At 45.7% G+C, this 43,672-nt stretch carries 29 protein-coding genes and 1 pseudogene; 26 read left to right on the top strand and 4 right to left on the bottom strand.

All coding sequences use genetic code 11. The annotated features are described in order from the left end of the window. Positions 1–159 precede the first annotated feature (159 nt). Together ACJ28U_RS01310 and ACJ28U_RS01315 are read right to left on the bottom strand one after the other, a co-directional pair. Positions 160–1,848 carry a glycoside hydrolase family 43 protein gene (locus tag ACJ28U_RS01310; RefSeq protein WP_407618153.1) on the bottom strand — a complete coding sequence of 563 codons (1,689 nt, stop codon included), beginning with the start codon at positions 1,846–1,848 and terminating at the stop codon, positions 160–162. 251 nt (positions 1,849–2,099) lie between these two features. Beyond that, positions 2,100–3,548, bottom strand: a complete 1,449-nt coding sequence (locus tag ACJ28U_RS01315; protein ID WP_407618154.1) for an MFS transporter — start codon at positions 3,546–3,548, stop codon at positions 2,100–2,102. A gap of 362 nt (positions 3,549–3,910) precedes the next feature. Between ACJ28U_RS01315 and ACJ28U_RS01320 the strand changes: the two genes are divergently transcribed. The 3 genes from ACJ28U_RS01320 (at position 3,911) to xylB (ending at position 8,558) form a co-directional block, all read left to right on the top strand. After that, positions 3,911–5,134, top strand: coding sequence for an ROK family protein (locus tag ACJ28U_RS01320; RefSeq protein ID WP_099087644.1), 1,224 nt, complete (start codon positions 3,911–3,913; stop codon positions 5,132–5,134). Between the two features lie 263 nt (positions 5,135–5,397). After that, the gene (gene xylA / locus ACJ28U_RS01325) at positions 5,398–6,783 is read left to right on the top strand and encodes a xylose isomerase (protein ID WP_407618168.1); all 1,386 of its coding nucleotides are present in this window, start codon (positions 5,398–5,400) and stop codon (positions 6,781–6,783) included. A 266-nt stretch (positions 6,784–7,049) separates the two neighbouring features. After that, positions 7,050–8,558, top strand: coding sequence for a xylulokinase (gene xylB / locus ACJ28U_RS01330; protein WP_010373925.1), 1,509 nt, complete (start codon positions 7,050–7,052; stop codon positions 8,556–8,558). A 58-nt stretch (positions 8,559–8,616) separates the two neighbouring features. Here the strand turns inward: xylB and ACJ28U_RS01335 are convergent, their stop codons facing one another. Then, positions 8,617–9,537 (bottom strand): aldo/keto reductase, encoded by a 921-nt coding sequence (locus ACJ28U_RS01335; RefSeq protein ID WP_407618155.1) that lies wholly within the window; start codon positions 9,535–9,537, stop codon positions 8,617–8,619. Positions 9,538–10,065: 528 nt separating this feature from the next. On the opposite strand from ACJ28U_RS01335, the gene ACJ28U_RS01340 reads away from it, so the two are divergent. The 5 genes from ACJ28U_RS01340 (at position 10,066) to cbpA (ending at position 15,532) form a co-directional block, all read left to right on the top strand. After that, positions 10,066–10,527 (top strand): LysM peptidoglycan-binding domain-containing protein, encoded by a 462-nt coding sequence (locus ACJ28U_RS01340; RefSeq protein ID WP_407618156.1) that lies wholly within the window; start codon positions 10,066–10,068, stop codon positions 10,525–10,527. A 164-nt stretch (positions 10,528–10,691) separates the two neighbouring features. Continuing rightward, on the top strand, positions 10,692–12,074 hold the full coding sequence (locus ACJ28U_RS01345; protein ID WP_407618157.1) for an MFS transporter: 1,383 nt from the start codon (positions 10,692–10,694) through the stop codon (positions 12,072–12,074). A 198-nt stretch (positions 12,075–12,272) separates the two neighbouring features. Next, on the top strand, positions 12,273–13,607 hold the full coding sequence (locus ACJ28U_RS01350) for a PTS sugar transporter subunit IIC (protein ID WP_043708603.1): 1,335 nt from the start codon (positions 12,273–12,275) through the stop codon (positions 13,605–13,607). 2 nt (positions 13,608–13,609) lie between these two features. Next, positions 13,610–14,707 carry a DUF871 domain-containing protein gene (locus ACJ28U_RS01355; RefSeq protein WP_407618158.1) on the top strand — a complete coding sequence of 366 codons (1,098 nt, stop codon included), beginning with the start codon at positions 13,610–13,612 and terminating at the stop codon, positions 14,705–14,707. Between the two features lie 180 nt (positions 14,708–14,887). Continuing rightward, positions 14,888–15,532, top strand: coding sequence for a cyclic di-AMP binding protein CbpA (gene cbpA / locus ACJ28U_RS01360; RefSeq protein ID WP_010373909.1), 645 nt, complete (start codon positions 14,888–14,890; stop codon positions 15,530–15,532). Positions 15,533–15,607: 75 nt separating this feature from the next. Here the strand turns inward: cbpA and ACJ28U_RS01365 are convergent, their stop codons facing one another. After that, on the bottom strand, positions 15,608–16,210 hold the full coding sequence (locus tag ACJ28U_RS01365) for a TetR/AcrR family transcriptional regulator (RefSeq protein ID WP_010373907.1): 603 nt from the start codon (positions 16,208–16,210) through the stop codon (positions 15,608–15,610). A gap of 157 nt (positions 16,211–16,367) precedes the next feature. On the opposite strand from ACJ28U_RS01365, the gene ACJ28U_RS01370 reads away from it, so the two are divergent. The 18 genes and pseudogenes from ACJ28U_RS01370 to lysS all read left to right on the top strand — a co-directional run bounded on the left by ACJ28U_RS01370 (position 16,368) and on the right by lysS (position 43,169). Then, the gene (locus tag ACJ28U_RS01370) at positions 16,368–19,580 is read left to right on the top strand and encodes a YhgE/Pip family protein (RefSeq protein ID WP_407618159.1); all 3,213 of its coding nucleotides are present in this window, start codon (positions 16,368–16,370) and stop codon (positions 19,578–19,580) included. Positions 19,581–19,769: 189 nt separating this feature from the next. Next, on the top strand, positions 19,770–19,943 hold the full coding sequence (locus ACJ28U_RS01375) for a hypothetical protein (RefSeq protein WP_172437018.1): 174 nt from the start codon (positions 19,770–19,772) through the stop codon (positions 19,941–19,943). 261 nt (positions 19,944–20,204) lie between these two features. Then, complete coding sequence (gene glgB, locus ACJ28U_RS01380) at positions 20,205–22,097, top strand: 1,4-alpha-glucan branching protein GlgB (RefSeq protein ID WP_407618160.1); 1,893 nt, start codon at positions 20,205–20,207, stop codon at positions 22,095–22,097. Next, positions 22,090–23,253 carry a glucose-1-phosphate adenylyltransferase gene (locus tag ACJ28U_RS01385; RefSeq protein ID WP_407618161.1) on the top strand — a complete coding sequence of 388 codons (1,164 nt, stop codon included), beginning with the start codon at positions 22,090–22,092 and terminating at the stop codon, positions 23,251–23,253. Before glgB ends, ACJ28U_RS01385 begins: the two co-directional genes overlap by 8 nt. Beyond that, positions 23,246–24,370 (top strand): glucose-1-phosphate adenylyltransferase subunit GlgD, encoded by a 1,125-nt coding sequence (glgD, locus tag ACJ28U_RS01390; protein ID WP_407618162.1) that lies wholly within the window; start codon positions 23,246–23,248, stop codon positions 24,368–24,370. The genes ACJ28U_RS01385 and glgD overlap by 8 nt, the downstream gene beginning before the upstream one ends. Then, complete coding sequence (gene glgA, locus ACJ28U_RS01395) at positions 24,370–25,800, top strand: glycogen synthase GlgA (RefSeq protein WP_407618163.1); 1,431 nt, start codon at positions 24,370–24,372, stop codon at positions 25,798–25,800. Before glgD ends, glgA begins: the two co-directional genes overlap by 1 nt. An 18-nt stretch (positions 25,801–25,818) precedes the next feature. Further along, a pseudogene (locus tag ACJ28U_RS01400) lies at positions 25,819–28,230 on the top strand (glycogen/starch/alpha-glucan phosphorylase). 12 nt (positions 28,231–28,242) lie between these two features. Beyond that, positions 28,243–29,919: a glycoside hydrolase family 13 protein gene (locus ACJ28U_RS01405; protein WP_407618164.1), complete on the top strand. Its 1,677-nt coding sequence runs from the start codon at positions 28,243–28,245 to the stop codon at positions 29,917–29,919. Between the two features lie 201 nt (positions 29,920–30,120). After that, the gene (gene pth / locus ACJ28U_RS01410; RefSeq protein ID WP_010373887.1) at positions 30,121–30,687 is read left to right on the top strand and encodes an aminoacyl-tRNA hydrolase; all 567 of its coding nucleotides are present in this window, start codon (positions 30,121–30,123) and stop codon (positions 30,685–30,687) included. A gap of 10 nt (positions 30,688–30,697) precedes the next feature. After that, positions 30,698–34,216, top strand: coding sequence for a transcription-repair coupling factor (gene mfd, locus ACJ28U_RS01415; protein ID WP_407618165.1), 3,519 nt, complete (start codon positions 30,698–30,700; stop codon positions 34,214–34,216). Continuing rightward, a complete protein-coding gene (locus tag ACJ28U_RS01420) occupies positions 34,203–35,792 on the top strand; it encodes a polysaccharide biosynthesis protein (RefSeq protein WP_407618166.1) in 1,590 nt (529 codons plus the stop codon). Before mfd ends, ACJ28U_RS01420 begins: the two co-directional genes overlap by 14 nt. Then, positions 35,792–36,067 carry an RNA-binding S4 domain-containing protein gene (locus tag ACJ28U_RS01425; RefSeq protein WP_010373881.1) on the top strand — a complete coding sequence of 92 codons (276 nt, stop codon included), beginning with the start codon at positions 35,792–35,794 and terminating at the stop codon, positions 36,065–36,067. Before ACJ28U_RS01420 ends, ACJ28U_RS01425 begins: the two co-directional genes overlap by 1 nt. Before the next feature lie 241 nt (positions 36,068–36,308). Next, positions 36,309–36,683, top strand: coding sequence for a septum formation initiator family protein (locus ACJ28U_RS01430; protein ID WP_010373879.1), 375 nt, complete (start codon positions 36,309–36,311; stop codon positions 36,681–36,683). 101 nt (positions 36,684–36,784) lie between these two features. Next, positions 36,785–37,762 carry a tRNA lysidine(34) synthetase TilS gene (gene tilS, locus ACJ28U_RS01435; protein WP_407618167.1) on the top strand — a complete coding sequence of 326 codons (978 nt, stop codon included), beginning with the start codon at positions 36,785–36,787 and terminating at the stop codon, positions 37,760–37,762. A 108-nt stretch (positions 37,763–37,870) separates the two neighbouring features. Beyond that, complete coding sequence (gene hpt / locus ACJ28U_RS01440) at positions 37,871–38,467, top strand: hypoxanthine phosphoribosyltransferase (RefSeq protein WP_010373874.1); 597 nt, start codon at positions 37,871–37,873, stop codon at positions 38,465–38,467. Positions 38,468–38,531: 64 nt separating this feature from the next. Further along, complete coding sequence (gene ftsH / locus ACJ28U_RS01445; RefSeq protein WP_099087626.1) at positions 38,532–40,595, top strand: ATP-dependent zinc metalloprotease FtsH; 2,064 nt, start codon at positions 38,532–38,534, stop codon at positions 40,593–40,595. Between the two features lie 92 nt (positions 40,596–40,687). Further along, entirely contained in the window at positions 40,688–41,581 is an 894-nt protein-coding gene (gene hslO / locus ACJ28U_RS01450) for an Hsp33 family molecular chaperone HslO (RefSeq protein WP_099087625.1), read from the top strand. Positions 41,582–41,684: 103 nt separating this feature from the next. Further along, positions 41,685–43,169 (top strand): lysine--tRNA ligase, encoded by a 1,485-nt coding sequence (gene lysS, locus ACJ28U_RS01455; protein WP_043708584.1) that lies wholly within the window; start codon positions 41,685–41,687, stop codon positions 43,167–43,169. Positions 43,170–43,672: the final 503 nt, after the last annotated feature.

The following is a 43,672-nucleotide window of genomic DNA, read 5'->3' on the forward strand; positions in this document are numbered from 1 at the left end:
ATGAATATGACGAAAATGGCCATCATGGCGGGATAAAATCCCGTTATTTTTGGATAAAAAGAAAGAAGGAGAAGAAAATCCGTCGGATTTTCTTCTCCTTCTTCATTTTCAGCTAGAACTGTTCTGTCCCAGCCTCTTTTAGTAGTTAGTCTTTAGATATTAGCCGAAGCGTGATTCTGAAGCTTCCCATGAGTATGATCCGTCTTCAAGTTGCTTGTCGCCAAGCTCCTTGTAGTCGAAGTAGTCGAATTCAGCAGTTGTGTCGTAACCTGAGTAGTCGACAGCTGCCAAACCAACGTAAGCACCCGTGAAGAAGCCACCGTATGATTGAACAACGTAGTCATCTGACAAGACTGCGGCATCCAAGACAACTGGTACTTCAGTCCAGTCAGTACCGTTGAATGAGTACTCGTACGTGTATGATTCCTTACGAACCTTCGTCTTGAACCAAACGTATTCAGTACCTTCAGGGATGACGATGGCGTCGTCCTTCAAGTATGACGTGTACGTACCGTTACGTTGACCACCCTTGTTCTCGGCCACTTCGATGACACTTTGACCATCATCGTTCTTTGTGATGAAAATCCATGACCAGTGTGAGTGGTTGTAGTAGTTCGTCAAACCAGCCATTGATTGGTATGAGAATGGGTCGAACTTAACCTTCGTTTCAGCGTCGAAGTAGAATGCTTGCCAACGACGAGCAATCAATGACAAGTCGTGGTAGTTTACCAATGAACCGCGACCGATCAACTTCAATGAACCGTCACCAGTTGAACCGAATTCATCTGAGAATGGCACACGCAAAGTGTTCCAGTTCAAGTCCAACTTAGCGTCAGTAAACTCATCGTGTTGTGAGTGGTCAGCAGGTGCTTCCGTCAAGATGGCGTCCTTAGGTGCTTCAACGAATGTTTGACCACCGTGACCACCAACGACGCGTGGCCAACCAGCTTCGTCCCATTCAACCTTTTGGATTGACGTTTCACGTCCCAAAGTTGACCAGCCACGTGGGTCAGTTGATGACTCCGTGTCGTGGTTCCATGGACGAGCAGTCAATGATGCGTAGTACCACTCACCACCTGGTGTGTCGACCAAAGCACCGTGACCTTGCTTTTGCAAGTATGAGTATGGTGTGTCGAAGTTCGTCAAGAATGGGCCATCTGGCTCAACAACGAATGACTTCTCATCCAAGCTCTTTGAACGTGCAACAACTTCTTGGTGAGTGAAGACGGTTCCACCTTCAGCAGCGAATAGGTAGTATTCACCGTTGATCTTGTACAAGTGAGGACCTTCAACCAACTTAACGTCAGTTCCTTCGAAGATCGTACGAGCCGTTTCTGGCTTCAACTTCATCGTAGCAGTATCAAATTCAGTCAATGTAATACCATCAAATGGGTGGTGGTATTCACGGTGATCCCAAGTTTGTTGTACCAAGTACTTGCGACCGTCTTCATCGTGGAACAATGAGGCGTCGAAACCAACACCGTTAACACGGATTGGGGCTGACCAAGGACCTTCGATGTTCTCGGCAGTCGTCAAGTAGTTTGTCACGTCCTTGAAAGCACCGTCAGTGATCTTAACGTCAGTGTAGATCAACCAGAACTTACCATCAGCGTATGACAAGTCAGGGGCCCAGATACCACCTGATGAAGGGTTACCCTTCATGTCCAACAATTCAACCGTATCAAGAACGTTTGTGACCAAGTTCCAGTGAACCATGTCCTTTGAGGCGTGAATGCGAACACCAGGGAACCATTCGAAAGTTGACGTTGCAATGTAGTACGTGTCTTCAACACGGATGATTGATGGATCTGAGTTGAATCCAGGCAATACAGGGTTTTGAATTTGCATTGTGAGATGCTCCTTATGTGAAATTAGTTTGTATGTGTCCCGATTAGTTGTGAGAGATCGGGTATAGTTAGTGGTGTTATTGTGGGGCATGTTCAAGATTAAACAGACCTTTGAAAACGTTACCATTAACTCTGTACGTTAAATATAACATGGTTAGTTGATTAGTGCAACCAACTATTTGAATTATAATTCACAAACTTTTGGTGCGCAAAAAAAGACCGGCAGCAGGCTACCGATCTTTCTAATTATGATTACTTGTTGTTACGACGGTTTTCGATTTCGTGGTTCATTTCAGCGACCTTGTCATCCGTCAAAGGATACTTGGCGATGATGATACCAGCGATGATTGCCATGATAATTGGCAACCAAACCATTGACCATTGAACACCCATCAAAGCAGTGGCTGATTGGACCTTCTTAGAACCATCAAAACCAGTAGCGGCGTTGATGTAACCAGGAATGATACCACCCAAAGCTAAACCAAGCTTGAAGAACCAGCCCATGATAGCGTTGATAATACCAGCAACACGCTTCTTTGACGTGTACTCACCGTATGAGACAACTTCTGGAACCAATGACCACATGAATCCAGTGGCTGAAGTCAATCCCCATTGTTGTAGGAAACGTCCAACGTAACCCAAAGCGATTGTGTCTGGCGTCTTAGTCCAGATCCACAAAATAAGTGAACCGGCTGAGAACATTGCCAAGAATAGGTAGAAGAAGCCCTTCTTGCCGACCTTCGAACGAATCAAAGGCCACAAAGCAACCAAGAAGATACCAGGAATTGAACCGATCAATGAGATTGAACCGTTCCATTCTGAGTGACCAATGTTGTATTGCAAGAAGAATGGCCAAGCAGTTGAACCAAAGAAGTTAAATGTGAAACCAACCAAGAAGAACAATCCCAAAATTTGCAAAGGCTTGTTGCGCTTGAACTCGGCAAACAAATCTGAGTACTTAACTTGTTCTTGGTTCTTTTCTGGCAAGACACGTTCCTTCGTCTTTGAGTAAGTGATCATCAAAGCGATGAAACCAATCACCATGTAAACGGCGTAGACCTTAAACCAGGCACCGGCTGATTGAGGTGAAGCATAGTTACCCAAGTTCAAGTGAATACCGAACATTCCGATATCCTTAGATTCGCGACCAACTGACGTAGCCAATTGGACGAATAGTGGGAACAATGTGTAAACCATCAAGTTAGCGACGTTGGCCAAAGTCATACGAACTGTTGTCAACTTAGCAATTTCTTCGTTATCACGCGTCAATGATGCGTTCAAGGCACCATATGGAATGTTAACGAATGAGTAAATCATTGCTGTTGCCAAGTATGACAAGAAAGCAAATGGCAACTTAATTGCTGGGAACCATTGACCGAATGGCAAGAATAGCATTGCGGCCAAGATAACTAGCGGAATACCGAAGTTACGAATGTAAGGGAGGTACTTACCACCCTTTGGGTCGCGACGGTCAACCGTAGCGCCGACCCATGGATCCCAAACCACGTTAACCAAGCGGACAATCAAGAAGATTGTGGCACCAGTTGCGGCTGAGATACCGTTAACTGTTGAGAGATAAAATAGCAAGAAACCACCAACGGTACCGAACACAAGGTTCTGGGCAAAGTCACCCAAACCATATGCGACACGGTCCATTAATGAAAGCTTCGCAAACTCGTCGTTCTTTACGTTTGCATCCATAATGAATAACTCCTTAAAAGATATATGTGAGAGATGTTTTTAGAAGTTAAAACGTTATCATGTGTATCAAATAACGATATATAGAAAACGTTTTCATTTCTTTTACTCACTTATAATAACATGGTTAGTTCCGCCTGACAACTAACTGTTTGATAATTTGTTCACATAGTCTTTGTAATTTGTACCGCATTTGGGATACAATAGAAGTTATTGTGACTGGGCTGGTTGATAATCGTGAATTAACTTAGATGAGATGGGCATGCTATAGCAATCTCTTGTACAATAATAAGGATTGAAAATTTTAGAGAAGCACATGAAGTGCACAGTGAGAAAAATAATTTACCTATATAAAGGAGAAAAGTATGGTTAACAAAGTTGATCAAGACGCCATGCGGGATGTTAACCGTAAATTGATGTTGCAAGCCCTCTTTAATGCGGAACAAACATCGCGTAGTGAAATCGCTGATCAAATTGCGTTACACAAATCGACGGTCACAACTATTTATCGTGATGTTGAGGATTTGGGTTATATTGAAGAGCTTGGTGAGGGGGCCGTTTCGAAAGCGGGTGGCCGCAAGCCTAAGCTAATTCGATTTAACCGTCAGTTTGGTTACATTGTATCGTTTGATTTGGGGCGGCATCATTTGCGCTATTTAGTCGCGCGCATGACGGGCGAAACAATTGCTCGGGGCCAAATGACTGTGACGGGGATGGCTTACCGTGATATCAAGCGGGCGATGCTATCATATGTCGCGCAGCTGGGTGATATGCACACGGAGCGTGGTTTGATTGGCGTGGGTGTGGCCATTCACGGTGTTGTGGAAGATAATTGTGTACGGTATACCCCATTCCACACAGATTTATTAGAACATGATTTGGCTACCGAACTAACTGAAGAACTGGATGTGCCGGTATTTTTGGAAAACGAAGCGAACCTGGCAGCGGTCTACTTGCGCGATTTTCACGATTACGATTCAGAAGAGACATACCGCAACTTTGCGGTCGTGAATATCCATAACGGAATTGGTGCCGGGATTATTCAAAATGAACGCTTGTTCCGTGGTTTACATGGTGAGGCAGGAGAAATTGGTCGTCAGGTGATCATTAACAATGACTATTTAGCAGCTGGTAAATTTGAGGCACCGATTCATATAGAAGATTTGTATGCCGAAGATGCGATGTTAAGTCGACTAGGCGTTCTAAAAGGACAGGATGAAATCACACGTGATGATTTTCTTTCCTTATATATGGGCGGCGACTCGGATGCAATTGCACTGTTACAAGAGTGGGTACATGCAATTAGCCGGACGGTTTATAATCTAGCTCAATATGCTGCGCCGGAAGCTATCTTTGTTCATTCACGTTTTATTGCAGGGACGCCACAGTTGTTGGATCTGTTGTTGCAAACGTATCATGAGATACTGCCAGAATCAGACACACCGTTATTCTTTGCTAAGAATTCAGTTAATAAAGCGACCTTGGCGGGTGGCGTCGCGATTGTCACACGCCACTTGCTTGATATGATGGGTTATGAGTTGAAGTTTACGATGACCGAGGAAGATCAAGCGGATGCTAATTGGTTGTAAAAGCTTGTAAAAAGTGCACAATCAAACTTATGAAAGCGTATGCAAAAATTATCATAAAAGACGTCTAGAAGCTTATTTCTAGGCGTTTTTTGTTTCCATGTGACGTAATTGAGAAGAAAATCACATGAAAAGGGTTGCATTCTTACTTTGGGTACCCTATAATAAATCTCGTAAGTTAGTTGGTTGCCTAAATCAACTAACCAAAACCGAAACAGGTTTTGATTGATAAGACAGATTTTAAAAGTATTTTGGAGGATGACATTATGTCAGAATTGTTCGACTTTCCTAAGGTAGAATTCCTTGGTGGTGCAAAGGGTGTTAACTTCTTGGACGCAAAGGGTTACAACTTCTACAACCCAGAAGAAGTATTCACGATTAACGGTGAAACTAAGACCATGAAGGACTGGATGAAGTTCTCAGTTGCTTACTGGCACACGATGGACCAACGCATGGTTGACCCATTTGGTGAAGGTACTGCCGAGCGTCCTTGGGATGTTGATGGTGTTGATGATGTAACTAGCATGGAACAAGCCTTGAAGAAGGTTGACTACATGTTCGAGTTCATGGACAAGTTGGGTGTTGAGTACTTCGCATTCCACGATCGTGACTTGGCTCCTGAAGGTAAGACTTTGGCCGAGACGAACGCTAACTTGGACAAGGTTGTCGACAAGATCGAGCAAAAGATGCAAGAGACTGGCAAGAAGTTGTTGTGGAACACGTCATCATTGTTCACGAACAAGCGTTTCTTGGCCGGTGGTGCTACGACACCATTTGCTGACGTATTTGCTTACGCTGCTGCACAAATCAAGCACTCATTGGAAATTGCTAAGCGCTTGAACTCAGAATCATACGTATTCTGGGGTGGTCGTGAAGGTTACGAGTCATTGTTGAACACTGACACGAAGCGCGAATTGGACCACATCGCTAAGTTCTTCAAGTTGGCTAAGTTGTACGCTAACGAAATTGGCTACACTGGTCAATTCTTGTTGGAGCCAAAGCCAAAGGAGCCAACTGCTCACCAATACGATACTGACGTGCAAACGACTATCGCATTCTTGAAGACGTACGACTTGGAGAAGGACTTCAAGTTGAACTTGGAAGGTAACCACGCTTACTTGGCTGGTCACACTTACGAGCACGAAGCACGCTTTGCTCGTGAAGCTGGTTTGTTGGGTTCATTGGACGCCAATATGGGTGACAAGCAAACTGGTTGGGATATCGACGAATTCCCTAACGACATCTACGAAGCTACTTTGGTTATGTACGAGTTCATCAAGAACGGTGGATTGCCAACTGGTGGTTTGAACTTCGACTCAAAGGTTCGTCGTGCTTCATTCAAGGCTGAAGACTTGTTCTACGCACACATGGCTGGTATGGACGTTTACGCTGCCGGATTCCGTGTTGCTATGAAGATGATCGAAGACAACTTCTTGGAGAACATCTACAAGGAGCGTTACGCATCATTCGATACTGGTATCGGTGCTGACTTCGAAAACGACAAGGCTACGTTTGCTGACTTCGAAGCTTACATCTTGAACAAGACTAACGAAGAAATCTTCGCTACTGTTGAGTCAGGTCACTTGGAAGCTATCAAGGCTACGTTGAACAACTACATCTACTCAGTTTTGGGTTCAACTTTCAACAAGTAATCCTATTAACTAAGTAAAACCATGTAAAAAAGGCTTGCAGCTGATGAAAATCAGTTTGTTGGTTAGGTGCCTTTTGAAATGAATCTAACTAACACTCTCAATCTCAAAAAATCTCAAAAATAATCTCAACTAAAAGCATTGTGAGTGCCAATCTCACGCTCACATAGCGAACATAACAGTAGGGCAATTCCCTACGGCAACGAGGGCTGGGCCATTAAATTAGCCCAGCCCTCGTTGTATACATAACAAAGAAAGAGGACATAAACATGAGCGAAGTCGTATTGGGTGTTGACCTAGGAACGTCATCAGTAAAGATCTCTGCTGTTGATCGTCAAGGTAACATCGTTGCACAACAATCATATGATTACCCACTATCACAACCAAAGCCAGGATACAGCGAGCAAAACCCAGAAGATTGGGTTAACGGTACGACCGTCGCAATCGTTCGTTTGATTTTGGATGATGGTATTAAGCCAGAAGACATTACGGGTATTTCATACTCAGGTCAAATGCACGGGTTGGTTTTGTTGGATGACAACAACCAAGTGTTGCGTCCAGCAATTTTGTGGAATGACACACGTACAACGCCACAAACTAAGGAAATCGCTGAGAAGATGGGTCAAGAATTCATCGATATCACGCGTAACAAGGCTTTGGAAGGATTTACATTGCCAAAGATTTTGTGGGTTAAGGAAAACGAGCCAGAAATCTTCTCACAGGCTTCTTCATTCGTAACGCCAAAGGATTACGTGCGTTACCGTATGACTGGCAAGTTGGCGATGGAAATTTCTGACGCTGCTGGTACAGTTGCGATGGACGTTGCAAACCGTACATGGTCAAAGGAAGTCCAAGAAGCCTTTGGTTTGAAGCCTGATTTCTTCCCAGAAATTATCGAAGGACCAGAGTTTGCTGGTAACATCTCACCAAAGTATGCTGCCTTCTCAGGTTTGACGACTGATACTAAGGTCTTTGGTGGTGCTGCCGACAACGCCGCCGGTGCTATCGGATCAGCTATCTTGCAACCAAACATGGTGATGTCATCAATTGGTACATCAGGTGTTGTATTGAAGTACGAAGACAACGCAGATGTTGATTACAAGGGTCAAGTACACTTCTTCAACCACGCTATCCCAGGCAAGTTCTACTCAATGGGTGTGACGTTGGCTGCAGGTTACGCCTTGTCATGGTTCAAGAAGACATTTGCTGCTGATGAAGACTTTACTGCAATGGTTGAATCAGCTGGTAAGTCAACGGTTGGCGCTAACGGTTTGTTGTTCACGCCATACTTGGTTGGTGAGCGTACGCCATACGCTGACGGTGATATCCGTGCGTCATGGACTGGTATCGACGGTACGCACAAGAAGTCTGACTTCGTGCGCTCAGTTTTGGAAGGTATTATCTTCTCATTCAAGGACATCTTTGATATCTATGAAGAAGCTGGTACTGATTTCGATACGGTTGTTGCCATTGGTGGTGGTGCTAAGTCACCATTGTGGTTGCAAATTCAAGCTGACATCTTCAACAAGAAGGTTGTCTCATTGAAGAATGAGCAAGGTCCTGGAATGGGAGCAGCTATCTTGGCTGCTACTGGTTTGGGCTGGTTCGACACAGTGCAAGATGCGGCGACTGCCTGGAACTCATTTGACAAGGAATACTTGCCAGATCCAGAGCGTGCTGCCCGTTACGAAGAAGTTCACGCCATTTACAAGAAGGTTTACGGCGCAACTGCTGAAATCTCACACGAATTGTTGGACTTCCGTCGTTCAGCTAAGTAATGACATGAAAAAGAGGTTGCAAGTCAAATGGCTTGCAACCTCTTTTGTATCTAGTGGGCTACTTAAATGCGACGTCAATTTTTTGATAGTCTTCGTCGCTCAAGGCAACGTCGAGCGCTTTCAAATTATCATGCAATTGTGCTGCAATGCGGGCTCCCGGAATCAAGGCCGCGATGTTAGGGTTCTTGAGGTACCAAGCTAACGCAACCTGTGAGGGACTAGCGTTATAAGCTTGACCAATTTCGGCCAAGATATCAACCCCAGCTAAAATGGCTTGATAACGTTCACCTTGGAAGTTCGGATTGCGCGATTGCCAATCATCGCTCGTGAAGGTTTGTGTCTTTGTGTACTTACCAGTTAATAATCCAGAAGCAAGTGGATAATAAGGAACGAACTCGATACCGTGTTCTTGCAAATATGCCCAAGTTGTCTGTTCAGCAGTACGGTCAACTAAGCTATAGGCGTCTTCTACGATGTCGACGTAACCGTCCTGATTGGCTTCTTTAATTTGGTCCAGGTTAAAGTTAGAAAGACCGATGGCCCGAATTTTGCCCGCCTCTTTCATTTCTTGCAAAGCTTGGACAGCCAGACGCTTATCAGTTGAGTCGTCTGGGAAGTGGATGTAAAAAATGTCGATGTAGTCAACATCTAAGCGTTGCAACGCGCTATCAACTGACGCTTGTAAGAATTCGGGTGAATTGTTAAAGGCGTAGTTTTGCGCTGGATCGTGGGCGGCTTTAGTGGCGATGATTATCTGTGAGCGGTCATAATCTTTAATGACTTGGCCGATAAGTTCTTCTGAACGACCGAAGCCATACGCAAATGCCGTGTCTAACAAAGTGACGCCACTATCCAAAGCGGCTTTAACTAGGGCGATACCGTCTTCGTCAGCAAGGTTATCGAATAAATTGTGGCCACCAACCTTGTTGGTACCCAAACCAAACTTGTTGAAAGTCGTGAAGTTTTTTAAATAGGCCATTGGTTTCTCCTTTGTGTTTCAGAAATTCAAGTTATAACGTTGTGTTCATGAACTAGTCTACACTAATTTTGAATACGCTTACAAAAAATAACGTTGGAAAGATGTAGCCGGTTGGTGTTTGTGAATCAAAATTTCGGGAAGTACGAGCGAAAATTAAATGCAATGTGATAATGGCTAAGAATATCTCAGCTGCTGGCGTGGTGAACGGGGAGTAACGGAGCAATCCGTCTGGGTGAACTCACAAGTTCGGCCGACCGCCGGTTAGATAAGGCAATCGGACCTAAACTCTTAACCCAATTATTTGGGTGCTAGCCGGTGCTCGTGCCGGCGGAGTTTACCCAGACGGATTTTTGTCGGAGTTACTCCCGTTTGCCGCGCCTCGTCGCAACGCGACGATGACACCAAATAAAGTTATTCACAAAAACGCCATAGTGTTTAAAAAACGGTAGTTACGTGGGTATACTAGTTTTTAAAATGGTGTAATAATGATACGCTATTAGTAAGTAAAATGAATAAGGGTATAGAGATATGGAACCTAAACGACCTACACGTTTGCAATTCTGGTCTGTAATTGCGGTTGGATACGTTATTTTGTTTGCCGTTGGATTCTTTGCACCAGTTGCTGTTGATGCGGTAGGTGATGTATTTAAGAGTCCTGAGACGACAGAAACGACTTCGGCAAAGTCATCGTCAACAAAATCTGAGAGTAAGGCTGACCCAGAGACAGCCACAACTGAAAAGGCAGCCGATGTTGATACGGCGTCTGAAGCGATTGAGAGTGAAGTGAGTGCTGCGACTGGTGGCACAACATCAGACTCTGATGATGCTACCGATGCCTCGGCTTCATCGACAGTGGTAGTCAAGGCGGGGACGACAGCTTTTGCGATTGCAAAGTCACATGGGTTGACGCTGGCGCAATTGCAGGCTTTGAATCCGGGGGTTGATATGAATGGTGTCCAAGCGGGACAAACGCTGGTAGTACGCCAATAATAATGACACACAACTGACGACTCCATCGAGTCTAACAGTTGTGTTTTTTGTTTAAACAGTCTTTTTGAAAAAAGTACTTACGAAGAGGGTGCAAAGTATGCTTCAATAGCTAGTGACGCAATTATTCCAAGCGTTTCTATTATTGAAGGAGAGTATTTTTAAGTATGACAGAAAAAGTATCACCACGTGTGATTTGGTCGATTGTTGCGACCGCTATTTTGGGATTTGTCGGGATTTTGACAGAAACGTCAATGAACGTAACTTTTCCTGATTTGATTAAGCAATTTGGCGTACCGATGGGGACCGTGCAATGGTTAACCACAGCTTATTTGCTTGTTGTCGCTTTGATGATGACAACCTCAGCCTTCTTAAAGGCAATTATGAGCCCACGTCAGATTTTTATGTGGGGGATGGCTTTGTTTGTGATTGGTGACGTGATTTCCATTGTCGCACCAGGCTTCTGGTTATTGCTAGCGGGCCGTTTGGTGATGGCAATTGGAACAGGTATTGCTTTGCCGCTGGTGTTCAACGTTATTTTGATGAGTGTGCCACCAATGCAAATTGGTAAGTACATGGGCTTTGGTGGGCTAATTTTGTCATTAGCGCCAGCCCTTGGCCCAGTGTATGGTGGTCTGGTCACATACGCTTGGGGATGGCGGGCTATCTTCATCATCGTCTTGCCAATCGTGTTGATCGGGATGATTTTGGGATTGCGTAATTTATCTGATGAAAAGCCAAATCAAACGGCAAGCTTTGATTTTATGCAATTCATTGTATTAGGTATTTCATTGACTACGGCTTTGTTGGCTTTAGGACAACTTGAAGCAGGCAAGCTAACAGTTTCAATTGTTGTCTTAGCGGTTGTTGCGATTTTGGCTATGATTGCCTTTATTCGAATTGCCTTGCGTTCATCGAAGACGTTGTTGAACTTGTCTGTATTTAAGAGCAAGGGAATGGTCTTTGCGTTGTTGATTTATGCGATGTCACAAGCGATTAATTTAGCCGTGAACTTTGCTATTCCACAATATGCGCAATTAACATTGGGCGCTTCAACAATGGTGGCTGGCTTTGTCTTGATGCCAGGATCATTGTTGGGATCAGCTTCATCACCAGTTTATGGGGCCTTTTATGACCGCGCTGGTGCAACGAAGCCACTGACGATTGGTTCGATCGCCTTCTTTATTGTGATGATTGTGTTTGCCGTGATGGCACCATCAATTACGACAGTTGGGTTGACGGTTATGTACGCCTTATTCACATTGGGCCGTAACTTGGCCTTTACCACGGCCATGACGGCTGGGGTGGCAGAAGTGCCACGTGAGGTGTCTGGTGACGTGAACGCCATCTTTAACACGATTCAACAATTTGCCGGAGCTGTTGGTACAGCAATTGCCGCGGTCTTGATTAAGACGGATGGCTCATCTGCCAAGGTGATTGCGCAAGAAACTGCTACGGGCATGGGTCACATGTTCTGGGTAGGTGCTGTAATCGCTGGCTTGAGTTTGGTTTGGCTAGCTGGCTTCGTTAAAACTAAGACAGGTAAATAGGATGTTCTAAACAGCTCCTGATGCACAGGCATTGGGGCTGTTTTTTAGTAGCTGCTGTGATAAATAATGCCTTTTTTAGCAATGACGTTAAATTTTTAAATTATCTGACGCTTGGTCAAGGTTATTTCACAAAGGGCGCATGCGGTCGTCCCGCTTTTTAGATACGATTTAGGCAACTAGACAAAGGGGGACGTCACAATGAAGAAAGTGACAGAGTTGCTGGAACGTTATTTGATGCCAATTGGTGCAAAGCTTGCTGCTAATAAGGCGTTGAATGCCGTTCGTGATGGGATTGCATACGCGATGCCATTGGTTATTGTTGGTTCGTTAACGATGTTAATTGCCAACGGGTTTTCAATTGACGCGTTTAAGACGTGGTTAATTGATAATGGGTCATTCGATTGGCTTGTGAAGATTACTAACGGCACATTTGGCCTAATGGGTGTGGTTGCCGTGTTCGGAATCGCTTACCGATATGCACAAGAATTGAAGGTGGATGGCGTATCATCAGGAATCATTGCCTTGTCAGGGTATGTGATTTCAACGCCGACGATTATGGCAAAGGCAGGCGAAGGTTTCCCATTAACGTACATGGGCGCTTCAGGCTTGTTTGCAGCTATTTTGATTGCCTTGGTCTCAACTAAGATCTTTGCTTGGTTCATGAAGAAAGACATCCGCATTAAGATGCCTGACGGTGTGCCACCAGCGGTTGCCAATTCATTTGCCGCATTGATTCCAGGTGCTGTTATCGTATTGCTTTGGGGTGCAATCTATGCCGGTTTGGCTGCAACGCCGATGGCATCAATTCATGGCATTTTGCAATTAGTTTTGGGTGGACCATTGTCAGCGTTCGGTGGCTCATTGGCCGGTGCGATTGTTGTGTCAATCATTACATCACTGTTCTGGTTTATCGGGGTGCACGGTGGTAACGTTACTGGTGCGATTATGTCGCCAATTTGGCTTGGTTTGATGGCTGAAAATGCTAAGGTTTACTCACAAAATGCTGATGCGACGATGCCACACATCGTGACTCAACCATTTATGGATTTGTTCGTTTACCTTGGTGGTGGTGGTGCGACCATTGGTTTGGTTGCTGCGATGGTGCTGACAGCTAAGAGTAAGGAATTTAAGACGTTGGCGAAGTTGATTACGCCACCAGGATTGTTCAACATCAATGAGCCAACCATGTTTGGAACACCAGTTGTATTGAATGTTTACTTGTTAATTCCATTTATTTTTGTACCAGTTATCAATGCCATCATCGCATATGTTACGATGGCAACAGGGATTGTTCACGCAACGGTTGGTGTCGTGATTCCTTGGACGATGCCACCAATTATTTCTGGATTCTTGGCAACTGGTTCACACATCTCAGGTGCGGTCTTGCAAATTGGCTTGTTCGTACTTGATACGTTGCTTTACATCCCATTCTTCAAGTTAGTAGACCGTCAACGTCAAATGCTTGAAGGCGAAACGTTGGCAGATGAAACGTCAGAGGAAAAGGCGTTTGAAGGACAGTCAGTGGAGGCCTAACCATGGGGGAACTAGGAATTTCAGTGTATCCATCGCGTGCGAGCGCGGCGGACAACATTGCCTATATTGAAAAGGCGGCTAGTTATGGGTATACGCGTATTTTTACGTCGTTGCTTGAATTGACGCCAGATATGAATGATTTGCTTGACCAGTACAAGCAGGTCATTACACGTGGTAATGAGTTGGGGATGAAAACCATTTTGGATATCAACCCAGAGTTGTTTGAACAATTAGGGACGAGTTATACGGATTTACGATTGTTTGCGGAAATGGGTGCATGGGGATTGCGCTTGGATCTCGGGTTTACGGGAGCTGAAGAGGCGCAAATGACGCATAATCCCTATGGCTTAAAGATTGAGTTGAATATGTCGCGTGGTCAGCACTATCTTGATTTGATTATGGATTTTGGCGTGAATCGCGATAATCTAATTGGCTCACACAATTTCTATCCTCAGCGTTGGACAGGCTTGGGCCGTGATTATTTTGCGGAAACGTCACAGCAGTACCGGCACTATGGTTTGCGAACGGCAGCGTTTGTTAATGCGCCAAGTGGTACATTTGGACCATGGCCAGTCAGTGATGGTTTGGTCTCGTTGGAAGACCATCGTAACTTGCCGATTGCAACGCAAGTGCAGGAATTACGCTTTAATGGGTTAGTGGACGATGTGTTGATTGCAGATGCGTTCGCTGATGATGACGACTTGAAAGCAGCGGCCGAAGCCTTTAATCGGACAATGGTTGGCTTGCGTGTTGTTGAAGAACCACTTGTTTCTGACGTGTCGAAGGCAGTGATGTATCGGCAACCACAAATGTATCGTGGTGATCGGTCAGATTATGTTTTACGTTCAACACAGACACGCGTTAAATATAAGCAGGAAGATTTTCCAGCATTTAACACGGTTGATGTGACGCGCGGGGATGTCTTGATTGATAACAATGACTACGGTCAATATAAGGGTGAATTGCAAATTGCGTTGCGTGATTTGCCGAATGATGGTCGCATTAACGTGGTCGGCCATATCCATCCAGAAGACTTAACGTTGTTGGCGTTGATTGAACCATGGCATGGGTTTACCTTGCAACCAGCTAAAAAGATGTAATATGAAAGCGGTGATGCCAAAGGCTGGTGTCACCGCTTTTTGCTGCGGGCTAACTTCTGGTTCAAAGTTAACTCTCATTTTTTTAGAAGAAAGGTTGACAGTTTTGATAAAAAGGTGCAGTGGGTAGGCATTCGTGGTATTATAAATGAATTAGAAACTAAGAAACGGGAGTCGGCAAAAATGCTAGCAACTTTAATTAAGCAACGTGATGTATTGACCACGGTCAGCGAAAATGCGACATTACAGGATGCCTTGGATATCTTTGATAACTCAAATTTTCGTGCTATTCCAATTTTGGATGAGAGTGGTCAATTGTTCCGCGGTGCCATTTATAAGATGCACATTTACCGACACCAGGTAGATGGTGGACGCATGGATTTGCCGGTGACGACTTACATGCGTAACATGACGAAATTTGTCGGCATCGAAGCAACGTTTTTTGAAATGTTCTTTACGCTCCGTGATTTGCCATTCATTTCAGTGCTCGACAAAGAAAATCACTTTGTGGGCATTGTGACGCACAGTCGCATGATGCGCTTGATGGCTGATTCTTGGCAGACGGATGAAGGACGCTACACATTGACGCTTGTGACGGATGGTGAGCGTGGTAGCTTGGAAAAAGCCGCTAAAATTATCACACGTTATACGCAAATTGCATCATCGATGACTTTGAATCCTGACAATAACCCCCGTACGATGCGAATTCTCTTTACATTACCGGACACGGTTAATGAAGGGATGCTGTCAAAAATCATTAACGTGCTGTCGCGCAAGGGCTTCCACTTGGAGTCGCTTGAGGACTTATCAAAAACATCATATATGTAAACAAAAAGCCGCCAATCTCCCGATTTAAAATCGGAGGATTGGCGGCTTTTAAACGTGTTCCAAAAGGCTTTTTTACTATTCAAAGGTAATGAGTTCGTGAGGCGCGATAAATCGGCTCCGCATTAAAATATCCGCTAATTCATCTGGTGTTTCTGGGTTATCCTTGTCTAACCAGTGACGCACGATGTTGAGTAGACTGTTGAGGGCGATTTCTTTGGTGTAGTCAATCGGTAGCGCGTCTGAAAAACGACCGTGGTTTGCTGTTAGTTGATCGGTAAACAGAACGTCAACCAAATTTTTGATACGGTTGAAGAATTGGGGATGACCATTTGGTGAGAAGAGCGCCCGCATGGTGATGCGTTCGCTGTCGACATAGTTGAGCGCCTTGTTAAAGACGCGGTAGGTTGAACCTGAAATTTCTTCAGCTGTGTGTTTGGTAAGTGGTTCATCCAAATTCTCGCTCAACGCGTGGGTGATGTTGGCGACCAGTTCGTCTTCAATTTTAGTGAGGAGTTCGTACTTATCCGTGTAGTGGACATAGAACGTGCCACGACTGACGCCGGCAGCCCGAGTAATATCAGACACGGTTAAATTGTTGAACCCCTTTTCGTTAATTAAATCAATGAATGCTTCTTTGATAATTTGTTGCGTTTTTGCATTACGATCGGCTTGCTTCATAGCGTCTCTCCAAAGTTATTGAACACCCTGTTCAAAATTGTATATTGTAGTTTCTACTGTACAGACTTAATATAATGCAAGTAGATAATTTATTCAACAAGTTGTTCAATAACTGGTTGGTTAAGTGTGAGAGATTATTAAGTAGGAGGGATATGACATGCTGAAAGCGGAATGGGCATGGCTGAAGCAGCACAAATTCTATCTATTAGTTATTTTCGTGTTGTTTTTCGTGCCATCAATTTACGCAGTGACGTTTTTGAGTTCATTGTGGGATCCCTATGGGGCAGTCAAAAACCTGCCGGTAGCGGTAGTGAATCATGATAAGTCAGTTAAATACCAAGGTAAGAAACTGACGGTGGGATCAGATTTAAAGAAGCAATTAGAAAAGTCGAAGGCGATGGATTTCAGTTTTCCAACTGATGCCGCAGCGAAGAAGGGTTTGAAGGATGGTAAGTACTACACGGTTATTACGATTCCAGAAAACTTTTCTAAGAATGCCACGACACTGCTCGATAAGCAGCCTAAGAAGATGGTGTTGCACTATGAAACGAGTTCTGGTCACAGCTTTATCGCAGGAAAGCTGTCAGAATCAGGTGCCAAGGCGATTACAGCAAAGGTTTCAGCCCAAGTGACAGAGACTTATGCAAAGACGATTTTTGGTCAAGTCAAGAAAATGGGCAAGGGGATTACCCAAGCTGCCGATGCCAATCAAAAGTTGGCCGATGGAACGACTAAGATTAAGTCTGGTAGTGATGAGGTGACCACGAACCTAGAAAAGTTGGCATCAAGTTCACTAACGTTTAAGGACGGTACGAACACGTTGACCAATGGCTTGTCGCAATACACAGCTGGGGTTGCGCAAGCTGACTCAGGTAGTCAACAATTGGCTGCCGGTTTGAATAAGTTGAACGGCCAAGTGCCGACTTTGACGCAAGGTGTAGCAAAGTTAAATGACGGGACACACCAATATACAGCTGGTGTAAATCAGTTGGCTGGTGGTTTGAACCGTGCAAACGGTAGTATGCCAACGTTAACGCAGGGTGTGGCGAAGCTGAATGACGGTACGCACCAATATACAGGTGGTGTAGCTCAATTAGCTGGTGGTTTGAACCAGATGAATAACCAAACGCCAACGTTAACGCAAGGTATTGCGCAGTTGAATGATGGTACGCACCAATATACAGCTGGTGTTGATAAGATTACTAATGGTTTGAATAAGGCGAATAATGAAACGCCAACGTTGACGCAAGGCATTACGCAGATTAATGATGGCACGCACCAATATACGGCAGGCGTCAATCAACTGACTGGTGGTTTGAATACAGTTAATGCACAATTGCCTGAATTAACCTCAGGTGTTGCATCCTTAACACAGGGACTAGATGAGTTGAATGGACAATTACAGCAAGGTGGCGATGGCTTAGCTAATGCAACGCAATCATTAGATACGCTTCAAGAAGCGGTATCGGCGTTGAAGGAAGGTTACCAAACCCAAAGTGGCCAAGATATCGTAGCTGGCATTCAGCAGCACATTAGTGTTTTGCAAGATGATGCTGTAAAGATTCAAGAAGCAAAAAAAGCTGATGAAGACACAATGGATGCTAATTTACAAAAGGCGTTTGCGGATACTAAGATGACACCAGAACAGCAAGCTGCTGTCACGCAAGCGGTTAAGACAACGCAGGATAACGATCAAGTTTCAGTTTTAATTTCAAGTATGAAAGATGAAACGGACGCGATATCTGCAAGCGTTACGCAAATCCAGCAGAGTGTTAATAATAATGATCAGTTGGTAGATGCAGTTACATCAAAGAGTAATGTTGTACCAGATACTGAGAAGCAGCTAGGTCAATTGACAACTGTATCAGCAGTTGTACAACAATTAGATGCTGGGGCGCAAACGCTTAACGGCAAGTTGCCAACGTTGTCGTCGGGTATTGGTCATTTAACTGATGGTGCGAATGTACTGAATAGCAAGTCAACGTCACTGAATGATGGCACAAGTACATTGCTTGCCAAGTCAGGTGACTTGGTCAATGGAATTAATCAACTAGCCGATGGTGCGAACGAGTTGAATAGCAAGTCAGCAACACTAAATGATGGTACGAGTGAATTACTTACAAAATCAGGTGCCTTGGTTAACGGAATTAATCAACTAGCCGGTGGTGCGAACGAGTTGAATAGCAAGTCGGTGACATTGAACGATGGTACAAGTACATTGCTTGCCAAATCAGGTGCGCTGGTCAACGGTATCAACAAGCTAACCGATGGTGCGAATACGCTAGACAGTAAGTCAGCTGAGTTGAATGATGGCACGTCACAGCTACAAGCGAAGTCAGGTGAATTGGTCAGCGGTGTTGGCCAGTTAGTCGATGGTGCCAACACGCTAGACAGCAAGTCGGCTGAGTTGAACAATGGTACTGAGCAATTGCTAGCCGGTTCTGACCAGTTAGCAAGCGGCGCTGGCCAATTGGCAAATGGTGCCAATACGTTGACGAGTGGTTTGGATACGTTGGCTGGCAAGAATAATGAATTGAACAGCGGTGCTGGTCAACTAGCAAGCGGCGCCGGTCAAATTAGCGATGGTTCACAAAAGTTGGCTGATGGTTCAAAGCAAATTGGTCCTGCATTGACTCAAGTTCAGAATGGTAACCAAACCTTGGCTAACAAGATGGGCGACGCGTCAGATAAGGTCAAGAAGCTAAATGCGACGAAGTCAACGTATCACCAAGTTGCGACGCCAGCAAAGGCGAGCCACAAGGAAAAGGATCATGTTGCTAACAACGGTACGGGTATGGTGCCATACATGTTCTCAGTGGCAATGTTCGTTGGGATGATGGCATTGAATTTGATGCTTGATATGATTTCACCACGTACAAAGATTTCATCATTGTGGGCATGGGCTGGTTCTAAGATGGCGATGTTGTTTGGTATTGCCATTGTTGCAGCGACGGTTTTGTATGGCTTGAGTTTGGCTGTACTTGGTATGGATCCAATCAACCCAGGTGCAACGTACGGCTTCATGGTTTTGATTGCGGTGATGGACGCTGCGTTGGTTACGGCAATTTACATGTGGTTCGGTAAGGCTGGTGCGTTTGCGGCCATGGTCTTGTTGGTCGTCCAATTGAGTGGTTCAGCTGGAACTTACCCAATTCAATTGTCAAACAAGTTCTTTGAGTGGTTGCACCCATACTTGCCAATGACATACACGGTTGATGGTTTACGTGAAACGGTGATGATTGGTGGTTCGATCGCACCGCAAGTTGAGGTATTGGTTGGTATCTTTGTTGTATCAATTGCAGCAATGATGATTTACTATTTGAGTCACCGTCGCCACTATAATATGTTGGCTGACGCGACTGCTAAGTAAATACAGAGAGAAGAAATAAGAGATTAACAACACCGACGGTCATGTGACTGTCGGTGTTTTTGGTTGAAAGGGCGTAGCGTGAATTTAAGCTTCAACTAACCGGGCGCTAAGTTTTCGTTAACCAAGGCGACTTATGATGTAGACATCAACTCAACAACACAAGCACATAATGTCACGGAGGATGAAACAATGAACGATAGCGCAATTGATTATTCACAACTGGTCTATGATGTAAGAATTGGTGATTTTGTTTCGATAGAAAATAATGGTACGGATGCAGATATCCGGCAGTCAGCGTATGCAGATGAGCAAATAACGACGCACGCGCCAGCGCCAGTGTATCACCAAGTGACAATGTCGTAAGATGAAACCATTCAAAAAATCTTACGAAACAAATACAAAACGAATCCCGTAACGAAATTAAGCGTTACGGGATTTTTTGTGTCCGGATGCCAACGTGTCGTCGAAAAATGCTCAAAGTTGAACAAAACATGAATTTTGCACCGTAGAAATAAAAAAATCACCACATATTTTCGGACATGGATTTCATATCTCTTCGGTATCATAACGTAACGCTTAGAAAAATTTAGATTTACATGGGGAAATGAAAGAGGGGCAATTATTATGCTGAAAGTACAAGTGCCAGAGGAAAATTTACAAGCGGCATACTTGTTCAATACTGGTCAGTCATATCGTGCGGATAAGTTTTTTGGGATTACGCGGGATAAGGCTGAACTAACATTTCGCGTTTGGGCACCACACGCTAAGGCTGTGCATCTTGCATCAGCGCAGTGTGATTGGATGCCTAGCGAAGCGTTTGCGATGCATCCGTTAGAGGAGACGGGTGTATGGGAAATCACTACGACGGCGTTGAAGGAAGGCGATTTATACAAGTACGCCATCGAAACGCCGGCTGGGGACGTGGTCTTACGGACGGATCCGTTTGCCCACGAGTATGAGAAAAAGCCTGGTGTCGCAGCGGTGGTCAACACGTGCCCATACAAGTGGCATGACGGGTTGTATCGTGGTCGCCAAGGTCGCCGTCATAAGTTGAATCAGCCAATTAATATTTATGAAGTGCATATGACATCATGGCGTCGTCACACGGATGGATCGTATTTATCATATCGCGAACTGGCTGATGAGTTGATTCCGTACGTGAAGCAAATGGGCTACACCCACATCGAAATGTTGCCGATTACGGAACACTTGCTTGATATGTCGTGGGGTTACCAATCATACGGGTTCTTCGCGGCAACTTCGCGCATGGGTTATCTTCAAGATTTGCAATATTTTGTTGACGAAGCGCATAAGGCAAACCTTGGGGTAATTCTTGATTTCGTGCCAGGGCACTTTATCAAGAATTATGATGCGCTTTATCGCTTTGATGGCACGCCGACGTTTGAAGCAGGGGATGTCACGATTGCAGAAAACGTCCGCTGGGGGACATGGAACTTTGATTTGGGTAAGTCACAGGTGCAAAGTTTCTTGATTTCGGCGGCACTCTTCTGGTTGGAGGATGTCCACTTTGACGGTCTGCGGGTTGACGGGGTGTCAAACATCATTTACTTGAACCAAGATGCTGGTAAGGAAGATTGGGTCAACGAGCACGGTACGGCGATTGATTATGCGGGTGTCGCATTCTTACAAAAGCTAAATGCCATTATCCATGAACGCGTACCAACGGCCTTGATGTTTGCTGAAGAAGCAACAGCATATCCTGGTGTGACAAAGCCAGAGGGATTGGGCTTTGATTTCAAGTGGAATATGGGTTGGATGCATGACACGCTCGATTTCTTTGAATTGGATTATCTCTATCGCACGGGTGCATTTAATAATTTGACGTTTAGCTTTATGTACACGTTTGACGAGCAGTTCACGTTACCACTGTCACACGATGAAGTGGTGCACGGGAAAAAGAGTTTGATGCACAAGATGTTCGGTGATCGCTATAACCAATTCGCCAATTTGCGGACGATGATGGTTTGGATGATGGCCCATCCGGGTAAGAAATTACGCTTCATGGGGAGCGAATGGGGCCAATTTTTGGAGTGGCGCGATGAAGAAGGGTTGGAGTGGCGTGATTTGCAAGATGGTATGAACCGGAGTATGCAACACTTCACGGCTGAACTGAACAAACTTTATCGTGATGAACATGCCTTTTGGGAGCAAGATTTTGTACCAGCCGGTGTGAACTTCTCGCAAACTGACCAAGGTGCCCAGGGCACGATGGCATTGATGCGTCAGGGTAAGAAGCCAAGCGACACCATCATTATGGCGATGAATACGTTGCCAGTGCAAAAAGACGATTACCGTGTGATTGTGCCACGTGCCGGTCGCTATGATGTTCTGCTGAACACCGAAGATATTGCCTTTGGTGGGACTTGGCAACATATTCCAACAGACTACGAAGCTTTCTTGGTGGGCGATCACTATGAAATTTCAGTGATTTTGCCAGCGACGGGGGCATTGATTATTAAGCAAAAGAAGCAAGTACGGGGAAAAAATAATGGATGATAAAGTAACAGCTTTGATCCTTGCAGGAGGACAAGGGACACGTTTGGGTAAGTTGACGAAAAACTTGGCCAAGCCTGCGGTACCGTTCGGGGGACGTTACCGGATTATTGATTTTACGTTGAGTAACTTGGCCAACTCAAATATCACATCAGTTGGCGTGATTACGCAATATGAGCCATACGAATTGAACCAACATATTGGGAACGGCTCAGATTGGGGCTTGAACGTCATGGGTGGCGGTGTGTCAATTTTGCAGCCATACGCCGATGGCAAGGGTAACAAGTTCTTTGAAGGAACGGCCCACGCAATTTACCAAAACATGGCCTATATCGATCGCCAAGATCCAGAGTACGTGATGATTTTGTCTGGTGACCATATTTACAAGATGGACTACACGAAGATGCTGGAAGCGCACAAGGCAAATCACGCTGACTTAACAGTGTCGGTAATGCCAGTGCCAATGGAAGAGGCATCGCGTTTCGGTATTATGAACACGGATAATGATCATAAAATTTTGGAATTTGAAGAAAAGCCAGCGCAACCAAAGTCAAACTTGGCATCCATGGGAATTTACGTCTTCAACTGGCGCAAGTTGCGCGAATATTTGGTAGCCGGTTTTGAAGGTGGCAACGACATGGTTGACTTCGGCAAGAACGTCATTCCGGCGTACTTGGCGAACAACGAAAACGTGTATGCCTATGCCTTTAAGGATTACTGGCGCGACGTTGGGACGATTCAATCATTGTGGCAAGCCAACATGGAATTGCTTGATAAGCACAATGAATTGCAATTGGCTGACCGTCACTGGCGAATCTACTCACATACAACGAACCAAAACCCGATGTATGTGGCGCAAGAAGCGCAGATTCACGATAGTTTAATGGTTGATGCAGTCTATGTTGGTGGGCGTGTGTCGCACAGTTTGATTTCAACGGGGGTAACGGTGGAAGAGCATGCCATCGTTGACCACAGTGTCGTGATGCCAGGTGCAAAGGTTGGCGCGGGAGCAGCAGAATCATACGCGATTGTGGGTGAAGATGCTGAAATTGCGCCGGGCGCGGTCATTGTTGGTACGCCGGATGATATCGCCGTGGTTGGTTGCGGTGAGTATTACAACCAAACGACTGTAAACGAGGGAGTATTGACGAATGCGTAATGAATTGAGTGTCATTTTAGATTTGAACGAGTCGCAAAGCCACACGTTGGGTCAGTTAACGATTGACCGACCACTCGGTAGCATGCCGTTTGGGGCCAAGTTCCGATTGATTGATTTTCCATTGTCTGCTGCCAGTAACGCTGGGGTGACGAAGGCGATGATGGCAATGCCTGCGCGTTGCCAATCAATTTTAGACCACGTGCGCACTGGTCGGGAATGGCAAATGGATCGCTTGGGCGGTGGTTTGTTCATGACGTTCCAGGAGAATCGGGCATTGTTGAAGGACATGCACCGGTTTGTGACCCATGCCAAGACACCGTACACGGCAATTATGGGCACGTCGGAAGTTGCGAATTTGGATTTGTCACAAATGGTGGCGAGTCACCGCGAACAGGAACAACCGGTCACAGTGATTGCGACGTGGATGGCGACGGAAAAGTTGTTGCCAGGGATGTTGGTGTTGGAATTAACTGACAACGGCTTAGCACGTGATTTGGTGCCAGCGGAGCACATTCGCCACGCTAAGGGTGAACAAGTGTTGGTTTACTTGCAAGCAAGCGTGGTTAATGCGGATATCTTGACCATCGCCTGTGATCGTGAGCTGGAGCATGCCACGGGTAAGAATGTGCAAGCCATTATTCGTCGCATGATGAATGACTTTGGCGCGAACGTGGTTGTTCACGAAGGCATTCACTTACCAGTGCATGATGTCAAAAGCTATTTTGAAGCGAATCAAGCCTTATTGGACTACGAAAACTACTATAGCTTGTTGATGGAACGACCAGTTCACACTAAGGCGAAGAATGAAGCGCCGGCTCGCTTTGAACACACGGCGGCTACGCACCGTTCATTGTTTGGAACGGGTGGTTCGTTTGCTGGTACGGTACAAGACTCGGTCGTTTTCCGGACAGTAACCGTTGCTGAGGACGCCAAGGTACGCCACTCGGTTATTTTGCAAGGTGGTCAAATCGGCGCTGGTGCCGACTTGGATTACGTCATCATGGACAAGGATGCCATTATCGAACCAGGTGTTGTGCTCCATGGGACACCAGAGATGCCAATTGTGGTTGGTAAGGATGCTGTGGTGCGCGCCAAGCGTGAAGAGGTGCTGAACTAATGAAGACACTGTTTGCAGCAAGTGAAGTGGTGCCATTTTACAAGACGGGTGGCTTAGGCGATGTGGCCGGGGCGTTGCCCAATGCATTAAACAAGCAAGGAGACGATGTGCGTGTCGTTGCGCCTTTCTACCACGATATCTTTCCGGATGAGTACCGTGACCAATTGATGGATTTACGTTGGTTCACCGTGTGGATTAATCATCACGAAGAATACGCAGGTGTGAAGACAATGCGATTAAATGGTGTGATTTACTATTTCATCGATAATCGTTCATATTTCTCAGGTAAAAAGTTATATGACCACTGGAATGATGGGGAACGATTTGCGTTCTTCCAACTAGCGGTTATTGAGATGATGCAAGAGATTGACTTTATTCCGGATGTCTTGCATGTGAATGATTGGCATACGTCAATGATTCCGGCGTTGTTAAAGACACGTTATAACTGGCAACAGCCATTGGCCAACATTAAGACATTGTTGACGATTCACAACATGCAGTTCCAAGGCGCTTATGCAGCGGATACGTTGCAAACGTTCTTTGATTTGGATTGGAACATGTACAGCAGTGGTGAAGCCCGGTTTGGCGACGGTAGTAATTGGTTGAAGACGGGGATGGTTTTTGCGGACCGCATTAACACGGTTAGTCCAACGTATGCCGAAGAAATTAAGACCGCCGAATTTGGTGAGCGTCTTGATCCAATCTTGCGGTTATACGAGGACAAACTATCAGGAATTGTTAATGGGGTAGACACAGATCGTTATAATCCAGAAACCGATCCGGATGTGCCGGTGAAGTTCTCACGCGATGATTTGAGTGGCAAAGAAGCTGATAAGCAAGCGTTGCGCGAAGAATTTTCGCTACCAGATGCGGCGGGACCATTGATGGTCATGGTGTCGCGCTTAACGCCACAAAAGGGTGTGCATTTGCTGGCTGAAGCATTGCCATACTTTATGGCGACCCACGATGCACAAATTATTATTTTGGGAACAGGCATTCCAGAATTGGAAGGGCAACTGACCCATTTGGCAGCGCAGTACCCGAACCAATTGCGGGTCATCATTGATTTTGACGTACATTTGGCCCAACGGCTATATGCAGGCGCAGATATGTTCTTGATGCCAAGTACGTTCGAGCCATGTGGTATTTCGCAAATGATGGCGCAATTGTACGGCACCTTGCCATTAGTGCACCAAGTAGGTGGGTTATGCGATACTGTCGAGCCGTATAACGAAGTCACGGGAGAAGGAAATGGTTTCGGTTTCAAGCAATTTGATGCCGGCACCCTTGGTTGGATGATGGATTACGCGCAACAAACGTTCTTGCACAAGCCAGCAGTTTGGCGCCAATTGCAAGAACAAGCGATGGGTGTGGATGTGTCATGGACACGTTCAGCAGAGGCCTATCACGCACTCTACGAACAACTATAAAGATAATGAGGTGGCAGGATGCAACAAAACGATACGGTAACACAATTAAAGCAGGAATTTTTAGACTCGCTTGAAGCGCATTTTGCGGTTAGCTTGGCGGATGCGACTGATTTGCAGCGCTATCAAGCGTTGGCAGCCGTAGTAAAGCAAAAGATTGCAACAAAGTGGCGTCGGACTAAGGAAGATTACCGCGACACGGGCGCTAAGCAGGTTTATTATTTCTCAATTGAATTTTTGCCAGGTCGCTATTTGCGTGCGAACCTGCTTAACCTAGGGTTGCTAGCCGACACAGAGCAGATGATGGCGGCGTTGGATGTTGACTTCAATGCTGTGATGGAAGCGGAAGTTGATCAAGGACTCGGTAATGGTGGTTTGGGTCGATTAGCTTCTGACTTCATGGATGCGATGCCAAGTATTGCGCTGGCTGGTAATGGTAACGGTATTCGGTACCGCTATGGGTTGTTCCGCCAAGCCTTTATTAATGGCTATCAAGTCGAGTATCCCGATGATTGGCTTAAAAATGATGACGTTTGGGAAGTTCGCCAAGATGATGAGGCGCAAATCGTCCATTACGGCGGTAATGTTTACTTGCAAGATACGCCAGACGGTTTGCGACCAGTCTATGATGGCGGGTTAGACGTATTGGCTGTGCCATATGATACAGGGATGGTCGGTGCTGATAACGATGTCGTAAACACGCTCCGGCTGTGGTCAGCTGAAGTGCCGGAAGGGGTTAAAGCCTCCGTCTCTGAACGTAGTGTTATTGAAAGTATTTCGGGTGAATTGTATCCGGATGATTCCAATGAAGAAGGTCGTCGCTTGCGTTTGCGTCAGGAGTACTTCTTTAGTTCAGCTGGCGTGCAAAATATCATTAAGCACCACTTAGCGGATGGCTATTCATTGCATGCGTTGCCATTCCAAGTGGCCATTCATATCAATGACACCCATCCAACGGTGGTCATTCCAGAAATGATGCGCATTTTGTTGGATGAATACGGCCTTGGCTGGGAAGAAGCCTGGGGTATCACAACCCGCACGGTTAGTTATACGAACCACACGTTGCTAGCAGAAGCTTTGGAACGTTGGTCACAAGATTTATTCGCGCAAGAATTGCCGCGCTTGTTCCAGTTGATTCAAGAAATTGATCGTCGCCACCGAGTGAGTGTGGCGAGTGAACATGGCGAAGATTTTGCCTGGCGCACATCACCGTTGCAAGACGGTCAAGTACACATGGCACGTTTAGCGGCCATTGGCTCACACGCCATCAATGGGGTGGCGCCGTTGCATAGTCAACTGTTGCAAGACAAGGTGTTACATGATTTCTACATTTTGTGGCCGGCTAAGTTCTCAAATAAAACGAACGGGATTACGCACCGTCGTTAAATGCATGCGGCCAATGAGTCGTTGTCGGCACTGATTGATACGAAGATTGGACGCGATTGGCGCAAGCTACCTAAGGACATTACGAAGCTACGTGATTTCAATATGGACGAAGCGTTCTTGCGTGAATTGGCGGTTGTGAAGCGGCAAAATAAGCAACGCTTAGCTGATTGGGTATCACATAACATGGGTATCGACATTAACGTCGATGCAATCTTTGATGTGCAAATCAAACGCCTGCACGCCTACAAGCGTCAGTTGCTACATTTGCTCGGCATTTTGACGGATTACTTGGCGTTGAAGCATGATGCCAATGCCTACGTGGCGCCACGTGTGCATATTTTTGCCGCGAAGGCCGCGCCATCATACCATTACGCCAAGCAAATCATTAAGGTGATTAATGAAGTCGCGAATATGGTGAATAATGACCCAGCCGTGAATGAAAAGATGCAAGTCATCTTCATTCCAAATTACGGCGTGTCATTAGCAGAATTGATTATTCCAGCAGCTGATGTGTCAGAACAAATTTCAACGGCCGGTAAGGAAGCCTCTGGTACGTCAAACATGAAGTTAATGGCTAACGGCGCTTTGCAATTAGCAACAATGGATGGCGCGAACATTGATATTATTCATGCTGCTGGCGCTGAAAATGCGTATGCCTTCGGAATGGATACGGATACGGTGTACAAGCACTATGAGCAACATGATTATTCAGCTTGGGATATTTACCAAAATAATCCAAAGTTGCATCGGGTGCTGGATGCCTTGATTGATGGTACGGTGCCAAATGTGCAAGAAGAGGGGCAAGCCGTCTTTGATTCTTTGATTCGTGATAACGATGAATACTTTGTCCTAGGTGATTATGAATCATACGTGGATACACAAGCTCGTCTTGGTCAAGATTATCAAAACCAACAAGCTTGGACACGTAAGTCATTGGCGAATATTGCGGCAAGCGGGGAATTCTCAGCGGACTATACCGTTGCGGCGTATGCCGATGAAATTTGGCATGTGCCTCACAACCTATTAGCGCAACAAGAAAGCAAGTAAGGGGTGGCTTAAATGGAATTTAATTCATTTTTCATTTCCCACCGTGATCCATATGGTGCTGTTGTTGGTGAGACAGTTACCCTGCAAACGTCGGGTAAAGCTGATGAAGTGCGGTTGCGGGTCTATGACGATGAGACCGGAAAGGTGACGTGGCACGATTTGGAACAAACGACTGATGATAATTGGTCGATTTCAATTTCAGCTGCGCATGCGGGACTGTTGTATTACCGTTTTGAAGTTATTTCAGGGTATGACCAATACTGGTTAGCTGCTCAAGGTAATAATTTGGGTGGTGAAGCCCAACGTTATGAGATGACGTATTCATCAATTCCGGATTTTCAAATTACCGTCTTAGCTGAGATGGAAGAACTACCGGAATGGTATGCCACCGCGAAGTTCTATCACATTTTCGTCGATCGATTTAATAATGGTAATGCGGACCATCATATTAATAGTCCAAAGCCAAACACCTTTGTCTACGCTGATTTGCATGATCGCCCGTTTTATGTGCGTGATAAGGCCGGTGAAATTGCCCGCTGGGAATTTTTTGGTGGCAATTTCCGTGGAATTGCGGATAAGTTGGATTACATCCAGGAACTGGGTTGTACAGCGATTTATCTGAGCCCGATTTTTGCAGCTAATTCAAATCATCGGTATGACACCTCGGATTACATGGCCTTAGATCCGATTTTGGGAACGGAAGACGACTTTAAGTATTTACTCGATGAAATTCATAAACGCGATATGCACGTTATCTTAGACGGCGTCTTTAATCACGTTGGTCAATTTTCACGTTACTTCAACAAAGATGGCTACTTTGTTGAACCGGGGGCCTATCAAGGGCCAACGTCGAAGTATTTCCACTGGTTTGATTTTGAAAAATTCCCCGATGAATATAATTCGTGGTGGGGTGTGAAGGATTTGCCAGTTGTGAATAAAGGCGAGACAAGTTTCCGGAATTTCATTTATGCCGATGACGATTCAGTTATTAACCACTGGAATAAATTTGGCGTTGATGGCTGGCGCTTGGACGTCGCGGATGAATTGCCGGATGATTTTATCGCGGGGATTCGTGACCAACTGTCAACAAATCAAATTCTAATCGGTGAAGTCTGGGAAGATGCATCTAACAAAGTCGCCTACAATCAGCGCCGTAAGTATTTGCTCGGTGGTGGTCTGCAAGCAACGATGCATTACCCATTACGAAATTTAATTTTGGATTTTATGCTGGGCGAAATTGATGCCAAGGTTTTCACAACGATGATTATGACGTTAGAGGCAAATTATCCCAAGTCCGCCTTTTTCGGCGCATTTACGAACATGGGGACACACGATACCCGTCGTTTGTTTACTGAAATGAACGAAGATGAGGAATTGACGAAGCGGGCTATTGAGTTATGGTTGACGATGCCTGGTGTACCGTGCGTTTATTATGGTGATGAAATGGGGATGGCCGGCGGTAAGGACCCGGATAACCGGGCGTACTTCCCATGGGACCAACCACGTGGGGAAATTTTCAATCATTTCCAACGGTTGCTTCAGTCACGGCAACCGTGGTGGCAACAATCGGATTGGTTTGAATGCCACGCCATTGATCCAGATACATTGATTTATGCCTATCACAAGGATAGCGAACACGAAATGCTCCAATTTAACCGTAAAACGGGGCTATCAATTATTAAGCATTAGAAAAAATGAAACAGCTAGGCCGCACGATGAAGACACGTGTGGCCTAGCTGTTTTCTTATAAAAAGTGCACGAAAAGTGACCGATAGCTGAAAGTGCGATAAAATAGACGAGGTAAATAAGAAATGTAACAGGGTAGGGTCATTGCGACTCTGCCCCTTTCGTGCGTTAATGCGCGGAATTGAAATAGGAGAATAGCCCCTCATGAAGATGATTGTTGGATTAGGAAACATTGGTAAAGAATACGACCGGACGCGTCACAATATCGGGTTTATGACGGTAGATGCTTTGGCGGATAAGCACAATGCAACCTTCAAGCAAGATGGTGCCCACAATGCGTTCGTTGCGGATGTTCGGATTGCTGGCGAAAAAGTGTTGTTGGTTAAGCCAACAACCTACATGAATGATTCAGGTCGCGCTGTCCGTCCATTAATGGACTACTATGACTTGGATATCCCAGATTTGTTGGTCGTGCAAGATGATATGGATATGGAACTTGGTCGTTTGCGCTTGCGCCAGAAGGGATCAGCGGGTGGCCACAACGGGATTAAGAGCATTGCCCAACACCTTGATACCCAAACGTTTAACCGCTTGAAGTTTGGGGTGGGTCACCCAGCCCATACGCAAAAGGCGGTGGTTGATTTTGTGTTAGGAAAGTTTGGCAAGGATGAAGAACCAGAGATGCTTGGCGGTATCGATAAAGCGTTGGATATTTTTGAAGCCTTTGCATCAGGTAGCGATATGCCAACCTTAATGAACAAGTTTAACTAAAGGAGCAACGATGGAATTAGCAGGGTTACTCCAGCAAGATAATTATTTTCAAACATTAGCGGCTGGACTGAAAAAAGGTGGTCGTCATTTGATGACCGGTATTTCGGGAACTGCGCGTACCGTTTATTTGGCAGCACTGCATGAAAACATCCAGCGCCCCATGGTGATTGTCGGTGACAGTCAGTTCCACGCGGATCAGTTGGCCGAAGATTTAGCAGCGATGGTTGGCGACGAACACGTGGCGGTTTTCCCAACGGAAGAGACGTTATCTGCGGAAATTGCTGTGACGTCTTTGGATACCCGTTTAGCACGTGTGCAAGCGTTGCACTTGTTGCTGACGGATCCACAGGCGGTTGTGGTTACTGGTGTTGCCGGGGTGCAACGCTACTTGCCACCAGTGGCAACCTTCGCCGCTGCATCACTTGAAATTGACTTTGATCATGAATATGAATTAGCTGAGTTGCAAGCAACGTTATACCAAATGGGTTATCAACGGAATGGCAGTGTTGAACAGCCAGGTGAATTCGCGGTCCGTGGGTCAATTGTTGATATTTACCCATTGGATGCGGATTATCCGGTGCGTTTGGATTTCTTTGATACGGCGTTGGATTCATTACGCAGTTTTGATGCAGAGACGCAACGCAGTTTGGAAAATCTTGAACACGTGACGATTTTGCCCGCAACGGATTTGGTCATTGATGCCGCTGATTTGCAAGCTGCTACGACGCGCTTAGAAGTGGCGATGACGGAAACACGCGATAAGTTAGACGGCGCTGCTAAGCGTCATTTAACAGAAGCGCTCGATCCGTTGCTAACGGTGATGGCGCAAGGGGATTTATTGCCCGAGGTACGCCAATATTTGCACTTGCTTTACCCTGATGCGGTGAGTCTGTTAGATTACTTGCCGGCAGACGGTATTGCAGTATTTGATGACTATCCCCGTGCGCTTGAAAACGCGGGGCAGATGGCATTGGATAACAATAATTGGTGGACCGATCGCTTGGCTGATAATTTGGTTTTGCCAACGGCCGATTTTGGCTGGGAATTGAGCGATTTGGCCCGAGACGTCCGCCAAACCAGTTTGGTATTTTCACCTTTGCAACGTGGTATCGGTCAATTACGCCAAACGAGTTTGACGAATTTGACCGTGCGCCCAGCGCAACAATTTTTCGGCCAAATGCCATTGCTAAAGAATGAAATTGCGCGTTGGCAGAAGCAAAACCAAACAATTTTGTTCTTAACCAATACGCCTGACCGACGGGAAAAGCTGGTTCAAACCCTGAATGATTTTGGGGTGAAGGTGAATGATGTTGCACCGGATGCCTTGGCGCCTGGCCGGACACAAGTCACGACCTTGCCACTGAGTGCGGGCTTTGAATTGCCGGCTCAAAATTTGGTCGTATTGACTGAACGTGAGCTTTTTCAGCAAGTTCGTAAGCGTGCGCCTAAGCGCCAGACTTTGTCGAACGCGGAACGCATTAAGAGTTATAACGAACTGAAACCCGGCGATTATGTGGTTCACATTAATCACGGTGTCGGTGTCTATGAAGGGATGCAGACGATTGAAAATCGTGGGGTGAAGCAAGATTACATCACGATTGCATACCAACAAGATGCGAAAATTTTCATACCGGTCACGCAGCTAGACCTGGTGCAAAAGTATGTCGGTGCGGCTGAAAAGGCCCCCAAGATTAATAAACTTGGGGGAACCGAATGGCAAAAGGCGAAAGCTAAGGTTGCTAAGAAGGTTGAAGATATTGCGGACGAGCTGCTTCAGCTATATGCCGAGCGTGAATTGAAGCAAGGCTTCGCTTTTCCTCAAGATGATGACGTGATTCGGGACTTTGAAGATGCCTTCCCATATCCCGAAACACCTGATCAAATTCGCTCAACTCAAGAAATCAAAGCGGATATGGAAAAGACTCGCCCAATGGATCGCTTGTTGGTTGGAGACGTTGGTTTTGGAAAGACGGAAGTTGCGTTGCGCGCAGCCTTTAAGGCAGCCCACGCTGGTAAACAGGTTGCCATGTTGGTGCCAACGACGATTTTGGCGCAACAACACTATGAATCAATGTTGAATCGCTTTGACGGGTTCGGTGTGAACGTGGCGATTATGTCACGTTTCCAAACCAAGAAACAAATGGATGAAACCAAGGCGGGCTTGAAAGACCACACAATTGATATCGTCGTTGGTACTCACCGGATTTTGTCGAAGGATATGGCGTTTGCTGACTTGGGCTTGCTAATCATTGATGAGGAACAACGATTTGGTGTGAAGCACAAAGAACGACTGAAGGCGTTGCAGACCAACGTCGACGTGTTGACGTTAACGGCCACACCAATCCCACGTACTTTGAATATGGCAATGGTCGGTGTGCGTGACTTGTCTGTCATTGAGACGCCACCAGCCAATCGTTATCCAATTCAAACGTATGTGATGGAGCAAAATGGTCGTGTAACGGCGAGTGCGATTGAACGTGAGATGTCGCGTGGTGGGCAAACGTACTATTTGCATAATCGTGTTGAAGACATTGCGCAGGTGGCCGGGATTATTGAATCGCTGGTGCCTGAAGCGCGCGTAGGTTATATCCATGGTCAAATGACGGAAGCGCAAATGGAAGGTATTCTGGTTGATTTTATTAATCGTGAGTACGACGTGCTGGTGACCACGACCATCATCGAAACTGGGGTCGATATTCCAAACGCTAATACGTTGTTTGTTGAAAACGCTGATCACATGGGCTTGGCGCAACTATACCAGCTCCGTGGTCGTGTCGGACGTTCGAACAACATTGCGTATGCCTACTTTACGTACCCTGGTACACGTTCGCTGAACGAAGAGTCGGAGAAGCGCTTGACTGCCATTCGTGATTTCACAGAGTTGGGCTCAGGCTTTAAGATTGCGATGCGTGATTTATCAATTCGTGGGGCTGGTGATTTGCTTGGACAGTCACAACACGGCTTTATTAATGCAGTTGGGTATGATTTGTATACGCAAATGTTGAACGAAGCAGTTGCTGAGAAGCAGGGTAAGCGCAAGAAGAGTTTTGATGCTGAGTTGGATGTGCAGGTTGAAGCCTACTTGCCAACTGATTATGTCGCTGATGGACCACAAAAGATTGATCTCTATCAGCGTATTCGCAAGGCCAAGACAACCGCTGAATTCGAAGAAATTGAAGATGATTTGCTAGATCGCTTCGGTGAATTGCCGGAAGCGGCCCAACGCTTGTTGTTAGTCGGTCGTGTTAAGGCAGCTGCTGATCGCGCCGGTTTGGCAACGTTGCGTCGAGACTTCAAACGACAAAACGTGTTGTTAGTGAACTTCGATCCACGCGCGTCAGTGACGGGAGATACTTTCCAAAAGGCACTGACATTAGCGAAAGTACGTGGGCAAGTCAAGCAGGATACGCCAGTTCAAGCTGAGATTCCGATTCAGCCAAACCAAACGGCTGAAGATTGGCTATTTGGTTTGTTGACGTTATTCAATTTGTTAGCGCCGGAAGAGACGGTGACAAATGAGCAAAAGTAGTCAAAATTTAATGGCGGGTGCTGGTGTCTTGGCAGCTGCTGGATTAGTTGCTAAGGTGTTGAGCGCGATTTACCGGGTACCCTTTCAAAATTTGGTTGGTAATACTGGCTTTTATGTGTATCAACAAGTGTATCCAATTTATGGTATTGGCATGGTGTTAGCACTGAGTGGCTGGCCGTTGTTTATATCAAAAATTATTACGGAACAGCCAGACGATGCGCATCAACAATTAGTGGCACGGCGTTTGTTTTGGTCGTTAGTCGGGATTAGTGCGGTGCTTTTTACAATCGTCTTTGGTGGTGCACCAGCGTTGGCTTTGGCGATGGGGGGCAATATTCGCCTAACGCCAGTAATTCGCGCGGTTGCGTGGATGTTTTGGTTTATGCCGTTTTTGGCAGTTGGCCGTGGTTTTGCGCAAGGACAGCGCAATATGATGCCAACAGCCACATCACAGGTGGTTGAGCAGATTGTCCGTGTGGCAATTATCATCGGGGTTGCCTGGTGGGGTGTTCACACGGGTTGGTCAGATTACCGAATTGGTGAGTGGGCCACGTTTGGCGCCGCTGTTGCGGGATTGGCGGCAACTTTGTTTTTGGTACGGACGCTACGGGATGTGTGGCAACAGCCGATTACGGCGACTGTTAAGCAAGATAAAACGATTACCTGGCGCCACCTATTCAAACGGTTATGGTTCGAAGGCGGATTGTTAGCATTGTTAGCGGCGCTGTTGGTGTTACTGCAATTGGTTGATTCGTTTTCGACCAAGGCCTTGCTGGAAACGTTTGGATTATCGGCAGCCAAAGCCGAGTATACAAAAGGGGTCTACGATCGTGGGCAACCGTTAGTGCAATTGGGCATGGTCCTAGCGACCGGGTTGAGTACGTCGCTGTTGCCGGCACTCCGACAACATTTTGTGCGTCAAGATAACGCAGCGTTACGTCGTGATTTTCAGTTAACGATGCGTTTGGCGATTATATTGTCCGGGGTCTCAGCGATTGGCTTAGTTGCAGTAATGCCCGCTGTTAATCAGTTGTTGTTTGGTTCCCGCGAAGGTAGTGTTGCGTTGTCATGGTTTGTTTTGGCGATTGTGCCGGCAACGTTGATGACCATTGCAACCAGTGCCTTGCAAAGTTTTGATCGCACCCGAGGTCTTATTTGGCTTGTTTGGGTGACGATGACGGTTAAGGCTGGCCTGAATGTATGGTTAATTCCGCACTGGGGCATAACTGGGGCATCAATCGCCACAACAGTCGCGCTTTTGCCGATTTTGGGGTATGCTTTACTACGATTACCACGGGCTTTGTGGCAAGGATGGTTACCGCAAAATTGGTGGCTGAAATTGTTGGGGACGTTAGTGGTTACTGGCGTCTTCGCCAAAATGGCAACCCTGATCAGTGACAGCCTGTTCGGTGTATCACGTGGGGCAAGTGTTGTAACGGCTGTGGTGGCCGTTATTGTTGGGGCCGTTGCCTTCGTGGCGATGGTGACAATGACAGATTTGTTAACCGCGGAAGAGTGGGAGGCGTTGCCAAAGGGTGACCGCCTGTATGCAATATTGAAACGAGGAAAAGAATAATGCGTTTAGATAAGTATTTGAAGGTATCACGTCTAATTAAGCGACGTACTGTTGCGAAGGAAATCTCAGATCAAGGTCGTATTGATATCAACGGCAAGACGGCCAAGTCATCAAGCGATGTTAAGGCTGGGGATGAATTGACGATTCGTTTTGGTAACAAGACATCAATCATGAAGGTTGAGAGTACCAAGGAGACGGTTCGTAAGGAAGAAGCGGAACACATGTACAGCATTGTGTCAGAGTCATACGAACAAAACTTCAACGAAGAAGCATAATTAACAATTGTGAGAAAAAAGCACCGCATTTGCGGTGCTTTTTGTGTTTAAACTATGTGTGGATTAAGGTGGGATAACTCTGTGGATAACTATCCGTTAGGTTTTGATACGAAAATGTTAAGGAAAGGTAATTACGCTTAAGAAAAGCCTACTTGTACTGTACAGTGTAAAACGTAAAGGTATCGAGAAAAAGAATTGTCTATCAATAACGTTGCCAATCAGACAGTAGGGGGTCAGCGGCATGATGTCTATGAACACAAAAACAAACATCCGGCCGCTGAACGCCGGTGGGGCACGAACACTTGAATTCAATAATCGACAAGAAGCTTACCAACGTAAGGTGCACTTACGGCGTCGTTTCGTCTTGGCAGCGTTTATGATTGCCACGGTGATTTATGCCATGGTTTGCTTTCACCAGCAATATAATAAATATACAACCGCTTCGGCGAGTTTAGAAAAAACACAAACGCAGTTAGCGAGTGCGAAAACCACGCATCAAAATTTGAAGCAAGAAGTCAAAGATTTGGGTGATGAATCGTATCTAGAAAAGCTAGTGCGTGAAAAGTACATGTATACCAAAGATGGCGAGATTGTTTTCAATTTGCCAGGTGAGTAATGAAGTGAATGAAAGAAAGGTAATCAGGACACTGATTGCCTTTTTTTCGTACAAAGCAAGCTATAATAATAACCAAGAGTGATTGAGGAAGAAGGTTAACGATGCAACCAAAAGTATTACGCGCGAACTTAACCCGACAGATACGGGAACAAGGGTTATTTGACCAACATGATCACGTGCTGGTGGCTGTTTCGGGTGGGCAAGATTCCTTGCACTTGTTGCGCTGGTTAACGGAAGGGACGCTGCCGGCTGATGTGCAACCAACGGTGAGCGCCGGCTATGTGAATCATCAGTTACGGGATGATGCCGCTGCAGAGGAAGCGCTGGTTCGCCGAACATTTGCGGCCACGCCGAATTTAGCCCATGGTTTGATAGAAACGCTTACTTGGGAGACTATTCCAACTGTAGCGGTTGAAGAACAAGCCCGGGAGAAGCGATACGAAGCACTCATTAAAATGGCTCGTGAAGTTGACGCCAATATTATCGTGACTGCCCATCACCAAGGGGATCAAGTTGAAACTATTTTGTATAAGTTGACCCGTGGCAGTCGTTTGACGCAATTGGTGGGGATGGCGCCAAGGCAGCAATTACGTGGCGATATTGATTTAGCCCGGCCATTGTTGAATTTAACGAAAGCTGACCTAGCAGATTTGGTCATTCAGCCACTGACTGAGTGGGTAGAAGACTATACCAATGCGGACGAAACGTTTGCTCGTAATCGCATGCGCCAAACAGTGCTACCAGCTTTGACTAGCATCAATGATCAGGCAGCTGAACACGTGGTGACGTTTGCGACCCAGTTGGCGGCGCTGCAAAAGTTTGCGAACGGTGCGATTAACGTTCACGTTAAGGCTTTAGAGGCCGGACGCCTGGATTGGACAGTAGATGAGAGTGTCTTGACGATTATCATACAAACGTGGCTGACTAAAAAACACGTCTTAAACGTCAAAGATAGTCAAATCGCTCAGGCAATTCAACTGATGCGCAATCCAAGCGTGTCGACGGGGCTAATTGATTTAGGTGGACAATTACAGCTAGAACGCTTTGATAACTATTTATTGTTATCACAAAAACATTAAAGCGTTCACATTTCTTTTATTTGTAGCACTAAACATTTACCGTCAAACATGGTATTCTTAATGCTATGTAACGGTAGGGGAATTAAGATTTAGGAGATTTGAACAGACATGAACCAATGGGACATGAATAACGATATCGAACGCGTACTTTATAGTGAGCAAGATATCGCCGAAGCAGCAGAACGTGTTGGTAAGCAATTGGCTGCCGATTATGAAGGACGTACACCAATCATTTTGTCAGTTTTGAAGGGTGCCGTACTTTGGACGGTCGATGTAATGCGCCACATGCAATATGCTGAAGTCGAATTTATTGACGTTTCTAGCTACAACGGTGGGATTGCTTCTTCAGGTGAAGTTGACCTTGTAACGGATTTGCAAACGGATATCGCAGGACGCGACGTCATCATCATGGAGGACATCGTTGATACGGGTCGTTCACTGAAGTTTATGATCGACTTGTTGATGGAACGTGGTGCAAAGTCTGTTAAGACGGCCAGCTTGCTAGACAAGAAGGAAGGCCGCGTTGTAGAAGCAACTGTTGATTACATCGGCTTTGATGTGCCAAAGGCATTTGTGGTGGGTTATGGCTTGGATTACAAGCAACTTTACCGCAATTTGCCATATGTTGGTGTCTTGAAGCGCGAAGTTTATGACCCAGCCCATGCTGATGTCGTAGACACGGTGGATATCACACCTGAGCACTAATTTCCAACTCGGATAACATATATTAAACAACGCAGATAGCGGTTGCTGTCGGTAGGAGGAATGGATGAAGAATCAACGAAACGGCAATTTCGTCCGGAATAGTTTGTTCTACGTAATCGTAGTCCTCGGAATTATGGGGTTGATTTACTGGGTAGCCGGTCCATCGCAAACTTCTAATACGAAGACTATTTCTACGTCGAAATTTATGACGGAATTGCGTGATAAGAAAATCAAGAATGTCACGATTCAACCAGGTGCCGGCGTTTACGACGTGAAGGGTGAGTACCGCAAAGCACAAACTGATAAGGACGCAAAGTCTGATTCACTTGTGTCATTAGTTGGTGGTTCATCAGCTAAGGTAACTGGTTTTGAGACACAATTGATTAGTAATGACCCAATTGTTGAGGAAATGCAGAAGGCTGCTGACAAGACGAAGACAGAAGTAACGACGAAGCCACAACCTTCAAACTTCTGGGGAAGCATGGCAACGATGTTGTTGCCAATCTTGTTGATGGTTGGTTTGTTCTACTTGATGATGGGTGGCATGAGCCAAGGTGGCCAAGGCGGTCGTGGTAACATGATGGGCTTCGGTAAGTCTAAGGCAAAGCCAGCTGATCCTTCAGAAAACAAAGTTCGCTTTGCGGATGTTGCTGGAGCTGAAGAAGAAAAGCAAGAATTGGTCGAAGTTGTTGAGTTCTTGAAGGATCCGAAGAAGTTCTTAAAGCTCGGCGCTCGTATTCCATCGGGTGTTTTGCTTGAGGGCCCTCCAGGAACTGGTAAGACTTTGTTGGCCCGTGCGGTTGCCGGTGAAGCTGGCGTACCGTTCTTCTCGATTTCAGGTTCTGACTTCGTGGAGATGTTCGTCGGTGTCGGTGCTAGTCGTGTCCGTGATTTGTTTGACAATGCGAAGAAGGCTGCCCCATCAATCATCTTTATTGATGAAATTGATGCGGTTGGTCGTCAACGTGGTGCCGGCATGGGCGGTGGTCACGATGAACGTGAGCAAACATTGAACCAAATGTTGGTTGAGATGGACGGATTCTCAGGTAGTGAGGGTGTCATTGTGATGGCCGCTACCAACCGTTCAGATGTCTTGGACCCAGCCTTGTTGCGTCCAGGTCGTTTCGATCGTAAGATTTTGGTTGGTCGTCCTGACGTTAAGGGTCGTGAGGCTATCTTGAACGTCCACGCTAAGAATAAGCCATTGGCTGATGATGTGGACTTGAAGGAAATTGCTAAGCAAACGCCTGGTTTCGTTGGAGCTGATTTGGAAAACTTGTTGAACGAAGCAGCGTTGTTGGCTGCTCGTCAAAACCACGATACGATTTACGCCAAGGATGTGGATGAAGCTGAAGACCGTGTTATTGCAGGACCAGCTAAGAAGGACCGTGTGGTTTCTGCTAAGGAACGCCAAACGGTTGCTTACCACGAAGCGGGTCACGCGATTGTTGGTTTGGTACTGAACGAAGCACGTGTTGTCCACAAGGTAACGATTGTGCCACGTGGACGTGCCGGCGGATACGCCATCATGTTGCCTCGTGAAGATCAGATGTTGATGAATAAGACGGATGCCATGGACCAAATTGCTGGTTTGATGGGTGGACGTGCGGCCGAAGAGATTATCTTTGACCAACAGTCATCAGGTGCTTCAAACGACTTTGAGCAAGCAACAAACATTGCACGTTCAATGGTGACGGAGTACGGTATGTCTGACAAGCTAGGTATGGTCCAACTTGAGAATGGTGGTCAACCATTCTTGGGTCGTTCATACGGTGAGTCAGCGGCTTATTCAGATGAAACAGCACGCTTGATTGACGAAGAAGTTCGTCGTATCACGACTGAGGGTTACAACAAGGCCCACGAAATCATCGAAGAGTACAAGGACAAGCATGATGCAATCGCAAAGGCTTTGTTGGAGTACGAGACGTTGGACGAGAAGCAAATTTTGAGTTTGTTTGAGACTGGTAAGATGCCAGAATCAACGAAGGTTCAAAATGATACGGTTACGCCAATGTCATACGAGGAAGCCAAGCAAGCGGCTAATAACAAGTTGGTTGATGACGAAGATGCGTCAGAGGCAGCAGTTAAGCCAGAAGTTTTGGAACCACGTCATACTGATGAAGATTAATGATTGAAAGAAAGCCCGTTCAGGTTCTACCTGAGCGGGTTTTTCTGTTAAACTGATACTAAAATAAACAAATAATAAGAGGCACATATAATATGACAGATACACTTGTGCGCGCAGTGACAACTGACGGAAACTTCCGTGCGATTGCCATTGACGCGACTGAAATGATGGCAGAAGTCTCAAAGTTCCACGAGGCCTCACAACTTGGTACGACCGTTTTGGGTCGTGCGTTGCTTGGCTCTTTGATGGTTTCAAATGCCATTTTGAAGGGTGATGAGCGTTTAGCGGTGGTCATTAATGGTGATGGCCCTGCTGGCAAAATTGTCGTGGAAGCATCAGCTCAAGGTGAGGTACGCGGTTACGTAACGAACCCAACTGTTGAGTTGCCATTAACGGCTAAGGGCATGCAGGATGTGGCTGGTGCCGTGGGCGCTAACGGATTCTTGCAAGTTACTAAGGAAATTGGTGAAGGCGATCCATTTACGGGTCAAGTTGAATTGATGACGGGGGAGATTGGGGATGACTTGACGTACTACATGGCCAAGTCAGAACAAATTCCTTCAGCCGTAGCGGTGTCAGTTTTGGTTGACCCAGATGGTACCGTGGCTGCCGCGGGTGGTTTTATGATTTCAGCATTGCCTGATGCGTCAGATGAAGATATTACGGCACTGGAAGACAAGCTTGCTAACTTGCCATCAATTTCATCACAATTGGTTGAGGGACACACACCAATGGATTTGTTGTTCAACCTATTTGGTAAGGACGATGTGAAGATGTTGGCAACGACAGAAGTGGCCTTGTATCCTGAAATCTCTAAGCGCGATTATGAGCGTATGTTGGCAACCTTACCAATGAATGATTTGCAAGAAATGCTTGCGGAAGATCACGGTGTTGAGATTGTCGATCGATTTACTGGTAAGAAGATTCAGTTTGATGAAGCAGAATTATCAGGGATTATTGCAGCGAAGGATGCTGAGGGACTATAAAGTTGGGTTAAGCACTTGCAAAAAGTGCTTAAGATTGGCAAACTTATAGTTATCTGTGACAACACTGTCATAACAAATTAGTGAAAGAAAAAGAGGCAACATTATGGCTGACCAACAAGTGTCATTGAATGACCAAATGATCGCACGTCGTGACAAGATGGCTGAGTTGCGCGATGCGGGCATTGATCCATTCGGACACCGCTTTGAGCGTACACACACTGCAGCACAATTGCACGAGTTGTACGATGATACAACAGCAGAAGATTTGGAAGCACAAGCAATTGAAGTAACGATCGCAGGTCGTATGATGACCAAGCGTCGTTCAGGTAAGATTAGCTTTGCGGACATCAAGGATCGTTCAGGTCGTATCCAAGTCTTTGTGCAAAAGCCAGTTGTTGGTGAAGAAGCGTACGAATTGCTTAAGAAGTCAGACTTAGGTGACATTCTTGGTTTCACTGGAACGGTTATGAAGACCCGCGCTGGTGAATTGTCAATTAACGTAACGGCTTTGACGCACTTGACGAAGGCATTGCGTCCTTTGCCAGACAAGTTCCACGGTTTGACTGACGTGGAAACTAAGTACCGTCAACGTTATTTGGATTTGATTTCAAACGAAGATTCATTTGAACGTTTTGTAAAGCGTTCAAAGATTATCACGGCTATTCGTCACTATTTGGATGGCGAAGGCTTTATTGAAGTTGAAACACCAATGCTACAAAACGAAGCAGGTGGTGCTTCTGCGCGTCCATTTATCACGCACCACAATGCGTTGGATATTGATTTGTACATGCGTATCGCGCTCGAGTTGCATTTGAAGCGTTTGATTGTTGGTGGCATGGAACGTGTTTATGAAATTGGGCGTGTCTTCCGTAATGAAGGAATGGACCCTAAGCACAACCCAGAGTTTACGGTAATTGAGACGTATGCAGCTTACTGGAACTTTGAAGATGTCATGGTTGAAACTGAAAACATCATTAAGGCGGCCGCGGCTGCAGTTACTGATGATTTGAAGGTAACCTACCAAGGCCACGATATTGATTTGGCACAACCATTTGCTCGTAAGCACATGGTTGATTTGATCAAGGAGACGACGGGTGTTGATTTCTGGCAACCAATGACGATCGAAGAAGCTCGTGCGATTGCTGACGAAAAGGGTGTTAAGTATGAACAATACTGGGGTGTTGGCCACATCATCAACGAATTCTTTGAGGAGTTTGTTGAGGATACATTGATCCAACCAACATTTGTGTACGGTCACCCAGTTGAAGTGTCACCTTTGGCTAAGAAGAACGAAACAGACGATCGCTTTACGGATCGCTTTGAGTTGTTCATTGTTGGTGCAGAGTATGGTAACGCCTTTACAGAATTAAATGATCCAATTGATCAACGTGAGCGTTTTGAGGCCCAAGTGGCTGAGCGTGATGCTGGTAACGATGAGGCGGAAGGTATTGACGAAGACTTTATTGAGGCTTTGGAATACGGTATGCCACCTACAGGCGGATTGGGAATTGGAATCGATCGTTTGGTCATGTTGTTGACTGACACGGACACGATTCGTGACGTATTGTTGTTCCCAACGATGCGTTAATAACGACTGAAAACGCGGATGAGTAGTCATCCGCGTTTTTTGTTTACAAAAAGTATTGCAAAGTTTGGACGATAGTCGTATTATATTCAAGTTGAGTTTTTCAGTGAGCGATTTTCGCTCGAAAAATGAAACAAAAGAAGTTGAAACAAGTTGTTGACAATTGATGTTCGCTTCTGTAATATAGATTAAGTTGTTACGAGGTGTTCATCTCGTTGCAATCGAATCGAAATTAGTTTGAAACAAGTTGTTGACAACGAGTTGATGAACTGATAAGATAAATAAGTTGTCAAATGAGACAACGACGTAGGTCATTGAAAACTGAATATCGTTTCGATGAAACAAATGTGTAGGGTCATCAAGCTAGTTCTTGATGCAAAAACATTTGCGAAGTCAATTCGCTAGTAAATTCGTTTAACTTCTGTTAAACAACAAAAATTGAGTTATACTCAAACTTCAAATTGAGAGTTTGATCCTGGCTCAGGATGAACGCTGGCGGCGTGCCT

Origin of the sequence: Weissella sp. MSCH1 (assembly GCF_045799135.1) — a bacterium.
GTDB lineage: Bacteria > Bacillota > Bacilli > Lactobacillales > Lactobacillaceae > Weissella.

What these genes read in the sequence shown, in the direction of transcription:
- ACJ28U_RS01430 (WP_010373879.1), top strand. Translation starts at nt 36,309, where the DNA reads ATGATGTCTATGAACACAAAAACAAACATCCGGCCGCTGAACGCCGGT.
- ACJ28U_RS01375 (WP_172437018.1), top strand. Translation starts at nt 19,770, where the DNA reads ATGAACGATAGCGCAATTGATTATTCACAACTGGTCTATGATGTAAGA.
- tilS (WP_407618167.1), top strand. Translation starts at nt 36,785, where the DNA reads ATGCAACCAAAAGTATTACGCGCGAACTTAACCCGACAGATACGGGAA.
- ACJ28U_RS01340 (WP_407618156.1), top strand. Translation starts at nt 10,066, where the DNA reads ATGGAACCTAAACGACCTACACGTTTGCAATTCTGGTCTGTAATTGCG.
- ACJ28U_RS01370 (WP_407618159.1), top strand. Translation starts at nt 16,368, where the DNA reads ATGCTGAAAGCGGAATGGGCATGGCTGAAGCAGCACAAATTCTATCTA.
- ACJ28U_RS01310 (WP_407618153.1), bottom strand. Translation starts at nt 1,848, where the DNA reads ATGCAAATTCAAAACCCTGTATTGCCTGGATTCAACTCAGATCCATCA.
- ACJ28U_RS01405 (WP_407618164.1), top strand. Translation starts at nt 28,243, where the DNA reads ATGGAATTTAATTCATTTTTCATTTCCCACCGTGATCCATATGGTGCT.
- hslO (WP_099087625.1), top strand. Translation starts at nt 40,688, where the DNA reads ATGACAGATACACTTGTGCGCGCAGTGACAACTGACGGAAACTTCCGT.
- ACJ28U_RS01420 (WP_407618166.1), top strand. Translation starts at nt 34,203, where the DNA reads ATGAGCAAAAGTAGTCAAAATTTAATGGCGGGTGCTGGTGTCTTGGCA.
- glgB (WP_407618160.1), top strand. Translation starts at nt 20,205, where the DNA reads ATGCTGAAAGTACAAGTGCCAGAGGAAAATTTACAAGCGGCATACTTG.
- ftsH (WP_099087626.1), top strand. Translation starts at nt 38,532, where the DNA reads ATGAAGAATCAACGAAACGGCAATTTCGTCCGGAATAGTTTGTTCTAC.
- lysS (WP_043708584.1), top strand. Translation starts at nt 41,685, where the DNA reads ATGGCTGACCAACAAGTGTCATTGAATGACCAAATGATCGCACGTCGT.
- hpt (WP_010373874.1), top strand. Translation starts at nt 37,871, where the DNA reads ATGAACCAATGGGACATGAATAACGATATCGAACGCGTACTTTATAGT.
- cbpA (WP_010373909.1), top strand. Translation starts at nt 14,888, where the DNA reads ATGCTAGCAACTTTAATTAAGCAACGTGATGTATTGACCACGGTCAGC.
- ACJ28U_RS01315 (WP_407618154.1), bottom strand. Translation starts at nt 3,548, where the DNA reads ATGGATGCAAACGTAAAGAACGACGAGTTTGCGAAGCTTTCATTAATG.
- ACJ28U_RS01350 (WP_043708603.1), top strand. Translation starts at nt 12,273, where the DNA reads ATGAAGAAAGTGACAGAGTTGCTGGAACGTTATTTGATGCCAATTGGT.
- xylA (WP_407618168.1), top strand. Translation starts at nt 5,398, where the DNA reads ATGTCAGAATTGTTCGACTTTCCTAAGGTAGAATTCCTTGGTGGTGCA.
- ACJ28U_RS01345 (WP_407618157.1), top strand. Translation starts at nt 10,692, where the DNA reads ATGACAGAAAAAGTATCACCACGTGTGATTTGGTCGATTGTTGCGACC.
- ACJ28U_RS01385 (WP_407618161.1), top strand. Translation starts at nt 22,090, where the DNA reads ATGGATGATAAAGTAACAGCTTTGATCCTTGCAGGAGGACAAGGGACA.
- ACJ28U_RS01335 (WP_407618155.1), bottom strand. Translation starts at nt 9,537, where the DNA reads ATGGCCTATTTAAAAAACTTCACGACTTTCAACAAGTTTGGTTTGGGT.
- ACJ28U_RS01425 (WP_010373881.1), top strand. Translation starts at nt 35,792, where the DNA reads ATGCGTTTAGATAAGTATTTGAAGGTATCACGTCTAATTAAGCGACGT.
- glgA (WP_407618163.1), top strand. Translation starts at nt 24,370, where the DNA reads ATGAAGACACTGTTTGCAGCAAGTGAAGTGGTGCCATTTTACAAGACG.
- xylB (WP_010373925.1), top strand. Translation starts at nt 7,050, where the DNA reads ATGAGCGAAGTCGTATTGGGTGTTGACCTAGGAACGTCATCAGTAAAG.
- ACJ28U_RS01355 (WP_407618158.1), top strand. Translation starts at nt 13,610, where the DNA reads ATGGGGGAACTAGGAATTTCAGTGTATCCATCGCGTGCGAGCGCGGCG.
- mfd (WP_407618165.1), top strand. Translation starts at nt 30,698, where the DNA reads ATGGAATTAGCAGGGTTACTCCAGCAAGATAATTATTTTCAAACATTA.
- glgD (WP_407618162.1), top strand. Translation starts at nt 23,246, where the DNA reads ATGCGTAATGAATTGAGTGTCATTTTAGATTTGAACGAGTCGCAAAGC.
- ACJ28U_RS01320 (WP_099087644.1), top strand. Translation starts at nt 3,911, where the DNA reads ATGGTTAACAAAGTTGATCAAGACGCCATGCGGGATGTTAACCGTAAA.
- pth (WP_010373887.1), top strand. Translation starts at nt 30,121, where the DNA reads ATGAAGATGATTGTTGGATTAGGAAACATTGGTAAAGAATACGACCGG.
- ACJ28U_RS01365 (WP_010373907.1), bottom strand. Translation starts at nt 16,210, where the DNA reads ATGAAGCAAGCCGATCGTAATGCAAAAACGCAACAAATTATCAAAGAA.